The organism is Streptomyces sp. CBMA123 (assembly GCF_014596465.1).
Taxonomy (GTDB): domain Bacteria; phylum Actinomycetota; class Actinomycetes; order Streptomycetales; family Streptomycetaceae; genus Kitasatospora.
In genome coordinates this window covers 57,672-111,712 of record NZ_MECK01000621.1, presented here as the reverse complement: position 1 = coordinate 111,712, position 54,041 = coordinate 57,672, and the positions used below count along the sequence as shown (strand labels likewise).

Sequence of the window (54,041 nt, the reverse complement as noted above, 5' to 3'; positions counted from 1 at the left end):
GCCCGGGCGGCGGGGGCGGCCGGGCCGAGCCCCGCCCGCATCCGCAGGGCGTTGGCCGCCAGCTCCGCCGCGTCCCGCAGGCGGGCGCGCAGCGGCTCGCCGGCCGTCATCTCGTGGAAGGTCGCGGCGATCTCCTCGCCGTGGGCCCGGCGGTAGGCGGTGGGGTACAGCCGGAGGACGTGCTGGATCATGTGCCGGTCGCCGCCGGGCGGGTGACGGAGAGGCGGCGGGTGGCCTCCCGGGCCGTCGCGGCGAGGCGTTCGGCTTCGGCCGCCAGCCGTTCGCGTCCGGTCGGGGAGAGGGTGAAGATCCGCCGGGCCCGGCCGTCGACGATCTCCTCGCGGTCGACGTCGATCAGGCCGTCGGCCAGCAGCCGGTCCAGTGCCCCGTACAGGGCGCCGGTGCGCAGGGCGACCCGGCCGTCGGTCATCGCCTTGATCTCCTGGGCGATGGCGTATCCGTGCCGGGGGGCGTCTGCCAGGGCGGTCAGGACCATCACGGTGGGTTCTTGCATCACACGCTCACTCACCCCATGACGATAGTCACTCCGTCGGACTATCTCAACGAGCCGGGGGGTCGGCCGCGCCATCACGCCCCGGCCCTCGGCTCGTGTCGGATCCGTGAACCCGGCCGCAACGCGACGGGCAACCCCGATCATCGAGCCAGACAGACCACCCGCCCCCCTGGAGGCCCCGTGTCCGACCTGCCCGGCTCCGACGCCCTGCTCGACCAGCTGTCCCTGACCGAACTGGCCCGCTCAGCCGCCCGCCTCCAGCCCGAACTGGTGTCACTGCGGCGGGAGTTGCACCAGGAGCCGGAGCTCGGACTGGACCTGCCCCGCACCCGCGACCGCCTGCTCGCCGCGCTCGAAGGACTGCCCCTGGACCTCACCCTCGGCACCGGGCTGACCTCGATCACCGCGGTGCTGCGCGGCGGGCGCCCGGGCCCGGCCGTACTGCTGCGCGCCGACATGGACGCCCTGCCCGTACAGGAGAACCTGCCGCTGCCGTACGCGTCCACGATCCCCGGCGCCATGCACGCCTGCGGACACGATCTGCACATGGCCGCACTGGTCGGCGCCACCCGGCTGCTGGCCGAACGGCGCGCCGAGCTGGCCGGGGACGTGGTGCTGATGTTCCAGCCCGGCGAGGAGGGAGCGGGCGGCGCCCAGCTGATGGTGGACGAGGGCGTGCTGGAGGCGGCCGGCAAGCCGGTGGTGGCCGGGTACGCGCTGCACGTGGCCGCCGCCCTGCTGCCCAACGGACTGATCGCCACCCGCCCGGGGCCGGTCCTGGCCGCCTCCGACGCGCTGCACGTCACCCTGCGCGGGCGCGGCGGGCACGGCTCCAGCCCGCACTCGGCGCTGGACCCGGTGCCGGCACTGTGCGAGGCGGTACTGGCCCTCCAGACGATGGTGACCCGGCGGATCGACGTCTTCGACCCGGTGGTGCTCACCATCGGCACGCTCAGCGCCGGCACGGCGGCCAATGTGATCCCCGACGAGGCCCGGTTCTCGGCGACCATCCGCTCCTTCTCGCCGCACGCGCGCGAACTGGTGCACCGCGAGGCGCTGCGGGTGGTGCACGGGATCGCGGCGGCGCACGGGCTGGAGGCGGTCGCCGAGCTGGAGCCCGGCTACCCGGTGACCGTCAACGACCCGGTGGAGGCGGAGTTCGCGGCCGCTCTGGCGGCCCGGCTGGTCGGGCCGGAACGGTACGTCGAGATGCCCCAACCGGTCGCCGGATCCGAGGACTTCGGTGTGCTGAGCGCGATCGTCCCGACCGCGTACCTGATGCTCGGCGCCACCCCCACCGACGGCCGAGACCCGTACACCGCGCCCTACAACCACTCCCCCGAGGCCGAGTTCGACGACGGCGTCCTCGCCGACGGCGCCGCGCTGCTGGCCGGCCTGGCCCTGGGGAGGCTGGCCCGGGGGTAGCGGGGCCGGGGGCAGCCGGGCCGGGGTGCCAACCGGGCCGGTTGCCTCCCGGCAGCGGGGGAGATTCGGTGTGCCCATGGTGCTCTGCCGGTGTCGCAGCTGCTCAGGGGGCCCCTGCCGACAACGGGCCGCCGTGCGCTGCGCCGAGTCGTCGCGTTCCGTTCAAGCGCCGCTTACCCCATCATGGAACGGTGTCAGCGCGCCTACGCGCGTAGCTCTCCCCTGTACTTCCCCACACCACAGAGGACTTGACCCATGTTCAGACGCATCGACGCGGTACGCCCGCTCGCCCTGGGCGCCGCCGCCCTGACCGTGCTCGCCGGCGCGAGCGCCGCCCCCCACCCGGCCGTCGCGGCCCCGGCGAAGAGCGTGGCCCCCACCACGACGACCACCCAGCACCGCGTCCTGTTCGACGACAGCAAGGCGGAGACCGCCGGCAACGCGGACTGGATCATCAGCACCAGCCAGCCGGACCCGCTCGGCCAGAACGCCAACCCCCAGTCCGGGACCGACTGGACCGGCGCCATCTCCAGCTGGGGCGTCGCCCTCCAGAAGACCGGCCAGTACAGCCTCAAGACCCTGCCGAGCGGCTCCACCATCACCTACGGCACCGGCGGCGCGCTGGACCTCGCCAACTTCGACGAGTTCGTGCTGCCCGAGCCGAACATCCGGCTCAGCGACGCCGAGAAGACCGCGGTCATGACGTTCGTCCAGAACGGCGGCGGACTGTTCCTGATCTCCGACCACACCGGCAGCGACCGCAACAACGACGGCTGGGACTCCCCCGCCATCATCAACGACCTGATGACCACCAACTCGGTCAACAGCAACGACCCGTTCGGGCTCTCCGTCGACCTGCTCAACATCCAGACCGACAACCCGACCGCCGTCAACGACGCCACCGACCCCGTCCTGCACGGCCCCTTCGGCACCGTCACCGGCAGCATCATCCGCAACGGCACCACCTTCACCCTCAAGCCCGCCGACAACCCCACCGTCAAGGGCATCGTCTACCGCACCGGTTACTCCGGCACCACCGGCGCCTTCTTCGCCACCAGCAGCTTCGGCAAGGGCCGGCTCGCCATCTGGGGCGACAGCTCGGCCATCGACGACGGCACCGGCGAACCCGGCAAGACCGTCTACGACGGCTGGGACGACCCGGCCGGCACCGACGCCGCCCTCGGCCTCAACGCCACCGCCTGGCTCGCCGCCGGCAGCGGCGGCGGCACCACCGGCGGCGTCACCCTCACCAACCCCGGCGCCCGGACCGCCACCGCCGGAACCGCCACCAGCCTCCAGCTCTCCGGCACCGACACGGCCGGCGGCACCCTGAGCTACGGCGCGACCGGCCTGCCCGCCGGCCTGAGCGTCAACCCCACGACCGGTCTGATCAGCGGCACCCCGACCACCGCCGGGACCTACTCCGTGACGGCCACCGCGACGGACTCCACCGGCCCGTCCTCCTCCGTCACCTTCACCTGGACCGTCCAGCCCACCGGCGGCGGCACCGGCTGCACCGCCGCCCAGCTGCTCACCAACCCCGGCTTCGAGGCCGGAACGACGGCCGGCTGGACCGAGACCAACACCGGCGGCAGCAGCACCATCAACAACAGCTCCAGCGAGCCGCCGCACTCCGGCAGCTACGACGTCTGGCTGGACGGCAACGGCAGCACCAACACCGACACCCTCGCCCAGACGGTGACCCTGCCGACCGGCTGCAACAGCTACACCCTCAGCTTCTGGCTGCACATCGACACCGCCGAGCCCACCACCACCGCCTACGACAAGCTCACGGTGACCGCGAACGGCACCAACCTGGCCACCTACTCCAACGTCAACGCCGCCGCCGGCTACCAGCAGCACAGCCTCAACCTCTCCGCGTACGCCGGCCAGACCGTCACCCTCAAGTTCACCGGCGCCGAGGACTACACCAAGCAGACCTCCTTCGTCCTCGACGACACCGCCGTCAACGTCGGCTGATCCGAAGCCGGTTGTCCTCCCCGCACCGGGGAGGGCAACCGGCCGGAACCTCCGGGTCCGAAAGCCGCCAGCCACGACCGTCGCAGCGCCGCATTCTGGAACCAGCGCGGCCACCCCGACGGACCGCGGTGAGGAACCGAGAGCGATGGCCTTCCGCATGACGCCCGTGAGCACCCGAACCGAGAGCGGCCGCACAGCGACCGCCGATGCCCGGCAGCGCGTCCAGGCGGCCGAATGGCCGGCCCTCGCCGAGGAACTCGACGCCCACGGCTGCGCGCTCACCCCGCAGCTGCTCACCGCCCGGGAGTGCCGCGACCTGGCCGCGCTGTACGACCAGGACGAACTGTTCCGCACCACCGTGGACATGGCCCGGCACCGCTTCGGCTCCGGCCAGTACCGCTACTTCACCCACGAACTGCCCGAGCCCGTCCACGCGCTGCGCCAGGCCCTCTACCCGCAGCTGCTCACCATCGCCCGCGGCTGGGCCGAGAAGCTCGGACGGCCCGCACCCTGGCCCGACACCCTGGACGAGTGGGTCGAGCGGTGCCACGCGGCCGGGCAAGCCAAGTCCTCGCAGATCCTGCTCCGTTACCGGCCCGGCGACTGGAACGCGCTGCACCGCGACGTCTTCGGCGACCTCGTCTTCCCGCTCCAGGTCGTCATCGGCCTCGACGAGCCCGGCAGCGACTACACCGGCGGCGAGTTCCTGCTGGTCGAGCAGCGCCCCCGTGCGCAGTCCCGTGGCACCACCACCGTCCTCCCGCAGGGCCACGGCCTGGTCTTCACCACCCGCGACCGGCCCGTCCGCTCCGCCCGGGGCTTCTCCGCGAGCCCCGTTCGCCACGGCGTGAGCACCGTGCGCTCGGGCCGGCGGCACGCCCTCGGGCTCGTCTTCCACGACGCCTGAGGCGGCGCCATGACCACCCCCGACTCGACCGCCGCAAGCCGGACGTACCGCCTGATCGGCCCCGACGGCCACCCCCGCACCGGCAGCCGACCCGGCACCCTCGGCGGCCACCGGCGCGCCCGCAGCTACGGGCGCCTCGACTGCCCGTCCGCCCGGCGCGCCCTCGCCGCCGGCCACGACGTACGCCGCCGGGTGTTCTTCGCGGACGAGCCCACCGCGCTCGCGGCCGGCCACCGACCGTGCGCCGTCTGCCTGCCCACCGCGTACCTCCGGTGGAAGGCCCAGCAGCAGGAGCAGCAGCCATGAGCCCCGCCACCCCCAGCCCGTCCCCGCTGGTCCGCCCCGCCGAGCTCGACGGCTCCCGGCCCCTGCCCGCCCCCGACGGGCACACCGAGGCCGAACTCGCCGCGCTGCTCGGCCTGTTGACCGCCGCCCGCCCCCGGGTGCACACCATCACCCTGGGCCACAGCCGCGACGACGCCTCCCGGGCGGCCACCGAGGCCTTCGCCGAGGCCTGGCGGGACCGCGGCGGATCCGTCCTCGCCGTCACCGACTGGCCCGAGCAGGCCGCCTCCTGGCTGCGCCCGGCCCGACGCTTCACCGCCCTGGCCCCGGACGCCTGGGTGGTCGCCGCCGCGCCCCTCGGCTGGGTCCAGATGGCCCGGCGGCTGCGGCAGAGCACCGCCTGGGCCCCGGATCGGACCTTCGGCTTCGCCGCCCTCGCCGAACCGCGCGCCATCGCCCTCGCCGGCCCCGACACCCTGCACGGCCTGCGCGGGGCCACCGCGGACGGCAGCGCCTGGGAGGTCCGGCACGGCCGGCTGACCACCCGGCTCCCCCAGAACGGGAACACCCGGTGACCACGACCCCGCCGCTCTTCCCGCTGCCGCCCGCGCCCCGTACCGGACCCGCCCCGGGGGCCGTCCACGTACCCGGCCGGCTCACCGTCGAGGAGCAGCGCCACCTCGTCGCCGCCTGCCGCAGCTGGGAGAGGGGCCCGGTGCCGATCCGGCACACCCGGGTCCCGGGCGGAGGCGTCATGTCAGTGCGTGTCGATGCGGCCGGCGGTGCATCGGTGGCGAGCGTCCGGGCAGCGCGGAGCGGCGGGAGGACACCGGGCCCTGCCGCCGCTCGTGTCCGTGCGGGTCAGCCGATGGTGGCGGTGTCGATGACGAAGCGGTAGCGGACGTCGGAGGCCAGGACCCGTTCGTAGGCGTCGTTGATCCGGTCGGCGGAGATCAGCTCGATGTCGGCGCCGATGCCGTGCTCGGCGCAGAAGTCGAGCATCTCCTGGGTCAGGGCGATGCCGCCGATCATCGAGCCGGTCAGGACGCGCCGGGCGCTGCCGAGCAGGAACCCGTTGACGGCCATCGCTCCGGGGGCGGCGCCGACGTTGGCGAGGACGCCGTCGACGGCGAGCAGGCCGAGGTAGGCGTTGATGTCGAGGTCGGCGCTGACGGTGTTGACGATCAGGTCGAAGCGGCCGGCGAGCTCGGTGAAGGTGCCGGGGTCGGAGGTCGCGTGGTAGTGGTCGGCGCCGAGGCGGCGTCCGTCCTCCTGCTTCTTCAGCGACTGGGAGAGCACGGTGACCTGGGCTCCCAGGGCGTGGGCGAGCTTGACGGCCATGTGGCCGAGGCCGCCGAGCCCGACGACGGCGACCTTCTTGCCGGGGCCCGCGCCCCAGTGGCGCAGCGGGGCGTAGGTGGTGATGCCCGCGCACAGCAGCGGGGCGGCAGCGGCCGGGTCGAGGCCGTCGGGGACGGACAGCACGAAGCCGGCATCGACGACGACGTGGGTGGAGTAGCCGCCCTGGGTGGGGGTGCCGTCGCGCCCGACGGAGGCGTAGGTGAAGACCGGTCCTTCCGTGCAGTACTGCTCGTCGCCGCGCAGGCACAGGGCGCACCGGCCGCAGGAGTCGACCATGCAGCCGACACCGACGCGGTCGCCGACCCGGTGGCCGGTGACGGCGGCGCCGACCTTGGTGACGGTGCCGATGATCTCGTGGCCGGGGACGACGGGGAACGGCTGCGGCCCCCACTCGCCCCGGACGGTGTGGATGTCGGAGTGGCAGATGCCGACGTACTGGATGGCTATGAGGACGTCGTTCGGACCGACCTCACGGCGCTCGATGGTGGTGGCGGCCAGCGGCAGGCCGGCGGCCGGGGCGGCGTAGGCGTTCACACGCATGGGCGGGTGCTCCTCGCGGGGGATCGGGGCAGGGTTCAGTCGGCGGCGGGTGCGGTGGCGTACTCCTCGTCGGTGACGGGCGTCAGCCAGTGGACGATGTCGTGGTCGGCGTCGCCTTCGTTGATGGCCAGGTGGACCATCAGGCGGTTCGGCGCGGCACCGTGCCAGTGCTCCTCGCCGGCTTCGAACAGGACGCGGTCGCCGGGCCGGATCACCTCGACGGGTCCGCCGCGGCGCTGGCACAGGCCGACACCCTCGGTGACGAAGACGGTCTGGCCGAGCGGGTGGCGGTGCCAGTGGGTGCGGGCGCCGGGCATGAAGTGCACCAGGTTGGCGGTGACCCGCGAGGGCGCGGGCGCGGCGGCGACGGCGTCGAGGTAGACGTCGCCGGTGAACCAGTCGGCCGGGCCCTTGAGGGTGTCGGTCGAGCTGCGGGTGATCTGCATGGAACTGCCTTCCAGAGTGGGGTCAGGGCTTGAGCAGGCCCTTGAGAAAGGGGAAGGCCGGGGCAGGTGCCGCCCGGGTCCTTCTTCCAGCTAACCGCGCTTCCCGGCGGCGGGCGAGGCACCGGCGAGGGGTGTACTGCCAGTACGTCCCTCGCGCGGCGGGCAGGCCGTACCGTCGAAGGCATGGGCCGCCGAACCCGGACCCCATCTGACCGTCCGCACCGCCGAACCCGGCTCCCCCTCCGAGGAGGGCCTGCGCCTGCTCGCCTCCCTGGCCGCCACCGAAAGCGCCTGCCGAGCCGTTTCACCTGGCCTGCGACGAGCGGGTTCGGACTCTGCCGCGCTCAGGAGTCCGGGAACCGCGCGCTGCCCGCCGTTCGGACGGGTTGTCGGTCCGCCCCGCTAGGGTGCGGCCATGGTGAACTTCGTACTGGTTGCGGGTGCTTGGCTCGGTTCGTGGGCCTGGGACGACGTCGTGCCGGAGCTGCGGGCGGCCGGGCACGGCGCGCACCCGCTGACGCTGTCCGGGCTCGCGGAACGCCGGGGTGTGCCGGCCGGGCAGCAGACGCACGTGCGGGACATCGTGGGCGAGGTCGACCGGCTCGGGCTGCGGGACGTCGTCCTGGTCGGGCACAGCTACTCGGGCATCCCGGTCGGGCAGGCCGCCGAGCGGATCGGCGACCGGCTGCGGCGGATCGTCTTCGTCGACTCCAACGTGCCGACGCACGGCGAGTCCTTCGCCTCCGCCTGGTGGCAGGGGCGGGCGGCCTTCGAGGCGGCACTCACCGACGACGGGTTCTGGGCCCCGCTCACCGCGCCCGACTACCAGGGGCAGGGGCTCGCCGACGAGCAGATCGCCCGCATCGTCGGCGGCTCCACCCCGCACCCCGGTGCGACGCTCACCGAGCCGGCCGTCCTGGAGCGACCGCTGGCGCAGCTCCCGGCGACGTACGTCAAATGCCTGCTCGACGGCGCCGAACCGAGCGGCGACGTCGCCGAGTTGCTGAAGGGCGAGCGGTGGCGACTGGTCGAACTGGACACCGGCCACTGGCCGATGTTCTCCACGCCGCGTGAACTGGCGCGGATCCTGCTCGATGCCGTGGAGTGACCCCGCGAGCGCAGGAAACTATCCGCGTCAGCGCCCGGCCTGGGTGAAGCTGCCGCCGAGGTAGCGGTACTCCGGGTCGTCGGGGGCGAGTTCGCCCAGCTTCGCGATCAGCTCGGCGGCGTAGTCCTCGGCGTCGTCCTGTGGCTGGTAGCCGAGGGCCCGGGCCGTGGAGAGGTCCCACCAGGCGCGGGTGTTGGCGGAGATGCCGTAGGCGACGGTGTGGCCGGCCACCGGGCCGGTGAGAGCGGCGTGCACCAGGCGGGCGCAGTCGCCGGCGCTGAGCCAGGTCGAGAGCATCCGGATGCTGCGGGGCTCGGGGGTGAAGGAGCCTATGCGCAGCGAGACGGTCTCGATCCCGTGCCGGTCGGCGTACAGCGAGGCGAGGTCCTCGCCGAAGCACTTGGACAGCCCGTAGTAGGTGTCGGGCCGCTGCGGGGCGTCCACCGGTACGGAACTGCCGTCGGCGGGGCGCTCGGTGAAGCCGGTCGCGTGGTTGCTGCTCGCGTAGACGATCCGGCGCACGCCCGCGGCCCGGGCGGCCTCGTACAGCCGGTAGGTCCCGTCGATGTTGGCCGCCAGGATGTCGGCGAACGGCGCCTCACCCGGTATCCCGGCCAGGTGGACCACGGCGTCGACGCCCTCCATCGCGGCCGCCAACGCCTCGGCGTCCGCCAGCTCGGCGGTGATCGCGTCGGGTTCGCCGGGCACCGGCAGGCGGTCGAAGCAGCGCAGCCGGTACCCGTGGGCGGGCAGCAGTTCGCGCAGGCTGCTGCCGATGCGGCCGGCGGCGCCGGTGAGCAGGACCAGACGGGGCTGGTTCACCATCCGTGGTTCTCCCATGGTTCCTCCAAGGCTCGGAACCGAGTCCGTTCCAGGTGGGCGAACTCGGCGACGGGCGACGATACCTGACGTGACGACAGAGTTCGCGGCAATATTCAAGCGGCGGACCGGGCCTGGCGGCGTGCCGGTCCGTACGCGTGGGACCGACTCACGGAAGGCTGGCGCCATGCGGAAACTGATCTACGGCATGAACCTGACCCTGGACGGCTACATCGCCGCGCCCGGCGACGACATCGGCTGGAGCGTGCCGAGCGACGAGCTGTTCCAGTTCTGGTCCGACCAGGTGCAGGCCACCGAGCTGTCGCTGTACGGGCGCAAGCTGTGGCGGACGATGAGCTCCTACTGGCCGACCGGCGACCAGCAGCCCGACGCCACCCCGGCGCAGATCGAGTTCGCGCGCCGCTGGCGGGACATGTCGAAGGTGGTGTTCTCCTCGACGACCGACGAGGTCGACTGGAACACCCGCCTGGTCACCGGCGACGCAGTCGCCGAGATCACCCGGCTCAAGGCCGAGGACGGCGGCCCGATGGCCGTCGGCGGCGCGACGCTCGCCGGGGCGGCCATGCGGGCCGGGCTGATCGACGAGTACGTACTGGCCACCGCGCCGGTCCTGGTGGGCGGCGGCACGCCGTTCTTCACCGCGCTGGACAGCTGGGTGAACCTGAACCTGGTGGAGACGCGGACGCTTCCCTGCGGCGTGGTCCTGACCAGGTACGAGACGAGGCGCTGAGCACCCGTCCCGCGACTCGACCGCTCGCCGGGTCCACCCGAACGTGAACGCCACCCGCCCTGCGAGCGTGGGCGCGACCGCGACCGCGCAGGGCGATCACGATGACGGCGGGGGCGCCCCTCCCCCGCCGTCATCGGCGTCCCGACGCCGGCGCTCCGGGCGTCAGCGGACCAGGCGTCAGCGGACCGGCAGGACCCGGGTGTGCTCCTCGCGGACGGCCTCCAGGGCGTTCGGCTGGAGGCCGAGCAGCTTCAGGATGGTCGGCGCGATCTGCTTGGTCTCGACCTTCGCGTCCTGGCGGGCGCCGTTCGGGGTGGCCGCGCCGGAGACGACCAGCGGGACGTCGAGGTCGTCGGGGTGGGCGCCGCCGTGCTCGGCGATCTTGCTGCCGCCGGTGTAGACGACGCCGTACTGGGCGATGCCGAAGACATCCGGCACCCGGGGGTCGCCGGGCTCGACGCCGAAGTAGTCGGCGGCCGCCTCGCCGGCGTAGGCCTTCTGGACGCCGCTCCTGGTGAAGGGGCGGGGCTTGCCGTTGATGTCGACGCCGTTGCCGTTCTGCGCCAGCAGGTGGTTCTTGGCGAACTCGGTGGCGGTCTCGGAGCGGTCGTTGAGCCAGAGCAGCACGCCGTCGTCGTCGACGGCGTGGGCGACCAGGTCGCCGGCGCCCGGGTGGGCGGCCTTCCAGGCGGCGTTGAGGCCGGCCAGCAGCGGGCCGTCGTCGATCCGGTTGAGCGCGGCCGGGTCGGTCGGGGACTGGCCGTGCTTGGCGGAGAGGATGACGGTGGTGGAGCCGTCCAGGTGCTGCTTGCGCAGTTCGGCGGTCAGCGCGCCGATCTGCTGGTCGACGTACTCCAGGTTCTTCTCCACCAGCGGGCCGGGCACGCCCTTGCCGATGTAGCCGCCCTGGAGGCCCTGGGAGCCGGCGAGCTTCTGCGCGGTCGAGACCGACTGGAAGTTCAGGCCGAACACTGCCGGGGTGCCGACCTTCTGCGCGCGGCTGTGGTCGTAGCCGTCGATCTGGTTGAGGACGGCCTGCACCTTGTACGAGTCGTACTGCTCGGTGGCCTGGTTGTCCTTGGTCCAGTCGCCCTTGTAGCCGGTCGCGTTGCTGTTGATCTCGGGGGTGAAGAGGTCCTGGATGCCGTCGCCCGAGGGGCCGTTGAGGATGTCGTAGGCGGCGTGCTTGTCCGACCACGCGGTGCGCAGCCCGGCCTGGCGGGCCACCTCGAAGACGGTGTTCACCTGGAGGTAGGAATGCGGGTAGACCGGCTTGCAGGTGTCGGGGTCGACGGGCAGCTTGGCCGGGTCGATCAGGGTCTGCGGGCGGCCGGTCATCCGCAGGATGGAGCCGGGCAGTCCGGGCAGGCCCTGGCCGGCGTCGAGCGCGTCCTTGTTCTTGTCCAGGTCCTCGGTGAGGTCCACCTCGGCGCCGGGCTTGGCGCTCTCGCAGTCGGTCGTGCCGGCCGGGAGCAGCGCGGCGTTGTAGGCGTCGTCGTAGTAGACGCCGGTGGTGCCGGGGCCACCGCCGGTCAGCTGGGCGACCATGCCGGGGAAGGAGTCCGAGGGGTTGGTGGTGCTGGCGTGGGTGTACTCGACACCGCCGCGGACCAGCCGGGCGAGCGCCGACTGCGGGTGCTCGGCCACGAACCGGGCGAGGTCCGACTGGTGCAGGCCGTCGACCGACACCAGCAGGACGTGCTGGGCGTGGGCGCCGCGGCCCTCCTCGGCGGCGGCGGCCTGGGCGACGGTGGATCCGGCCAGCACTCCGGCGGCGCCGATGGTGGCGGCCAGCCGGACATAACGACGGGTCACAGAGGTCTCCTGTGGAGGGGGGGAGGTGAGGTGACTGCGGCGGTGCGCCCCCAGCGTGGGAGGCCCCGGTGTACCGGCGGCGGCCGGCACATGAACAACGCCGGACTCCTGCCCGGAGAGCCGCGCGATTTTACCTTGCCCTCACCAACTCGTTGTGCTGTCATGAGGATTGGTGGACCACCATGGCCGCCGCCGCACCAGCGGCAGCGGTGCCCGGGGGCCCGAACGGGCTAACTCCCCGGGCGCGGCACATCGCCGGCGGCGATCCTGTAGTCCGACCGCCCGGGGCGGTCTTTCCGTGCGCGCCACGAGGTACCGCTGCGAGGTCCCGACGGGCGCCGCACGACGCGCGGGACGAGCCTGCGGGCTCTCCGGAGGCTCCGAGGAAGGAAGCAACAGGTCATGGACGCATCCGCACAGATCGGCGTGACGGGGCTGGCGGTCATGGGCCGCAACCTGGCGCGGAACTTCGCCCGCAACGGCTACACGGTCGCGGTGCACAACCGCACCCCCGCCCGGACCCGGGCCCTGGTCGAGGAGTTCGGCCACGAGGGCCGGTTCGTCCCGGCGGAGTCGCCGCAGGACTTCGTGGCCGCGCTGGAACGGCCGCGCCGGCTGCTGATCATGGTGAAGGCGGGCGGCCCCACCGATGAGGTGATCGAGGAGTTCGCGCCGCTGCTGGAACCGGGCGACATGATCATCGACGGCGGCAACGCCCACTTCGCCGACACCCGCCGCCGGGAGAAGTCGCTGCGCGAGCGCGGCATCCACTTCGTCGGCAGCGGCGTCTCCGGCGGGGAGGAGGGCGCCCTGCTCGGCCCCTCGGTCATGCCCGGCGGCTCCGCCGAGTCCTACACCGTGCTCGGCCCGATGCTGGAGAAGATCAGCGCCCACGTGGACGGCGAGCCGTGCTGCACCCACATCGGCAGCGACGGCGCCGGGCACTTCGTGAAGATGGTGCACAACGGCATCGAGTACGCCGACATGCAGCTCATCGCCGAGGCCTACCACCTGCTGCGGGAGGTCGGCGGGTACGCCCCGGCCGAGATCGCCGACATCTTCCGGCGCTGGAACCAGGGCCGCCTGGACTCGTACCTCATCGAGATCACCGCCGAGGTCCTCGCCCACACCGACGCCGACACCGGCAAGCCCTTCGTCGACATCGTCCAGGACGCCGCGGAGCAGAAGGGCACCGGACGCTGGACGGTACAGACCGCCCTCGACCTCGGCTCCCCGGTCACCGCCATCGCCCAGGCCACCTTCGCCCGGGTCGCCTCCTCCCGCGCCGAACTGCGCGCGGCCTACCGCCCGCTGCCCGGCGGCACCGTGCACGAGATGCGCCCGCACGAGGCCGACCGGTTCACCCGGGACGTCGAGCAGGCGCTGTACGCGTCGAAGGTCATCGCCTACGACCAGGGCTGGACCATGATCCGCGACGCGGCCGCCGAGTACGGCTGGGACATCGACCTCGGCGCGGTCGCGAAGATCTGGCGCGGCGGCTGCATCATCCGGGCCGCCTTCCTGGACCGGATCCGCGCCGCCCACGCGGACAACCCCGACCTGGTCAGCCTGCTCGCCGAGAAGCAGTTCGCCACCGAGATCGCCGACGCCCAGGCCGCCTGGCGCACGGTCGTCGCCGCGGCGGCCCAGCACGGCATCCCGGTACCGGCCTTCTCCGCCGCACTGGCCTCCTACGACACCCTGCGCAGCGAGCACCTGCCCGCCGCCCTGATCCAGGGACAGCGCGACTTCTTCGGCGCCCACACCTACCGCCGCACCGACCGGCCGGGCAGCTACCACACCCGCTGGGCCGAGCCCGGCCGCCCCGAGGAGCGCACGGACAGCGGGGCGTAGCCGGCCCGCGGTTTCACCTCTGGAGGACGCGCCGCAGCCAGCGGGTGCGGGCCTCCTGGGCGTCCCGGGCGAGGGCCGCGTCCGGGGCGAGGGTGTCGAACCCGTGGCAGGCGCCGGGCCACACGTGCAGTTCGGCCTCGCCGCCAGCCCGCCAGATCGCGTCGGCGTAGGCGACGCCCTCGTCCCGGAAGGTCTCGGCGGAGCCCACGTCGACGTACGCGGCGGGCAGCCCGGACAGATCGGTGGCGCGGGCCGGGGCCGCGTACGGCGGGAGGTCGGCGGCGCCGTAGCGGTCGCCGAGCACGGCCTGCCAGGCGGTGGCGTTGGAGGCGCGGTCCCAGGTGTCGTGGCCGGCCATCTGGTGGCTGGAGAAGGTGTCGCCCCGGTCGTCGAGCATCGGGCTCATCAGCAGCTGGCCGATCGGCGCCGGACCGCCACGATCCCGGGACAGCAGGGCCAGGGCCGCGGTGAGCCCGCCGCCGGCGCTCTTGCCGCCGATGACCAGGCGCCGGGCGTCCACGCCCAGCGCGTCCGCGTGCCCGGCCACCCAGCCGAGCCCGGCGTAGGCGTCCTCCACGGCCCCCGGGAAGCGGGTCCCCGGCGCCAACCGGTACTCGACGGACACCACCGCCAGCCCCAGCGGCAGTGCCCAGGAGCGCAGCAGCCGCGGCAGGACGGACCACGCGTTGCCCGTCACCATTCCACCGCCGTGCAGGTAGTAGAGCACCGGCAGCGCCTCGCGGACGCCGGCGGGCCGGGCACTGACCAGGGTGACCTCGCCGTCGGCCCCCGGTACCCGCAGCTCCGCCACCTCGAACCGGCCGCCGTCGCGCAGCCGCTCCAGCGTCGGCCGGGGCCGGACGGCCGCGTCCCGTTCCTGCCAGGCCGCCAGGCCCTCGGGGGTGAGCGCCTCCCGCGCCCGCCCACCGGCGGCCTCCACCGCCGCCCGCACCTGCGGATCCAACGGCGGCACCCGCCGGACTGCCGATCCACCCGTCACCGCTGCTCCCCCTCGCCCTGGCACGCCCACTCCCGGCCCAGCCTGCCATTCCCGTCCGCGCGGACGTCCGGCGCCCCCGGACCGCCCTGAGCCGGAACCGGTGCGAGAGGCCGGGCCGGGTGAGGTGCGGGCGCTCGGCGGCTCGGGTGCGCTCGGCGGCCCGCACCGAGGCCGTCCAGCACGTCCCTCGCAGCCACGTCCCCCTTGCTGACGCCCCGCCGGCGGGGCGCGGTCTACCAGCGCAGGAGGTGGCCGCGGGCGGCGAGGTGGTCGAGCGCGGTGCGGGTGGTGGCGCTGGCGCGGGGGTGGTCGCCGTGGGTGAGGTGGGCGAGCTCGGCGATCTCGCCGCACGGGGTGGGGGTGCCGGCGTGGTCGGCGGTGTAGCAGGTGGTGCGGACCAGGGTGCCGGGGGCCTTGTGGTCGGCCGGGGCCTCGATGGTCAGCAGCGGCCGGACGGTGGCCTGGTCCAGCGTGATGCCGAGTTCCTCCCGGATCTCGCGGACGAGCGCCTGGGGGTGGGTCTCACCGGGCTCGGGCTTGCCGCCGGGCAGGTAGTACAGCTCGCGGCCGTGGGTGCGGGTGGTGAGGAGCCGGCCCTCGTCGAGCCGGATCCAGGCCACCTTCTCGATCACGTGGGGCATCGGGGCCTCAGCCCGCGCTCGGGGCGCTCGGGCCGGTCGGGACGCCCGCGACGCGGCGTTCGCCGCCGTTGCGCTGCTGCCAGAGGCGGTAGACGTCGACCGCGCCCTCGCTCGGGGCGTAGCGCATCGGCAGCCGGCGCTCGTCCCAGTTCTTGGCGAACTCGTCGTAGAAGGTGGCGAGTTCGAAGTACTTGCGGTCGTCGACGTAGTGCAGCTCGTAGGCGTCGCGGGTGGTGAGGAAGACCACCTCGTCCGGCGAGCAGTAGTAGAGCGAGCCCAGGCACATCGGGCAGGGGTGGGCCAGCACGTAGATGGTGGTGCCGGTCAGGTGCTCGGTGCCGAGCTTGGTGCAGGCCTCGCGGATGGCGAGGATCTCCGCGTGCGCGGTGGGGTCGTTGGTCTGGGCGACCTTGTTGGCGCTCTCGGCGAGGATCCGGCCGTCCTTGACGATGACGGTCGCGAACGGGCGGCCGCCCTCGGCGACGTTCTGGCGGGCGATGTCGATGGTGCGCTGGGCGAAGTCCACGGTGGCCTCTTCCGGGTCGGATGCAGGTGCGGTACGGGTGCGAGTGCGGGGACGGGCGGGGGTGTGGAGGGGGAGGTGGGGCGGGCGGCGGCCCGCCCCACCGGGAGTCGGGTCAGCAGGGGCGGGTCAGAAGGGCTTGGTCGGCAGGTACTTGCCGTCCAGGGTGATGACGGCGCGCTCGCCGCCCTCGGGGTCGGCGACCTTCTTCACGTCGAGCTTGAAGTTGATCGCGGAGATGATGCCGTCGCCGAACTCCTCGTGGACGAGGGCCTTGAGGGTGGTCCCGTAGACCTGGAGCATCTCGTAGAAGCGGTAGATGGTCGGGTCGGTGGGGATGCCGCCGGGGATCGAGCCGCGGGTGGGGATGGTCTGCAGCAGCAGCGCCGCGTCCTCGTCCAGGCCGAGCAGCTCGGCGACGGCCTCGGCGGCGGTCTTCGGCAGGGCGTGCTGGCCGAGGACAGCGGCGGTGGTGAAGGCCACCGACAGGCCGGACACGTCGGCGATCTGCTGCCAGGTGAGGTCCTTGCGGGTCTTGGCGTCGACGGCGGCGACGGCGAGCGCCTGGCGGGCGGTGGGGTCGAACTGGGCGTGCACCATGGGGGGCTCCTTCGGGTGGACGGCGCTTCGCGGTGGCGCGGAGCGCGCGGGTCGAGGGGTCCGGGTCGCGCGGACGGGGCGGCCCGGGGACTGGGCGATCAGGCCGCGAGTGCGGTCCGGTCGGCGGCGGTGAGGTCTTCGACGCGCCCGGTGGCGATGTCGAAGACCCAGCCGCGCAGGGTGACCGTCCGCTCGGCCAGGGCCCGGGCGACGGACGGATGGGTGGCCAGGTTCGCCAGCTGGGCGAGCACGTTGTGCCGCACCAGGGCCGGGACGTCCCCGGCGGTGGCGGTCCGGGCCACCGAGGCGTCGGCGAGCCGCAGCCAGTCGGCGACGGCCGGGACGCCGCTGAGGTCGTGGCCGTGGGCGAGGGCGGTCATCGCCCCGCACGCGGAGTGCCCGCAGACGACGATGTCCCGGACGCCCAGGGCGGCGACGGCGTACTCGATGCTCGCGGTGACCCCGTCGGCCCCGGGGGTGTAGGCGGGCACCAGGTTGCCGGCGGTGCGGATGACGAACAGCTCGCCCGGCTCGGACCCGGTGATCAGCTCCGGCACGACGCGGGCGTCGGAGCAGCCGATGAGCAGGGTGTGCGGGCTGTGGTGGCCGGCCAGGCGGGCGAAGAGCTCCTCCTTGCCGGGGAAGACGTCCCGCTGGAAGTGCGCGATGCCGTCGGCGAAGTCACGCATGGAATCACTCCCTTTCGTGGCGCCGGGCCGGGGGGCCTGGCGAGATCCACTGTGCATGACCTGGGCGTATAGAGTCCAAGAGCTGCTACCGATGGTTTCCATCGATGAGGTCTATAGTTCGACCATGGCTCTGGAACTGCGCCACCTGCGCTACCTGCTCGCCGTGGCCGACCACGGCAACTTCACCCGCGCCGCCGAGGAACTGCACATCTCCCAGCCCACGCTCTCCCAGCAGATCAAGCAGCTCGAACGGACCCTGGGCACCCAGCTGCTGGACCGCACCGGACGCACCGTGCGCCTCACCGACGCCGGCCAGGCCTACGCCCACCACGCCCGCCGCGCGCTGCGGGACCTCGCCGCCGCCGAACGCGCCGTCCACGACGTCCAGGACCTCTCCCGCGGGCAACTGCGCCTGGGCATCACCCCCACCTTCACGGCCTACCTCGTCGGCCCGCTCGCCGCCGGACTCCACGAGCGGCACCCCGGCATCACCCTCACCGTGCGGGAGACCAGCCAGGACGGCATCGAAACCGGCCTGCTGACCGACGAGTTCGACCTCGGCATCGCCTTCCGGGGCCCCCACCCGCCCGGCGTCACCGCCACCGACCTGTTCACCGAGACCCTCACCCTGGTCACCGGCGTCGGCCGGCTGCCTGCTGGCCCGCTGCCCGTGCGGGACCTCGCCGAGCACCGACTCGCCCTGCTCAGCGGCGACTTCGCCACCCGCGGGCACATCGACGACTACTTCGCCCGCCACCGCGTCAGCCCGCGCATCGCCGTCGAGGCCAATTCCATCCAGGCCCTCACCGAGGTCGTCCAGCGCACCCCGCTCGCCACCGTGCTGCCGGACGCCGTCACCCACGACCACCCCCGGCTCGCCCGGATCCCGCTCGACCCGCCCCTGCCCACCCGCACCGTCACCCTCCTGCACCGCGCCGACGCCTACCGCAGCGCCGCCACCCGCGCCTTCACCGCCCTCGTTCACGACCTCGTCCGCGCCCGCGGCTACCCGCCGGCCACCTGAACACCAGGCGACCGGCGGGCCCGGTCACGCTCAGCCGGCCGAGGGCGCGCCGAACCAGCGGGCCAGGGACGGCCGCAGGGTCGCCGGGGTGCCCACCCAGCAGACATGGCCGTCCGGACGGATCAGCATCGGCTCGACGGGCGCACCCCGGCCGGCCCGGTCCACCCGGTCCGACCAGGGCGCGGCGGCCTCGGCGAGGGTGCCCTCGGGGTCGAGCAGCACGCCGCGCCCGGACCGCAGGAGTTCGTACACCCGGGCCGGGCCGAGGTCGACGTCCGGCACGGGCCGCCCCAGGAGCGGGTGGTCGCCACCGTCCGGCATCGGGTAGCGGATGGCCGTTCCGGACATCAGGGCGGCCAAGTGGCGCCGCACGTCCGGCAGTTCGCTCAGCTCGACGAAGACGTCCCGGGTGGCCAGCACGTCCGGGTCGCGGGTGCCCACCCAGTCCATCAGCAGGCTCTGCGCCTGGACGTTGCGCAGCGCCAGCGCCCCGGCCAGGTGGCGTTCGGCGTGGTAGCTGTCGAGCAGGCCGTCCGGCGCCCAGCCCCGTACGGCGGCGCCGAGCTTCCAGCCCAGGTTGAAGGCGTCCTGTATGCCGCCGTTCATGCCCTGGGCGCCGAGCGGGAGGTGGACGTGGGCGGCGTCGCCGGCCAGGAACACCCGCCCGTGCCGGTACTGGGCGGCCTGCCGGGCCGCGTTGGTGATCCGGCGGGCGTGGCAGAGTTCGAGCAGTTGCACCCGCTCGCCGAACACGGCGCGCAGCCCGTCGCGGATCTCCTCCTCGGTGATCGGGACGTCCCTGGGCAGCGACCGGCCCGGCCCGCCCATGGCGAGCCGGCGCAGCGGCCGGCCCCGGCCGTCGGTGCCGAGCGGGAACAGTCCCGCCCAGGCGCCGTCGGCAGCGCGGTGGTGCGTCGGCAGGCCGTCGGCGCCGCTCAGCCGCACATCGGCGGCGATGGTGGTCAAGGTGCCTGCCCGGCCCGGGAATTCGGCCTTCAGCAGGGACCGCACCGTGCTGTGGCCGCCGTCGGCGGCGACGAGGTAGCGGGCGCGGACGGCACGGCCGTCGGCGAAGGTCGCGGTGACGGCGTCCTCGTCCTGGCTGAGGCCAACCAGTTCGTGGTCGCGCCGGACGTGGAGGCCCTGATCGGCGAGGTGGCGCTCGAAGAAGGCCTCCAGTTCGACCTGGGGGACGGAGCGCCAGGGCTGCCGGGGGCGGAAGGCCGTCCGGGCCGCTTCGGCCTCGGGGGCCTGGACGGGCGCCAGCGGGATGCCCGCGAAGTGGCCGTCGCCGACCGGGTGGTCCCCGCCGGCCAGCAGCGGTGCCAGCAGCCCGCGCTGGTCGAGCGCCTCCAGCGTGCGGGTCTGCACGCCGCCCGCCCTGGACAGGGTGCTGCGCTCCGGCAGCCGGTCGGCCAGTACGGTCCTGGCCCCTGCCAGCAGCAGTTCACCGGCCGCCGTCATCCCGGTGGGGCCCGCGCCGACCACGAGTACGTCGGTGTCCATGGTTCCTCCCTGGTTCCGTCGATCGGCTGCTCCGCCGATCGGTCGCCCAGCCGGCCGGTCGTTCCCGGCCGTGGTCCCGGCCGGTGGTTCCCGGCCGCGGTGTCGGCCGGCCGTCCCGGCCGGTCGTCCTGGCGACGGGACCAACGCTCCGTCCGCCGGGGGGCCTTGGGCCAGTGAGGGGCCCGATGGTGCCGGTATCCGACGCCGACTACCCTCGGCACGGTGGAATCCGACTACGACGAGCTGGACCGCCGCCTCGTCCACGCCCTGCAGATCGACGGCCGGGCCCCGTTCAGCACGATCGCCGCCGCCCTCGGGGTGTCGGACCGCACCGTCGCCCGCCGCTACGCCGCGCTGCGCTCCACCGGCGCGCTGCGGGTGCTCGGCGGCGTCGACCCGACCGCGCTCGGCGCGGTGCTCTGGCTGCTGCGCGTGCGCTGCGCGCCCAACGCGTCGGTCGCGGTCGCCGAGGCGCTCGCCCGGCGCCCCGACACGTCCTGGGTGAGCCTCACCTCCGGCGGCACCGAGATCACCTGCTCCGTCCGCACCGAGACCGACGCCGACAGCGAGGCCCTGCTGCTGGCCCGGCTCCCCCGCACCCCGCGCGTCGAGGGTGTCAGCGCCCACTCCGTCCTGCACTCCTTCTACGGCGGCCCGGACAGCCTGATCGCCAAACTCGGCCCGCTGGACGCCACGGCCGTCGAGGCGCTGCGCCCGCCCCCGCTGCCGCACCGGCCCGGCCCGGTACGGCTCGACGACGGAGACCGCCGGCTGCTCGCCGCCCTGGCCGCCGACGGCCGCGCCGGGTTCGAACAGCTGGCCGCGGTGACCGGCTGGTCACCCACGACGGTCCGGCGCCGGATGACGGAGCTGCGCGAACGCGGGGTGCTCTACCTGGACCTCGACTGCGACCCGCGCCTGCTCGGCATCGGCACCCGGACCCTGCTGTGGCTCTCGGTCGCTCCCCCGCACCTGGAGGAGGCCGGCGAAACCCTGGCCGGGCACCCCGAGGTGGCCTTCGCCTGCGCCACCACCGGGCCGACCAACCTGTACGCCAGCGTGGTCTGCGCCGACCATCGGGCGCTGTACCGGTACCTCACCACCCGGGTCGCGGCCCTGCCGGCCGTCACCCACGTCGAGACCGCGCCGGTGATCCGGACCGTCAAGCAGGCCGCGAACCGGGTGTAGCGGCCGGGGTGCGCCGGGGTGCGCCGGGGTGTCCGCCTCCCGGGAGGGAGGTGGGCCGCCCCGATGGGTCGTCAGACCCGCATCTGTTCGAGGATGCCCGTGGTGTCTCCTGACGGCCCCCGTAAATGCGTTGAGGGTCTCAGGTGGTTCGTGAATGATCCGCTGCATGACCATCTATCTGGAGACCGAGCGCCTGACGCTGCGCCGATTCACTGCTGACGACGCGGACCTGTTGATCGAGTTGGACAGCGATCCGGCGGTGATGCGCTTCCTCTCCGGTGGGGAGGGGACGCCTGCGGAGGTCGTCCGCGAGAGCCATCTGCCGAACATCATCGCCGGCTACGAGAGGTGGGGCGGCGAGCTCGGGTTGTTCGCCGCGTTCGAGAAGGACGGCGGGGAGTTCATCGGCTGGTTCTGTCTGCGACCCGCGAAGGACGGCCCGAAGGACGAGGCCGAGCTCGGGTACCGGCTGCGGCAGGCGGCCTGGGGCAAGGGCTACGCCACCGAGGCCTCGCGGGCCCTGCTGCGCAAGGGGTTCGGCGAGCTCGACCTGCGCATGGTCTGGGCCGCGACGATGGCGCTGAACCGCAGTTCGCGCAACGTCATGGAGAAGGTGGGCATGACGTTCTCCCATCCCCTCCCCACCCCGGACGACATGCTGATGGTCGAGGGCGCCGACCTCGGCGGCGTGCAGTTCGAGATCACGAAGGAGCAGTGGGAGCAGCGCTGACCTCCCGCCCTGTCCGGCCGTGCGGCACGGAGGCGGGTGAGGACGGCCAGGACGCGGCGGTCGCCTTCGGCGGGGTCGAGGTCGAGTTTGGTGAAGGTGTTGGCGCAGCGCTTCACCACGGAGGCTTCGACGACGTCCTCCCCGTCCTGGACGCCGACGGCCTCGTACCAACGGACGGCGAGCTCGCCGACCGGTACCGGCCGTGGCCGCCCCCGGCAGGTCCCGGCAGGTCACGCCCGGTGCCGCCGGTGCCGCCCGGTCACGCCCGGCACCGCCCGGCGCTGAGCCGTCAGGGCCGGTCGGCCGCCTCCCGGAGCGCGTCGAGCAGGCCGCGCACCGCCGGGTGGGCCAGTGCGGTCTCCCGGACGGCGGCGTGGACGGTACGGACCGGTTCGGGGCGGCGCACCCGGCGGACCACGACGCCGGGGTGGCGGCTGCTGAGCCCCAGCCTCGGCATCACGGCCACCCCGAGCCCGGCGGCGACGAAACCCCGGGCGGTGGCATGGTCCTGACCGTCCACCACGAAGTCGGGGCTGAAACCGGCGGCCGCGCAGGCCTGGAGCACGGGTTCCAGGCAGGGGCCCGGCGGCTCGCTGCCGACCCACGGCTCCTCGGCCAGGTCGGCGAGGTCGAGGACACGTTTCGCGGCCAGCGGGTGGTCCGCCGGGAGGACCGCCACGTACGCGTCGTCGAGCAGGTGGACCGTCCGGACGCCCGGCGCCGGTTCCTCGGTGCCGCCGATCACCAGCGCGAGGTCGGCTCGGCCGTCCGCCACCTCGCCCAACGGGTCCTCGGGGTCGTGCAGCCGCAGGTCGATCCGCACCCCCGGGTGTTCCCGGCGCACCCGGGCGACGGCGGGCGCGACCAGCCGGGCCCCGACGGTCGCGAAGTAGCGGATGGAGAGCCGGCCGGTCCGGCCGGCCCGCAGTTCGGCCAGGGCGGTCTCCGCCTCGGCGACGTTGCGGCTGATGGTGGCGGCGTGCTCGGTCAGCAGCCGTCCGGCCTCCGTCGGACGGACGCCCCGGCCGGCCCGTTCCAGCAGGGCGATCCCGGCCTCCCGCTCCAGGGTCGCGATCTGCTGGCTCACCGCTGACGGGGTGTACCCCAGGTTGGCCGCAGCGGCGGTGACCGAGCCGCTGCTGACGACGGCCCGCAGCACCTGCATGCGCCTCACATCGATCATGTAGCCCAGCTTAACGGACCTGAAGATCTTTTCGCTTGTGCTGTCGAATGGGCCCGGGCAGCGTTCCTCCCATGAGAACCGCAAGCCTGTACTGGTCACGCGTGGGAATCCTCGCGCTGCTCTGGGGATCCACCTTCCTGTGGATCCGACTGGCCCTGGACGGCCTGCAGCCGGCCCAGGTCACGGTCGTCCGCTGCGCCCTGGGGGCGGTCGTCCTGGTGGCACTGTGCTTCGCCCGGGGCCTGCGGCTGCCGCGCTCGGCCGGGACCTGGCGGCACATCGTGGTGGCCGCCTTCTTCTGCAACGCCCTGCCGTTCACCCTGCTCAGCCTCGGCCAGCAGAGCGTCGACTCCGGCCTGGCCGGCGTGCTGAGCGCGACGACTCCGCTGTGGTCGCTGCTGATCGGTCTCGCCGTCGGCACCGAGCGCCCGGGCCCGTTCCGCCTGGGCGGGCTCCTGCTCGGGTTCGGCGGCACGCTGCTGATCTTCGCGCCCTGGCAGCACGGCCGGGCGCTGGGCTGGGGCGCCCTCGCCGTCCTCGGCGCCTCGTTGAGCTACGCCATCGCCTTCGGCTACATGCGGCGCCACCTGGTCGGCCGGGGTACGCCCACCCTCTCCCTGTCCGCCGCCCAGCTGATCGCCGCGACCGGACTGACCGCGCTGGCACTTCCCGCGGGCGGCTCACCGCCAGCCCATCCCGGCGCGACCCCGCTGATCGCCGCGGCCGTGCTCGGGGTCTTCGCCACCGGGGTGACGTTCCACCTCACCTACCGGATCATCGCCAGCGAAGGCGCCACCGATGCCGCCACCGTCGGCTACCTGCTGCCCGTGGTCTCGATCCTGCTGGGCGCGCTCGTCCTCGGCGAGCCCGTCGGCCCGAGGACCCTCGCGGGAATGGCCGTCGTACTCGCCGGGGTGGCGCTGACCCGGCTGCGCAAGGCCCCCGCACCGGCCGGCGCGAGGTGACGATGACGACCCAATCCCCCTGGCGGGTAACGGACTTCCGCACCCTGTTCGCCGCGACCATGCTCAGCCAGCTCGCCACCAACGTCAGCTACGTCGCCGTCCCGCTCATCGCCGTATCCGCCCTCGACGCGACTCCGGCCGTGGTCGGCCTGCTCGGGACGCTGGGCACCGCCGCCTTCCTCCTCATCGGCCTGCCCGCCGGAGCCTGGGTGGACCGGCTGCACCACCGCGGGGTGCTGATCACCGCGGACCTGTCCCGCGCCCTGCTCTTCGCCTCCGTACCGCTCGCCTGGTGGCAACACGCCCTCACAGTCTGGCAGTTGTCCGTGGTCGTGCTGCTGAACGGCGCCGCGACCGTCTTCTTCGACATCGGCTCACAGAGCGCGCTCCCGCACCTCGTCGGCCGGGACGCGCTGGTACGGGCCAACGCCGCCGTGGTGAGCCTGATCGCCCTCGGCAACGTCGCCGGGCGCGGCGCGGGCGGCGCGCTGGTCCAGGTGCTGACGGCTCCGGTGGCGGTCGCCGCCACGGCCGCGTGCTACCTCGCCTCCGCCCTGCAACTCACCGCACTGCACCGGTCCCCGGCCTCCCCCGCCCCCGGACCGCCCGCCCGGCTGCGGGACCAGATCGCGGACGGCCTGCGCCACGTCTTCGGCCATCCGGAACTCCGGGCGCTCGCGCTCACCGCCACCCTCGCCAACCTCGGCTCGCAGATCGTCAACACCACGCTCCCGTTCCTCTTCCTGCGCGAACTCGGCCTGTCCGCAGGCACCCTGGGCCTGTTTTGGGCGGCGGGCGGGGCCGGCCTGCTGCTCGGCGCCCGGTGCGCCCGCCCATGGGCCGCCCGACTCGGCCACGGCCGTACCCTCGCCCTGGCCGGCCTCTGGCTGTCCCCGACCGGCCTGCTGGTGCCGCTGGCCGGCCACGGGGCCTGGCTGTGGCTCGCCGGGTGCGGCTGGGTCCTGGCCATGTTCAAGATCGGTATGGACAACGTGCTCGGCGTGAGCCTGCGCCAGCGGATGACCCCCGACCCCCTGCTCGGCCGGATGAACGCCACCTTCCGCTTCCTTCTCACCGGAGCCCTCGCCGTCGGCTCCGCGATCGCCGGCGCGATCGGCCAACTGGGCGGCGTGCACCTCGCGCTGTGGGTGGGCGGTGCTCTGATCGCGACGGCCTTCCTGCCGGTCTTCCTCTCCCCGGTGCGCCACCGCCGCGCCCTTCCGCCGCAGTCCACTCCGGTCGACCGAAGTGCGGGCCGACCCGAGCCGACGCGAACCGGTCCGCCGGCCACCGGCGACGGGGCGCCCTAGGCTCACCGGGTCACGGATGGAAGCCCTGAGGTCACGCCCGGGTCGTCGGATCCGAGCCACCGGAACAGGGTGTTGTTCTTGGCCTGGCCCGGCTTGCCGGGGCCCGAGGTGCCGATCCCGAGGGCGGAGCGGACGAAGCTTCGGGCGCCGTCGGCGCCGATCAGGTGGTCCGCCCGGATCGTCCGGCCAGCGGCGAGGACGGCCGTCACCTGGTCCGCGTCCTGGAAGTCCCCATGCCGCTGGGCTCGTCGGTTCCACGGCCCGCGGCCCCGGCGGGCCCGCCGTCGCTCCCTGCAAGGCGGCCCATTGGTCCCGGAGCTGCCCGCACACCCCCGGCTTGTACGCTTGCGGTTGTCCGGAAGATCTGCGGTTTCTTGAAGGGAAGGCCCTGTGCGCGTCCGCCGGTGGATATGTGTGGTCGCGGGAGCCGTCGCGCTGAGCAGCCCGACGGCCGCCTATGCCCGTGGTGGGGGCGGCGGTCACGGGTTCGGGGGCAGCGGGGGCGGGGGCGGCCATGGCGGCGGCGGTGCCGACTTCCACGGGTCGACTGGCGGCGGCTCCGGAGTCGGCTTCGGGACCGGCTTCGGGACCGGTTTCGGAGCCGGTGGCGGTGGGCTCGTCGCCGTGCTGGTGATCGTGGCCGTGGTCCTGCTGATCCTGTGGCTCAGGTCCCGGCGCCGCAAGGCGGCATTGGCAGGCGACCTGAACACGGTCTCGGACCGCACGGCGCACCGCGCGGACACCCAGGCGCGCGAGCGCGCCGCCCGGGTCTCGGCCCGGGTCGATGCCATCGCCGACACCGATGCGACCTTCGACCGCGCGGCACTCGAGCGCCGCGCCGTGTGGCTGTACGTGACGGCCCAGCGGGCCTGGACCGGACACGACCACGCCACGCTGCAGCAGATCCTGTCCCCCGTGCTGTACGGCAAGTGGGCCGAGGAGCTGCGCGACTACGAATCGCGTGGCGAGGTCAACGTCGTGGAGATCGTCGACGGTCCGGTGGTCGAGCTGGTCCACGTCGCCAACCGGGCGGGCGAGCTGAACGACACCGTGACCTTCCGGATCACCGCGACGCTCCGCGACTACGTACGCAGCGGCGACGGCCGGCAGGCCGTGCGCAAGGACGGCTCGACGCGCCCGGTCGAGTACTGGACACTGCGCAAGAGCGCGGCCGGCGAGTGGATCGTGTCCTCACTCGAGCAGGCCGGCGAGGGAGCGCACCACCTGAGCAGCGCCATCGAGACCGACGGCTGGGACCAGAAAGAGGTCGCCCGGGACGCGGTGCTCGAGGTCGCGCAGAAGAGCACGGTCACCGGGGCGAGCGATGTCCTCTCCCTCACCAACATCTCGTGGAGCACGGACGCCGACACCGCCGCCGGCGATCTGAGCGTCCTCGACGGCCGCTTCGACAGAGCGGTTCTCGAGGTCGCCGTCGAGCGGTTCCTCGAGGAATGGGTCATGAACGACGGCAGCCTCGACTTCACCCCCGTCCGCACGCCCCGCCGGACCGTCCTGCGCGAGGCCACCGTCACGTCCGTCACGGTGCGCTCGCTGGTCTCACGCGAGCCGGTCGTCTTCCGCGTCGCGGTCGACGCGCAGGGCGTCTACTACGAAGTCGACCGCCGCACCGAACAGGTGCTGCGCGGTGACGCGCACAAGCGCAGGCCGATCGCCTTCACCTTCGACCTGCGGCTGGACGACACCTCGGCCAAGGCATGGACCGTGATCGCCACCGACACCCCCTAGCCACACCCCCCGCCGCCACCACCGGCCCAGTACCGAGCGACTGTCCATATCCGTGGATCGGTCGGGCCTGGCTTCGCTCGGTGGGTCGACCTCGGAGCCGTGCTCGTGTGGGGGACATGGTGCAGTCCGCTCCCCGCGTGCGGGTGTGCCGGTCCCACCGTTCCGTTGCTCGTCGCTTCGGCCTCCTGTCCAGCAAGGCGACGGTCCGCTCCGTACGCAGTCGGCCGCCGGGCGGACACCTGTCCGATCCGTTCAAGGCTCCCGCACATGACGACGCAGAAGATCGAACTGCATGTGCATCTGGAGGGGTCGATCCAGCCGGAGACGCTGCTGGAGATCGCCCGGCGTAACCACGAGTCGCTGCCCGTCGACACGGTCGAAGGCCTGGCTGAGCTCTACCGGTTCACCGATTTCCGTCACTTCGGCCGTACGGTTCCGGCCAAGTGGGAACCGGGTGTCCGGCGGTTCCACGACTCCGCTTAGAGGCACCCGGGAGCACGCGCCAAGACATGTCCCTGACAGGACAACGCGGCGGTGGCGGCCGGACCGGGCAGCGGGCGTTCCGTTTGAAGGTCCGGCGGTTCGGTGGTTCCGGCCAAGGTGTACGGCACCTGTTCCCCAGGACCCGCCGGTCGCGGAGGATTTCAGTCCCCGCCCAGGCGTTCCAGCCGGGAGTGGATGAGGTGGACCCGCGTCCTGCCATGTCGCGGGTTCCGGCGGGCGTCGACGGCATGGGAGGGGCCTTGTCCACAGGTGCCGGCAGAGCGCGGTCGTCCGCGCGGTCGTGGTTGCGGTGGATCGTCTTCGCGGTGGCGACGGTGTTGGTGGCTTCGCTACTCCAGGCGGGAGTCCTGCCATCGGCACAGGCGTCCGCGTCCGCGGCGTCGAGGACGGTGCCGCGGGATCTGCCGATCCTGTCGGTCCCGTCAGCGGCCGAGCAGCAGCCGCGGGCCGAAGTGCGGCAGCCGAAGGCCGACTTCGCGCCCTTGGCGACCGGCGGGCATCCGCGGTTCGGCGCGCACGGATCCGCGCGCGCCGCGGCCCCGGCGGCGCCGCAGACCAGCATGGTCTCCCCGGTCGATGGTGCCGTGGTGGGTACGGAGACGCCTGCGCTGCAGGTGGCCGCGGCCGGTGACGGCGTCCTGTACTGCTTCAAGATCTCCACCGGGTTCGACGGTCGTTCGGGCAGCGTGGTGGACTCCGGGTGCCTCGACCAGCCGCAGTGGACGGTCCCCAAGCACGTGTTGCACGACGGCGGCCGTTACACCTGGACGGCGGCCACCGCGATGTCCGGCGAGACGACCGCGACGCCGCCGCAGTGGGTCGGGCACTTCACGGTCAACCAGCGGGTCGGCGACCCGGGGCCGGCACCGACCGACCACCTGGGCCCGGTGACGGTGAACCTGTTCAACGGCAACGCGCACGTCGAGGCCGCCGGGCCCGCGTTCCAGACCGTCGGCGGACCGGCCGGGGTGAACCTCGCCTACAACTCCCGGCAGGGCGCCCCGCACGGCGTGCGCGCCTCGTACTTCAACGATGCGCGGCACGCGGGCGCCCCGGACGCGACCCCGGTGATGGTGCGCGGCGAGTCGCAGGTCAACCTGGACTGGGGCATCCCGTGGACCGGCAACCCGGACAACCTGCCGTGGCGGGACAACCCGATGCCGCCGGCCCTGGACAAGAACTGGTTCGTCGTGCGCTGGGAGGGCCAGTTCAAGGCCCCGGTGACCGGGGACTTCCGGTTCGCCGGCGCGCACACCGACGGCGCGCGGGTCTGGTTGGGCGACAAGCTGGTCTACGACAACCCCGACCCCGCCGATCCCGGGGACGACTTCCTGCTGCCCGGCCCGCACCAGGACCACGATGTCGCCTTGAAGGCCGGCCAGCTGGTGCCGATCCGCGTCGAGCTGTACCACCACTCGGACCAGCGTCCCCGCATGGTGCTGTGGGCCAAGAGCTCCGTCGGCGCCGATGACCAGCGCAGCCACAACCTCGAACCGCGGATCGTGCCGACGGAGTGGCTGTTCTCGTCGGATTCGGAGTCGTTGCCGGCGGGGTGGACGCTGTCGGCGCAGTCCAGCGGCTACAGCCATGCCGAGATGCTGGACGGTTCGGTGGTGCTCACCGACGGAGCCGGCGGCAAGCACACCTGGGCCAAGGCCTCCTCCGGCGGCTACACGCCGCCGGTGGGTGAGGACGGCGTGCTCGCCTTCGACGCCTCGGGGCGGATCACGCTCACCGAGGGCGACACCGTCTCGCTGTTCAACCCCGACGGCACGCTCGCGGCGGTGGAGTCGGTGCTGGACGGCAGGAAACCGGCCGCACTGCAGTACGTCTACAGCGGGACACCGCCGCGGCTGACCCAGATCAAGGACCCGGTCTCCGGCCGGTCGCACCAGCTGTTCTACAACACCGATGGCAGCGACGGCTGTTACGGCGCAGCGTCCCGGCCGCCGGGCTCCGACCCGGCACCGCCGCAGATGCTGTGCCGGGTCCGCTACTGGGACGGCAGCGAGACCCGGCTGTGGTACCAGATGGGCACCCTGGCCCGGGTCGAGAATCCCGGCGCGGTCATGCAGGACTTCGACTACCTCGGCCGGGCCTCGGCCAAGCAACGCTACGACCAGGCCGGGGACAACGAGGAGGAGAAGCAGAAGGCCCTGGACAGCATCGGGCCGCTGGCCACCATCCGCGGCAGCCTGGCCTACGACTGGGTGGCGCACCAGGCCCCGTCCGCGGAGAACGGGTGCACCAACACCGGTGACATCGCCGCCGCCTGTACGGTCATCGGCTACGACTCCGTGACCGAACTACCCCAGGAGCCGCCCGCCCTGCGCGCGGTGCAGGTGCTGGCACCTGCCCCGGACGGCCGTTCGAGCGGGCTGCGTGCCGAGCACTTCTACCAGTACTACCTGGAGCGCAAGCAGGCCACCGTGGCTCTGGCCGGGGTGTACGACTCCACCCGTTCGCGCACCGTGACCTACGACGACGCCGGCCGCGCCCTGGTCACCACCGACTTCACCGGGGCGAGCATCGCCGCGGAGTGGAACACCAAGGACCAGGCCACCGCGTCCGTCGACAGCGCGGGCCGCCGCTCCACCACGGTCTACGACCACGCCGACCGCCCGGTCGACAAGTACGGGCCCGCGCCGGCGTCCTGCTTCACCGGCCAGACCCCGACACCCGCCTGCGCGGCCACGATGCCGCACACCCACACCACCTACGACGAGGGCTTGGCGGGGCTGTCCGCCGCCTTCTACGACAACCCGGAGCTGGCGGGTGTCCCGACGGTGTTCGCCACCGGGGTCGGCGCCGCCGACGGGGCACTGTCACGGTCGTGGGCGGCGAGCCCGCCGGTGGCGAACACCGGCGGCTGGTCCGCACGCTTCACCGGCGAGCTGCAGTTCCCGGCCGCCGGGGAGTACGGCCTCGGGTTCACCGCGGTCGACGGGGTCCGCCTGTGGGTCGACGACGTCCTGACCGTCGACGGCTGGGGCGACAAATCCGCCACCGCGGTCACCGGAAAGTACGTCAACACCACGGCCGGCGGCCGGCACCGTGTCCGCGTCGACTACTACAACCGCTCCGGCACGACCGGAGCCCTGGACTTCACCTGGACCCCGCCCGGCGCCGGCGCCCCCGCCCCGGTGCCCGGGACGAACCTCGCGCCCCGGTACGGGTGGGCGACGGGTACGACCACCGACGACACCTCCGGCGGGGACAAGGAACGGGCGCCGTCCAGGCACACCGCCAGCAGCTACTCGGATCCGGGCGCGGGCATCGACCCGGCGTACGGGCTCCCGGTGTCCACTACGGCTGACCCCGGCGGACTGGGCCTGACCGCCCGGACCACCTACGAGCGGCCTGGCGAGGGCTATCTGCGCAGGCTGGCCACGGCCATGCCCGCCGGCGACATCGCCAACCCCGACAAGCGCGGCACGACCGTCTACTACGGCGACAGCGAGAGCCGCGCCAACCCCTGCGACCCGAACGCTCCCGCCGCCAACCAGGGCGGCATGGCCAAGACCGCCACGGCCGCCAAACCGGGCAACGGACCAGCGCTCACCGGCGAGACGGTGTACGACGAGGCCGGCCGTGTGGTGGCCCAGCGCATCAACGACGAGGCATGGGCCTGCAACAGCTACGACGTACGCGGTCGGGTGGTGAGGAAGAGCGCGCCCGCCTACGGCGGCAAGGCGGCGCGCACCGTCGTCACCGACTACGCCGTCGGCGGTGACCCGCTGACTTCGAAGGTGACCGACGAGAACGGGTCGATCACCACCGTGATCGACCTGCTGGGCCAGGAGGTCGGCTACACCGACGCCAACGGCGTCACCTCCACGGCCACCTACGACCAGGTCGGGCGGCTGACGACGGACACCACCACCGTCAAGGGCGTGTCCAGTACGGTGGCATACGCCTGGAACACCGCCAACCAGTTGACCAACGTCACGGTGGACGGGGTCACGGCCGCCACCCCCGCCTACGACGCCGCCGCCGAACTGGCCGGTGTCGCCTACGGCAATGGATCCCGCCTCGCCTCGTTGGCACGCAACGACGCGGGCAAGTCATCGGCGTTGACGTGGAAGACCTCGGCATCCACGGTGGTCGACACGGTCGCCCGCTCCCGCGACAACCGCGTCACCGACGACGCAGTGACCGCGGACGGGAAGCCCGTCGCGAACTACTCGTACACCTACGACGCCCTGGGCCGACTGACCGCGGCGACCGTCCCGCACCACCAGCTCGGCTACCGGTTCGACCCGGCCGAGGGCTGCGGTACGAACAAGGCGGCCGGCCGGAACACCAACCGGACCTCGTCCACCGACAGCCTCGAAGGCGCTCCGGCGGTCACCACCACCTACTGCTTCGACGACGCCGATCGGCTGACCTCCACCAGCGGCGGCCTGACGCTGACAGTGGCCTACGACACCCACGGCGACACGGTCACGCTCGGGGGCGACACCCTCGGCTACGACTCCACCAGGCGGCACGTCCAGACCACGACCGCGTCCGGTACGTCGATCTCCTACACCAGGGACCCGGCCGACCGGCTGATCGCCCGCACGATCGCCGGTGCCGCCGACGTGTCGAAGAACGGGACCACCCGCTACTCCTACAGTTCCAAGCACGACGACGCGGACCTCATCCTGGGCAAGGACGGCAGCCTGCTCCAGCGCATCGTGGCGCTGCCCGGCGGGGTGCTGCTGACCAAGAACTACGACAAGGCCGCCACCACCAACTGGGCCTATCCGAACATCCACGGCGACGTGCTGTTCACCGCAGACGGGTCCGCCACCCGCACCGGCGACATCCGCCTCTACGACCCGTACGGCCAGAACATCGACCCCGCCACCGGCGCCTTGACCGACATCTCCGTCCCGGCCACCGCGGCCGGTGGGATGGACTTCGGGTGGTTGGGCCAGCACGAGCGGCCGGTGGAGCACCTGGCCGGCCAGCAGGCCATCGAGATGGGCGCACGCGTCTACCTGCCGGTGCTCGGCCGCTTCCTGCAGGTCGACCCGGTGCAGGGCGGGTCGGCCAACGACTACGACTACGTCAACGCGGACCCGATCAACGGCCTGGACCTCGCCGGCACCTTCGGTTGGAAATCGGTCGTCTCCACCGCCACCAAGGCGGCGGAAGTGGTGGCCTTCGTGCCGGGCCCGATCGGGACGGTCGCCTCTGGCGCGGCCGCGGCCGGGCAACTGGCGCAAGGGCACTACAAAGAAGCCGCCATGGACGCGCTCGGTGCCGTCCCCGGCGGCAAGCTCGCCAGCACCCTCGCAAGATCCGCCGCGAAGGAAGCGTCGACCGTCGGCAAAGCCGCCCAAGCCGCGGAGAAGTGCAACTCCTTCGCCACGGACACCCCTGTGGTGATGGCCGACGGCACCACCAAACCCATCAGCTCCGTTCAGATCGGCGACCAGGTCCAAGCCACCGACCCGGCCACCGGTCACACCGCGGCTGAACCCGTCACGGACGTCATCGTCGGCCACGGCACGAAACACCTGATCGACATCGGCCTCGACACCCGGACCCCGACGACGATCACCGCCACCGCCAATCACCCCATCTGGGTCCAAGGCCGAGGCTGGACGGACGCGGGCGACCTGCGACGCGGCGACCAGGTCCGCGGCCCACGCGGCGCCGACGCCGTGACCGTCACGGCGGTGAACGATCGCGGGGACGTCGATGGCCAGACCGTCTACAACCTCACCGTTGGCCAGATCCATACCTATTTCGTGCTGGCGGGGCCGACGCCGGTCTTGGTGCACAACAACAGCTGTGGCCTTCCGCAGGAGGGGGTCTACGCGTTCAAGGACAGGGCGGACCCGCAGGGGCGGCTGTACGTGGGGCAGACCAATGACTTCGACCGTCGACTGGGTGAACACGTCAGGAACGGCAGGACGGAGAAAGGTGACGACGTCCTCCTCGTCCACGTCCCCGGCGGCAAGGGCTCTCGCGAGAAGGCGGAGGCCTCGCTCATCGACGAGCTCGGCGGCAAGGGCAACCTGTCCAACAAGGTCAACTCCCCAGGGCACAGGCCGTAGGGGCACGACGAAAGGAGCACATCGGTGACAAGAAGAGCAACAAGAAGACCAACCCTATGGAGGAGAGCGACCGTTGTCGCGGCGGTGCTGTGCGCGGCCGTGGGGATCATGACGTCCCCTGCTGCCGCGCATGAGGAGAGCGGTGCGTCGGTCACGGCACTGGTCCAGCTGACGTTCACCAACGTCAGCAACGGGAAGCTGCTGGACGTCCAGGACGGCAGCTACGACGACAACGCGGCCATCTCCGTCAACCCGGCGCCGGGGTCCGCCACCACGTGGCGCATCAACACGGGCACCAGCCTCGGCTCGGGCTTCGCCATCGCCAACGCCACCACCGGCAAGTGCGTGGACCTGACCACCGCCGGCTACCAACTGCGGCAACAGCCCTGTGACGGGCGGGCGTCCGAACAGTGGTACTTCCAACCGGTCGCCGGATCGGCACAGAAGGCGTTCAGGATCCGCCAGGTCGGCGACAACTCCTGCCTGACCGTCCAGATACCTCCCGCCAGCGACAACTGGGCGTACACCTACCGGTGCGACAACACGCCGTACCAGCAGTGGACGCTGCCCACCGAGGTCTACCAGACGGCGTGGAACACCGCCGTGGACTACGCGGCCGCCCGGTGCAACAAGGACACTGCGACCTGCTCGTGGACCACGAGCAGCCAGACACCGCCGTTCACGCTGCCGGAGCAGTGCGTCTCCCCGATCTGGTTCAACGACACCTCGACCACGATCCCGTGGGAGTTCTCGCTGAGCACCACCACGGGGTGGAGCAACACCATCGGCTTCAAGCTGGGGGGAAGCCTGAAGGTCGGCGGCGACATCGGTCTCGCCAAGGTCGAGCTGGAAATCACCGGTGAGATCAACGGCGCGACCACGGTGGACCTCAAGCAGGAGCTGGGCAGCAAGCTGACCGTGAGCGTGCCTCCGCGCCAGTACGGGTGGGTCACGCTGTCCGAACTGGCCACCAAGGCCACCGGAACCTTCACGTTCGACGCCCAGGGCTTCCCCTGGACCGCCGACGACACCATCACCGTGCCCCTCAAGTACGACAACAACGGCGGCGCGAGCATCTACAGCGCGCGGACCAGGCCCACGTTCACCAACTGCGCCGGAACCGCGTAGCGGCGCCCAACCGGTCCTGGACGCGGCGGCCCCGGTAGTCCGGGGACCGTCGCGTCCAGGCCGGCCCCATGAGGTTCCGGGTGCGCCACGGCCCCTACGGCGCCGAGCGGTCCGCCTGACCGGAGGCCGCCGAGCGTCGGACGTCTCCGGCCGGTCGGCCGGATTCGTCGAGCCACAAGCTCAGGGAAACTTGGCCTCGATGTGGGCGAGTTGGGCGGCGAGGATCTCCTCGAACGCGGTACGGCGGTCCGCGCCGAGGGGGCGGATGTCGCGGGCGAAGTGGGCCAGGGCGGGGAAGTGCTCGGGGTCGGCGCCGAGCACGGCGACGCGGAACTGCTCCATGCCCTGCGCGTACTCCTCGGAGCTGACGGTGCTGAGGCCGGCCTCGGAGGAGATCAGCGCGGCGAGCAGGATCACGAGCCGGTGGTAGCGCGCCGGGATCTCCGGGTCGGGCAGGCCGGAGGCGCGCAGGGCCTGCAGCAACTCCTCCATCACCAGCCGGGACCCGGTGCCGCCGGAGCCGTAACGCCCCCAGATCGCGGCGAGTTGGGGCTGCTCGCCGAAGGCCTCGCGCAGGCGCAGGGCCAGGGCGGTGACGCGTTGCTTCCAGTCGCCCTCGGGGCGGTGGCCGTCCATGGTGGCCAGCAGGACCCGGTCGGCGACCGCGCGCAGCAGTTCGGTCTTGTTGCGGAAGTGCCGGTAGAGGCTGGAGGAGTCGGTCCCCAGGGCCGCGGCGAGCTTGCGCACGCTGAACGACTCGGCGTCGCCCGTGCGCAGCAGCATCGCCGCGGTGTCCAGGATCTCCTCGGTCGACCATCGCCTGCGGCCAGTCATCCCGCCCCTTTCGTCCAGACTGAGCCTAATGCATGCACTCGCCAATGCGCTCCTTAATGCACTCGCCGCTGCACGCGGTGCGTGCATAATGTCGGCATCGGGTTGTCCGACCGCGACGACACCCGGCATCGCGCCGGAAGAGGAGCAGGGCACATGAGTGAGAACACCACCGCAACCACCGCGCCCCGGCCGCCGGAGCCGGACTTCGGGACGATCACGACCGGGGAACTGCTCGCCTACCGCGAGGCGGAGAACCGCTTCCGTGCCTCCGAAGCGGCTCGGGCCGTCCTCGGAGAGCCACACCCCGGCGCCACGATCCACTGGCAGCGGATCGCGCTGCCCGGCCGCGACCTCCCGGTCCGGGTGTACCGGCCGGCCCCGGCCGAAGGCGACGAGGACGACGCGCAGGCCGACCTGCCACTGGTGGTGCACGTCCACGGCGGCGGCTTCGTCGGCACGGCGGCCCAGTGCGACTGGACCAACAGCCACCTCGCCGCCCGGCTCCCCGCACTCGTCGTCTCGGTCGAGCACCGCCTCCTCTCCCCCACCGACCCGCTCCCGAACGCCGCCGACGACGGCTGGGCCGTCCTCGACCACCTGGTGCGGCACGCCGCGCGATGGGGCGTCGACCCGGCGCGCACGGCCGTCTTCGGCGAGAGCTGCGGCGCGCTGATCAGCGCCCTGGCCGCCCTCCGGGCCAGGGAGGCCGGCCTGACACTCAGGGCACAGGTCCTGGTCAACCCGGTGGCCGACGTGACCGGGACGATGTTCGGCTACCCGTCCATGGCCGAGTACGCACACACCTCGACCCTGTCCCTGCCACAACTGCGGCTCTTCCAACGGCTCGCCGCCCCGTCGGAGACCGACGCCGCCGCCGTCTCACCGCTCTACGCGGACGACCTGGGCGCACTCGCCCCGGCACTCGTGGTGGTGCCCACCCATGACCCGGTCGCCGACCACGGCCGCCGCTACGCCGAGCGGCTGCGCGAGGCCGGGACACCGGCCCGGCTCTCCGAATACCCGGGCGCGCAGCACGCGTTCCTCACCCTGCCCGGCGTAGAACCCCAGGCCGAAGCCGCCCAAACCGAGATCCTCCGGTTCCTCCGCGCGGCCCTGGCGGGGTGACGGGGGAATGCGTTCGGCTCAAGGCCGTCCTGCACCACCCACTCGGCACCCGGGATCCTGGCCGATACCGTCACCGGCAAGCCCGTCCCCCACGCCCACGCCTGACGGCTGCGGCCCCACCGGAAGTGCGAAGCGGAGCTTGGACCGCCCGTGGGCTCCCGCGCGGTGGTAGAAGCGGATGGCGTCGGTGTTCCAGTCCGGTGTCTGCCACTGGAGTTGGGTGGCGCCGCCGGCCGCTGCCGCGGTCCGCACGGCGGCGAGCAGGGCGTGCCCCCAGCCCTCGCCCCGGTGGGCCTCGGTGACGAACAGGCAGTCCAGGTGCACGTAGTCGGCCGCCTGCCAGGTGGAGAACTCCCGGGAGTAGGTGGCGTATCCGATCAGTTCGCCGGCGCACTCGACGACGAGGCACCAGGCTCTCGGCGGTGCCGAGAACAGTGCGGGCGCCAGGCGCTCGGCGAGGTCGGCGGGCACCGGACTGGCGCGTTCGAAGGCGGCGTGGGCGGCGCACAGGTGGGCTATCGCCCGGAGGTCGGCCGGGGTGGCCGGGCGGATGGTGCCGCCCGGCCGTGCGGTGTGGGTCAGCATGCGCAGGAGATGCCCGAGCGCGGGGCGGTCAGGTCGTCGATGGGGCGCTGCTGGGGGCCGGTGGCGGAGTCGTAGGCGAAGCCCTCGCGGGCCCAGTACTCGAAGCCCCCGAGCATTTCCTTGACCTGGTAGCCGAGGCGGGCGAAGGCCAGCGCGGCGCGGGTGGCGCCGTTGCAGCCGGGGCCCCAGCAGTAGGTGACCACGGTCTGGGCCGGGTCGATCAGGTGGGGCGCCAGGTCGGCGATCCGCGCGGTGGGGATGTGGAGGGCGCCGGGAATGTGGCCCTGGGCCCAGGCGACGTCGCTGCGGGTGTCGACGACCACGACGCCGGGTGCACCGGAGGCGAGGTCGGCGTGGACGTCGGAGACGTCCGCCTCGAAGGCGAGCCGGGCGGCGTAGTGGGCGGCGGCCTCGGCCGGGGCGGCGGCGGGCACGCTCAGGACGGCGCTGGTGATCTCGGGGGACGTGGTGGCGGGCATGGGGCTTACCTCGTGTTCCTGCTGGTGGGGCGGGGATCCGGACCGGCATCCCCGGTCGGCGACGGCTCCATCCTCTGATCCCCGGGCCCGCCCCACGAGTGGCGTGAACGCCTGAGGCCGCCAAGATCCCGCCAGCCGTACGCTGCGAGAGGATTCCGGCATGACGATCACACCGCGACTGGTGGCCACGTACCCGATCCCGGACCCGCACGGCGCCCAGGCCTTCATCGACCCCACCGGCCCCGTTCCCCGGCTGCTGGTCCACACCGCCGGGTCGCTGCGCGTCCACGAGCTGCGGGAACAGGCGGAGCCGGCAGCCGAGTTCCCGGCCCCGGCGCCCACCGCGTGGCCGAGGGTGTGGCCGGCGCCCGACCTGTCGTTCGCCGTCTTCGGCACCGCGACGGGGTACGTCGCCGTCGCCCGGGACGGCAGGAGGTTGTGGGAACAGCCGTACGGCGCCTGGGAGGTGGGCCGCTGGGGGTACCTCGCGTTCTCGACGGTCGGGACGGACACGGCCGGCGCGGACACGGAGCTCCGGATCTGGCTGCGGCTCCCCTCCGGCCTGCCCGACCGCACCCTGATCCTCACCCTGGACGCCCAGGGGACGGTGCTGGCGCGGAGCGTGCTCCCGTGCGGCGGCTACGAACGGTCCGTCGGCCTGCTCTGGGACGAGCACGGCGAGGTCGCCGGCGTGACCGTGTCCGGAGGACGGACGGCCGATACCCGCTACGAGGCGCGCTGGGAGGCCGGGGCCATCGTCCTGGGCGGGCCGGCGCCGCAGGACCGGGGCGCCCTACGCCTCGGCGACCGCGACTACCTGGGCACGGACTCACGGAACACCCGCTGCATGACCCTCGACCGCAGAGGACGGGACGTCAGCTGGCACAGCCTGCCCACCCGCCAGGTCACCGCCTCGCTCGGCCTGGGCGACTTCCCGGCCCCCGGCACCGGCGACTGCTCGGTGCACAACGCCCCGTACATCTCCTCCTGGAGCGGGTTCGTGGACGACGACACGGCGATGGTGACGCTCCACAACCCGTACGACGAGGCCGCGGTGTACCTGTTCGGCGAGGACCGCTGGCAGGAGCACAGCCACTGGCTCGCCGACCCGGCGACCGGCGCCCTGCACGGCCGCATCGAGTACCCGATGGCCGAGGTCGACACCGTGGTGCCGGTCGGCGACGGCACCTGGATCACCCGGGAGTGGGACACCTTCCACCGCTGGCGCCGCTGAGCCCGTCGATACCGGACGTCCGGCGGCCGGGGCATCGGCCGCCGAACGCCACCGGGCGCGGGATCAGTGCCAAGCGGTGCAGAACGAGTAGATGGATCAGGGCCCGATTTCGGAGCCCTCCCCGGGTGGAACGCCGTGGCCCACCGCCACGGCGTTCCACCGGGAAGCCTCAGCGACGAACGGCTCGTCGACGTGCGGTGACCACAGCGCCCGTACCGGCGGCGAGCAGGGCCGCGCCGGCGACGCCGTAGGCGAGCATCCGGTCACCGTCGCCGCCGGTGCGGGCCAGGCTCCCGCCGGGCGCGTTCGAGACGGCCGGGCCGGAGGGCTGTGGCGCCGAGGGGGACTCGTCGTGGCCCGGGGCCGCCGACGGAGTGCCGGTGGGTGACCCGGACGGTGCGGCGCTGGTCGACGGGCCCGGGGCCGGAGCCGCCGTGGTGGTCGGAGTCGCCGTGGCGGTCGGGGTCGGACTCACCGTCGCGGTCGCCGTGGCGGTCGGACTCACCGTCGCGGTCGGGGTCCCGGTAGGCGTCGCCGTGGGGGTGACGGTGGGCGTCGCCGTCGGGGAGGACGTCGGGGAGGACGTCGGCTTCGGCTCGCACGGCAGGCCCCCGTTCCACGCCGCGACGAGCCGATCCTCGAGCGCACTGTCCGGATAGCGCGGGAGCGGACCGGCGACCCCGTCGAACCTCTCGCTGCCGACGTACAGGTCGATTTGGCCGTAGCACTCCGGCAGGTGGGCCGACACGTCCAGGGTCGCCCTGAACCTGTCCCGGTCGAGCGTGACGGTCGCCCAGCCGAGGAGGGTCTGACGGCCCGAGGTCGGCCACGTCGGACCCTCGGTGCCGTACGAGGCCAGCGAGAACTCGTACTGGCAGCCGACCTCGGGCGCCCGGTCGAGCTCGATCTCGATGACGCCGTGCGGCTCGGCCATCCGGGCGTCCGCCCGCCAGGTGCGGCCCCCGTCCACCGAGTACGAGACCCCGGGCCCCGAACAGTCGGCGGCCGTCTCGGCGCGCGCGGTGCCGAGTGGGAGGAACGTGGCTCCCGTGGCCATACCGAGTGCGGTGAGACCAGGGATCGTCCGACGAAACGCGTGGTGCACGGGTATCACTTTCTCGCGGCTTCCTGTCGCTGGGTTTCCGGGCCTCCACTTCTGAAGGCCTGTCGAACCTATCCGTCGGTACACGGAGAACCGGCCTGATACCCGGGGCACTTCCTGCAGATACGGCGTGCAGCCTCCTGCAAGGCTCAGGACATTGGTCCCGACCAATTCGAGGCGGAGGCCCCTGGGACGGCCCGGCGCACCGGTGCAGGATCACTTCCCGTCGACGCGCCCGGGCCGGGCCGCCGCACCTCACCCACGCCGTCACCCGGAGGTCCCATGAAAGCAAACGCGCTCGCGGTGCTCGGCCTGAGCGCGCGGGAGGAGACGGTCTACCGGCTGCTCCTGCGGTCCCCCGGGATCGGGCTCGCGGCGATCGCCCACCTCTGCGGCACGGACCAGGACGATGCGGCAGCCACCGTCGACCGGCTGCGGGACCTGGGCGTGGTACGGGCGACCAGCGGCCTGAGCGCGTTCAGCGGTGTCGACCCCACGACCGCCGTCGACCGGCTGGCGCGGCTTCGCATTCACGGACTGCAGGGCGAGATCCGACAGGTCGCCGCCTCGCGCCACCTGATCGACACCCTGACCGAGGACCAGCAGGCCGGGAGGCACGCGGCGGTCAGCGAACTGCAGCAGGTCGAGGGCCTGGACCAGGTCATCGCGAGCGTCGACGAACTGTCCTTCTTCGCCCGCGAGGAGCGGCTCACCACACACCCGGGGCCGATCCTCACCGCGGCCCTCGACGCGATCAGGACGTCGGATCTCCAGTACCTGCGGCGCGGTCTACGGATGCGGACCATCGTGCACACCAGCGCCCTCGACTGCCCGCGGGTCGACCACTTCGCGTCGGAACTCGCCGAGCAGGGCGCCCAGGTGCGCGGCACGGCCGGCCCGCTGGAGCGGATGGTGATCTTCGACCGGCGCACGGCCCTGGTGGCGGCCGACCCGCGCGACATCACCCGGGGCGCCCTGATCGTCCGCCAGCCCGGCCTGCTCTCCCACCTCCTGGACCTCTTCGAGCGCTACTGGTCACGTTCCTGCACCCTCGCCCAGGAGCTTCCCAGCACGGCCGAGCGGGAGGTCCTCCAGGTCATGGCGCGCGTCGACAAGGACGAGGCCGGGGCCCGGGAGCTAGGCGTGTCCCTGCGGACCTACCGCGGCCACATCGCCTCGTTGCTGCGCCGCCTGGGCGCCCCGAACAGGTTCCAGGCGGCCCTGACGGCCCGCGACCGGCGCTGGATCTGACCGGCCACCGGCCGGCGGCTGCGCATGGGCCGGCTGACGGGCGGCACGACCGGGCCCCGGGTGGGCGTGATCTACGACACGTCGTGCAACAGATCGGGCCCGCCAATGGCTCGGAGAGTCAGGAGAGTTGTCGATCGAGGACGGGCGGGCAGGGTGGGCCGGAGGCGCAAGGGTGGACAGGTCGCTCACGAGGCGGCGGGCGGTGAGCTGTCGGGCGGAGGGCCGGCCGGGCGGCGGTCGCCGGTGCTGATCGTGGGCCGGGTGGCGGCCTGCACGGTGGGCTTCGCGGTGTTCGCGACCAGCGGGGTGGTCTGGTACGAGTACACCTCGCTGACGGACGGGATGACGACGTCCAACGCGATCGAGGAGACCAGGAAGGACGCCCCGAAGCACCTGGACAACTCGGTCAACCTGCTGCTGATCGGGCTGGACAGCCGCAAGAACATGGACGGTTCGGACGTCGACCCGGCCGTCGTCCAGAACGAACTGCACGCCGGCGCCGACTCCAGCATCGGCGGGTACAACACCAACTCGCTGATCCTGCTGCACATACCGGCGAACGGCGGCAAGGTGCAGGCGGTCTCCATCCCGCGCGACGACTGGGTGATGACCTTCAACGGGAGCGGCACCGAGATGGGCATGGCCAAGATCAAGGAGGCCTACGGCAACGCCAAGGACGCCTTCGACCGGAGCCCGAAGGCCAAGGGCCTCAAGGGCGCCGATCTGGAGAAGGCCGGCCGGGACGCCGGGCGCGCGGCCACCGTCCGCACCGTGCAGAAGTTCGTCGACCAGCCCGTGGACCACATCGCCGAGGTCAACCTGATGGGCTTCTACGACATCGCCGACGCGCTCAAGCCGATCGAGGTCTGCCTGACCCACCCGGTGGACGACCCGATCATTGCCCGGACTCCCGGCCACGAGGGCGGCGGCACCGGGCTCAAGCTCCCGGCCGGGCGCAGCAAGCTGGACGCGGCGCAGGCGCTCTCCTTCGTCCGGCAGCGGCACAACCTGAACGACGGCCACGGGAACTCGGACGACTTCGCCCGGACCCACCGCCAGCAGGCCTTCATCTCCTCGGTGATGCACAACCTCAAGGAGAAGGGCGTCATCGGCGACCTCGGGGCGATGCAGAAGCTGTTCGGGGTGGTGCAGAAGAACCTGGTGATCGACAACGAGTGGAACGTCCTGGACTTCGCCCAGCAGGCCCCGGCCCTGACCGGCGGCAACGTCGAGTTCAACACGCTGACCTACGACGGGGGCGGCGTGAAGAACGGGCAGGACGTCAACCTGGTCACCCCGTCGAAGATCCAGAAGGTGGTCAAGCAGGTGTTCGGCTACGCCGACACCGCCGCTCCCGTACCCGCCCCCGGCGACACCCCGAGCAGCGAACCGACCGGCACCACCCCGCCCCCGGCGCCCACCCAGGCCGCCGCCCCGGCCACCGTGGACGTGTTCAACGCCTCCTCCGCCGCCGGGGTGTCCTCCGCCAACGAGGCCAAGGTCCTGGTCGGCCTGGGCTTCAAGCAGGGGACGACCGGCCCGGCACGCACCAAGCCCAAGACCACCACGGTCACCCACGGCAAGGGCGCCAAGGAGGCCGCCGACCGGATAGCGGCCCGCTACGGCGTCACCGCCACCGAGTCCGCCTCGGCCGGCACCGGCCGGGTCGTGGTCACCCTCGGCACCTCCTTCGACGGCGTCGCCTCCGACCGGCCCGCCACCCCCAGCGCGGCTCCGAACGATCCGACCGCCAACCTTCCGATGCAGGGCCCCAAGGTCGAGGCCCAGTCCGACGGCGGCATCCCCTGCGTCTTCTGACCTCGACCGGGAGCACGCGCGGGGCCGGCCGCGCCTACCCGGGTGCCTGAGGTACGGGTGCCTGCAGTACAGGTGCCTGCGCTACGGGCGCCGCGCGCGCCCGGCGCGACCAGTCCAGCAGCCTGGCCGGGCTGGTGGTGACGGCGGCGCGCAGGACCGCCGGGTCCGGACCGGCCGCCGGCATCGTCCTCTTCGCCGGCCTCGCCTACGCCCTGGCGGCCGTCGCCGCCCTCTGCCTCCCCGACACCCGCAACGACGAACCGACCCCCGGCCCCCACCCCCTTCCGGGAGCACACCGCCGGCTGACCACACCGCCCGTGCGGCGCCGGTGGGTTCGGCCGGCCTCGGTCAGCCGCAGGCGCAGGCCGTGGGTGCGGGGGTCGAGTCGGTGGTGGTGCAACAGGCACCGGGGGCGGTGGCGCTCTTGCCGAGGGTGTCGCCGTCGGCCTTGACGACGTAGACCTCCCAGGGCTCCCGGCCCGGGCCATGGACCCAGACCTTGTCCTGGAGGGCGTAGCAGCAGGAGGTGTCCTCCTCCTCGAAGGTGGCGAGGCCGGCGCCCTGGAGGCGGGTGGCGGCGGCAGTGACCTGCTCGGTGCTCTCAACCTCGACGCCGAGGTGGTCCAGGCGGGTGTCCTGGCCCGGCTCGCCCTCGATGAGGACGAGTTTGAGCGGCGGCTCGGCGATGGCGAAGTTCGCGTACCCGGGCCGGCGCTTGGCGGGCTCGGTACCGAAGAGCCGGGAGTAGAAGGCGACGGATCCTTCGAGGTCGGCGACGCGCAGAGCGAGTTGAACGCGGGACATGGCGGTTCTCCTGATCGGCGATCTTGACTCGAAGCCTCGACTCGGGGCCTTGACTCCAGCCTTGATTCGATGGCTGTCGATATGGACGACGTTGCCACTCGCATCGACAGCTGTCAACATAGACATATGTCGAATCAAGAGCTTGTGGTGCTCGGTCAGGACGACGCGGCCGTGTGCTGCTCGCCGATGGTCCGTGAACCGCTGGGCGAAGAGGCCGCCGTCGACCTCGCGAGGATGTTCAAGGCCCTGTCGGACCCGGTGCGGCTGCGGCTGCTGTCGCTGATCGCCTCGCACGAGGGCGGTGAGGCCTGCGTCTGCGACCTGACCGGCCCGTTCGACGTGTCCCAGCCGACGATCTCGCACCACCTCAAGGTCCTGCGCGAGGCCGGCCTGGTCGGCTCCGAGCGCCGCGGGACCTGGGTCTACTACTGGGTGCTGCCCGCCGCGCTGGCCAAGCTGTCCGCCCTGCTGCAGGCCCCGGCCGCCGCCGGAGGATCCAGATGACCGGGATGGCACCGCTGGGCCGCCGGGCGGCCGTCGAGTTCGTCGGGACCGGCACGCTGGTCGCCGTCGTGGTCGGCTCCGGCATCCAGGCCGCCAGGCTGTCCAGCGACGTCGGCGTGCAGCTGCTGGCCGACTCGCTCGCGACCGTGTTCGGCCTCGGCGTGCTGATCCTGCTGCTCGGCCCGGTCTCCGGCGCCCACTTCAACCCGGCCGTGACACTGGCCGCCTGGTGGACCAGCCGCCACGATGCGGACGGGCCCGGCCTGCGGGAGGTCGCGGCCTATGTCCCGGCCCAGATCTCCGGGGCGATCGGCGGGGCGGTGCTGGCGGACGCGATGTTCGCCGAGCCGCTCGTACGCTGGTCGACGCACGACCGCTGGGCGCCGCACTTGTGGCTGGGTGAGGTCGTCGCGACCGCCGGCCTGGTGCTGCTGATCTTCGGACTGGCCCGCATCGGCCGCGCACACTTCGCCCCGATCGCGGTCGCCTCGTTCATCGGCGCCGCGTACTGGTTCACGTCCTCGACCAGCTTCGCGAACCCGGCGGTGACGATCGGCCGGGCGTTCACCGACACCTTCGCCGGCATCGCCCCGACCTCGGTGCTGCCGTTCATCGCAGCGCAGCTCGTCGGCCTGGTCGTGGCCCTCGGGCTGCTCCCGGTACTGTTCGGCCGCCCGACGGCCGGCGCCGAGGACATCGTCGTCCGGCACGGCGACCACCGCCCGGCCCCGGCCGCCCGCTGACCCCGGCCACCCGCTGACCCCGCCTGCGCCTGCTTTCCCCGAAGATCAAGGATTCCGTTCGTGAGCACTTCCACCGTCCCGTCCGTGCTGTTCGTCTGCGTGCACAACGCCGGCCGGTCCCAGATGGCCGCGGCCTTCCTCACCCGCCTCGGCGGGGACCGGGTGCAGGTCCGCTCGGCCGGCTCCGCTCCCGCGGAGACCGTGAACCCCGCGGTGGTGGCGGCGCTGCGCGAGGTCGGGATCGACATCTCCGCCGAGATCCCGAAGGTGCTGACCGTCGCGGCCGTCCAGGCCTCCGACGTGGTGATCACCATGGGCTGCGGCGACGCCTGCCCGTTCTTCCCCGGCAAGCGGTACCTGGACTGGACGCTGGCGGACCCGGCCGGGCAGGGCGTGGACGCGGTCCGGCCGATCCGCGACCAGATCGAGCGGCGTGTTCGCGACCTGCTCATCGACCTCGGCATCGAGTAGCAGCGGGCGACGGGCGACCCGAGCGCCAGCGGGCTCAGGTGTCGTAGCGGTGGGCGAACGGGCGGCCGGGGCAGCTGCGGCACTCGAAGAGGTAGACGCCGCCCAGGCCGCCGAGGCTCACGGCGCCCACCGGGTGGAGGTCGCGGTCCTCGGCCGGGGTCCAGGCCTGGCGGGGGCCGTACTCCTCGGTGCTCTCGACGGTCAGCAGGTGGTCCATCGTCGTTCCGCAGTCCGGGCAGTCCGGCCACTGCGGCTCCTGGCACCAGCCGGGGTAGCCGCCCAGCTTGGTGCCCGGGGCGGTGGAGAGGTGGTCCTGGTAGTTCCAGCCCGTCTCCCGCTCCAGCTGCTCGAAGCGGTCGTCCAGGGCGTCCCAGAGTTCGTCCGGCAGGTCCCAGCTCGGGTACTCCGTGACCAGCTCCGGATGTACGACGCACGGCCGCGGCAGCTGCCCGTACCCGGCGTCGGCCGGCACCGGCGGGGCCTGCCGCACCTCCCCGACCTCCGCCGCGGACCGCCAGCAGACCTGCGGCACCACCCACTGGCCCTCATGGGGCCTGGGGCACCAGAGCACCTGGAGCAGGTCCCGTCCGGCCGGGAAGGGCACGACGTCCGGAATGTCGCCGCGGTGGATCTGGAGGACCGCGACCATCGGCGAGCCCGGGTGCTGCGGGCACTCGGGCCACGGCTCGCGCGCCGGCCAGAGCAGCGGGCCGCCCACCGAGCTGTCACCGCGGGTCGCCCGGCCCGCGCGGGGGTGGAGGCGCATGGTCTCCCTGCGGAAGGGGGCGAGTTCGGGGAACAGCTCTTCGACGTCCACGGGGCGCGGCGGAGTTCGACGGGTCACGAGCGGACGCTACCGGTGGCAGGGGACCGGGCGCACCCCGCTATCGGGCTATCGGGCTATCGGGCTATCGGGCTATCGGGCTATCGGGCCGGGAACGGGCCTTGGACGACCCGGACACGCCAGGTCACCGCCCGTGACGCCGGGCGTTTCCCACCCCTGATCGGCGGATGTCCGAAACTCGCCGCTTGTCCGTAATGAACGGTTGTGTTCCCTATCGCCCGGGGCTACCTTCGGTAGTGGCGAACGAATCCGTCCCCCTGCCCGTCGTTCGCCCCCGAGCCATTGGGGAACCTGCCATGGCCACCTCGCGTGCCCTGGCCACGGCTCCGCCCGCGACCGCACGTCGGGGCCAGCACCCAGGGATTGCCCTCACCGTCATCGCGGCCACCCAGCTGATGGTGGTCCTCGACATCACGATCGTGAACATCGCCCTGCCGCACATCCAGCAGGCGCTGAAGTTCTCCACCACCGACCTGTCCTGGGTCATCAACGCCTACACCCTCACCTTCGGCGGGCTGCTGCTGCTCGGCGGGCGCGCCGGCGACATCCTCGGGCGCCGGCGGGTGTTCATCGTCGGCGTCCTGGTGTTCAGCCTGGCCTCGCTGCTCGGCGGGGTCGCCCAGAACGCCCCCTGGCTGCTGGCGGCCCGCGCTCTCCAGGGCCTGGGCGGGGCGATCGCCTCGCCGACCGCGCTGGCGCTGATCGCCACCAACTTCAAGGAGGGCCCGGAGCGCAACCGGGCGTTCGGGGTGTACTCCGCCGTGGCCGGTGCGGGCGGTGCGGTGGGCCTGCTGCTCGGCGGCATGCTGACCTCCTGGCTGTCCTGGCGGTGGGTGCTGTTCGTCAATGTGCCGATCGGCATCGCGATCGCCCTGCTGGCACCGCTCTACATCAACGAGTCCGAACGGCACCCTGGGCGCTTCGACCTGTCCGGCGCGTTCACCGCCACGGCGGGCATGGTCTCGCTGGTGTACGGCTTCATCCGGGCCTCCGACCACGGCTGGACGGACGCCGTCACCCTGACCGCCTTCGCCCTGGCCGTGGTGCTGCTGGCGGCCTTCCTGCTGAACGAGCGGCGGGTGGCCCAGCCGATCACCCCGCTGCACCTGTTCCGGGACCGCAACCGTTCCGGCGCGTACGGGCTGATGCTGTGCGTGGCGGCGACGATGTTCAGCATCTTCTTCTTCATCACCCTGTTCGTGCAGGAGATCCTCGACTTCAGCCCGCTGCGGGCCGGTTTCGCCTTCCTGCCGATCAGTGTGGCGATCGTCGCGGCCGCCCAGTTCGCGGCGCGCAACCAGGTGCGGTGGGGCCCGAAGCCGTTCCTGGTGACCGGCTCGGCGCTGGTGCTCGCCGGGGTGTTCTGGGCGACCAGGGTCGACATCCACAGCACCTACGCGGGCGGCGTCCTCGGGCCGACGCTGCTGTTCGGCTTCGGGATGGGCTCGATCTTCGTGCCGGTGATGCTCACCGCCGTCTCGCACGTGGCCCCGCACGAGACCGGCGCGGCCACCGGCATGCTCAACACCACGCAGCAGGTGGGCGGTTCGCTCGGCCTGTCGATCCTGGTCACGGTGTACGGCACGGCGAGCCGCAACGAGGCCCGGCAGCAGGTCGGAGCGTTCCTGCGGCAGGCGACCCCGCAGCAGGCGGTCGCGTTCCGGGCGAGCGGGCAGCTGCCGGCGCCGTACTCCTCGGAGGTGCTGGTGCACGGGATCGCGACGGCCTTCCAGATGGGGCTGGTGTTCGCGTCGCTGGCGGTGCTGATCGCGGTGTTCGTCATCAAGGTGCGACGACCGCCGGAGGCGGCGCCGGTCAGCCCTTCGGGGGGCGGTACTTGACAGGGCGTCGGGGCGTCCAGGACAGTCCTTTTACGCAAATGGTTTTCATCTTCGTTAACCATTCCCCGTCCGCGCCCAGCGCGCGCCCGCGAAAGAGGACCTCCATGTCGCTCGACGTCTCCCCCGCCCTGCTCGACCAGGCCCGCGCCGGCCGCGTGGACCAGGCCGACTTCCTCGACACCGTCCGCACCTCGCTCCCGTACGCCTACCAGGTCGTCGCCGGACTCAGCACCGAACTCGCCGCCACCGACGACGAGTTCACCACCGACAACACCACGCCCAGCGACGAGCAGCGCGCCCAGCTGCTGCGCGCGCTCGCCAGCAACGCCATCCGCGGCAGCCTGGAGGACCACTTCGGCGTCAAGCTCGCCTTCGTCAACTGCCACCGCGTCGGCGCCTTCCGCCCCGGATCGGACGACAGCGAGGCGTACCGGGAGTTCACCTCGCTGCACAACCAGATCCGCAACCAGAGCCCGGAGCTACGCAGCTGCTGATCCCCGTCCGGTTCCGCAGGCGGCCCCGGCGGGCCCCGCCCGAGGAGGGCGGGGCCCGCCGGGCGGCGTTCCCGGCGTCGCGTCTCCGCTTTCCGCGTTTCCGCCCGTGGCGGGTCCGTCTGTTGCGTTTCCGCCCGTGGCGTTTCCGTGTGTTGGGTTTCCGTCTGTTGCGCCGTGTTGCGGCCCGTTGTCCGGATCGCACGCCGATCTTGTGGCGCCGCGGGCGGCCTGCATACGGTCGACGAGCACCACCCGTCCGGCCCTCCCCGGGGCCGCAAGAGCCCACGCGGAGCCGCCACCATGCCGACCTCCCCACGCCCGCTGCGGAAACTCGGCTTCCTCACCATCGGACTCTTCGACGAGGCCGACCCGCGCCGGGGCCACGAATCCACCCTCGACCTGATCACCCTCGGCGAGCAGCTCGGCTTCGACAGCGCCTGGCTGCGCCACCGCCACCTCCAGTACGGGATCTCCTCCCCCGTCGCCGTCCTCGCCGCCGCCACCCAGCGCACCCGCCGCATCCAGCTCGGCACCGCCGTCACGCCGCTCGGCTGGGAGAACCCGCTGCGGCTCGCCGAGGACCTCGCCACCGTCGACGTCCTCTCCGGCGGCCGGCTCAACCCCGGCTTCAGCGTCGGCCCGCCCATCCACTACGAGCACGTGCGCGGCGCGCTCTACCCCGACACCGGCGCACAGGAGGACTTCAGCCCCGCCCGCGCCGAGCGCTTCCTCGCCCTGGTGCGCGGCGAGGACGCCTCCGACTTCGCGGGCACCGAGGGCATCGAGGTGTACTCGCGCCGCGTCCAGCCGCACTCCCCCGGCCTCGCCGACCGGCTCTGGTACGGCGCCGCCAGCCTGCGCTCGGCCTGCTGGGCGGGCGAGCAGGGGCTCAACCTGCTGACCAGCAACGTGGCCAAACCCGAACCCTCCGGTCCCGAACCCTCCGGCCGCGGACCCTCCGGCCGCGAACCCGACGACGCCGAAGCGCACTTCGCCGACATCCAGGCCGGACAGATCCGCGCCTTCCGCGCCCACCACCCCGACGGCGAGCACGCCAGGGTCTCCCAGGGCCTGGTGGTCATCCCCACCGACAGCGCCACCCCCGAGCAGCGCGCCAAGTACCGGGCGTACGCCCTCGCCCGCACCCCGCGCACCCTCGCCCCGCAGGGCCCGGCCCGACTGCTCTTCGCCCCCGACCTGGTCGGCGACTCCGAGGAACTCGCCGAACGGCTGCACGCCCACGCCGGCTACCGCGAGGTCGACGAAGTCGCCTTCGCGCTGCCGTTCACCTTCGGCCACGAGGACTACGTACAGATCCTCACCGACCTCGCCACCCGCCTCGGCCCCGCCCTCGGCTGGTCCCCCTCGACACCACCGGCACCACCGGCACCACCGGCGCCCGGTCAGGGCTGAGCCCGTCCGGTTCGGCCGACCGCTCCCACGGCTCGCGGAGGTCGGAACGCAGGGGCCGGGCCGGGCCGGGCGAAGCTTCGCCTGGGCGGCGATCACCGAGTGTCGGCAGACGGCGGCGTCAGTCCGCTGTGCCGTACCTGAGTCCGTCGAGGGTGAGGTCGAGGAGACGTTCGGCCTGTTCACGCTGTTCGGGCTTTCCCGAGGCGAGCGCGACGCCGGTGAGGGCGGCGAACATGTCGGCCGGGCCGACGTCCGATCGGATGCTCCCGGCGGCGGTCGCGGCATCCAGGAGCGAGGTGAGGGCGGTCATCATCAACTCCCGGCTGTGGGCGTAGGGGTTGACGCCGGAGTCGACGACGGCGCGGAGGGCCTCGGCCATCCCCAGTTTCGCGGTGGCGTAGTCGATGAAGCGCCCCATCCAGGCGCGGAGCGCCTCGCGTGGCGGCATGGCCGCCAGGAGTTCGGGGGCCGCCTCGCACAGCCGGCTCAGTTCGTTGCGGTAGGCGGCCTCGATCAGGAGTTCCCGGGTCGGGAAGTTGCGGTAGAGCGTGCCGGTCCCGACTCCCGCCGCCTTGGCGATGTGCTCCAGGTGGGCGTCCAGCCCCTGCTCCGCGAAGACACGCACCGCGGTGGAGAGGATCTTCTCCCGGTTACGCCGCGCGTCGGCCCGCAGCGGCCGGCCGGTCTCTGTGGTCACCGGAGGGCTCCTTCCTCGAAGAGTTGATAAGTGGAGGCGCCTCCGATTAGTGTGACGTAAGTGGCGGCGCCTCCACTTATGAGTGTAGGGCATGCGCTGCCATCGTTCGCATGGTGCAGGCAAGCACATCAGAGGAGAAGACGATGAGCCTCCCACTCGAAGGCAAGGTCGCCGTGGTCACCGGTGGCGCGTCCGGCGTCGGCCTGGGGATCGCCCAGGAACTCGTGGACCAGGGCGCCCACGTGGTCATCACCGACCTTCAGCAGGACCGGCTGGACGAGGCGGTCGCCAAGATCGGCCCGAACTCCTCCGGCATCGTGGCCGACGTCACCAGGCTTGCGGACATGGAGGCCGCGTACCAGGAGGTCATCACACACCACGGTCACCTCGACGCGGTCGTGGCCAACGCGGGCATCGGCGCGCACGCCCCACTCGGCGCGATCACCGAGGAGCAGTTCGACCGGACCTTCAACGTCAACGCCAAGGGCGTCCTGTTCACCGTCCAGCCGGCGATCGCACTGCTGCCGCCCGGCGGCACGGTCGTCGTCATCGGGTCGACCGCGTCCATCCAGCCCCCAGCCGGCATGGGCCTGTACGGCGGGTCCAAGGCCGCGGTGCGCGCCTTCATCCGGTCCTGGATCCAGGACATCAAGGGCACCGGCATCCGCATGAACGTCCTCAGCCCCGGCGCGGTGGACACCGAGTCCCTGCGCAGCGCCCTGGGCATGGCGCAGGGCGCCGAGGCCGTTGCCGCCGCGGTCCGGACGATGGGCGAGGGCAACCCGACGGGGCGGATCGCCGACCCGCGCGAGATCGGCAGGGCCGTGGCGTTCCTCTCCAGCGACGCCTCCAGCTTCATCACCGGCGTCGAACTCTTCGCCGACGGCGGCATGGCGCAGGTCTGAGCGGCCTATCCGGAGTGGCCAGAGGGTCCTTGGGCTTCGGCGCGGATGTGACGACGAGTGCGCATCAGGATCCGGCCGAGCATGTTCTTGCCGGTACCGGTCCTCCCGCGGCCCCACCCGCCGCACCGGTGGCGCTGGTGCTCCCGCTCGGCTCCTCGCATCCTGACACCGGGGGTGCCGGAGCCAGGAAGCGGCCTGTGGGGCTCCAGACGATCCGACGACAAGGACCGGCCCCGATCGTGGGGCTGCTCATTGGTCATGCGTAGCCGACGACGCCTTCAGCGAGCGAGTCGAACAGCAATCCCCAGTTGCCCGGCAGATGCCGCACTGCGGACACCAGGTGGAAGCGGACCACCGTCCACTCGTCGGGTCGGGCAGCCGTCCCGTGCTCTCGGATGACGTGCAGGCAGCGGTCGATGAACTCTGGCGAACTGATCGGCGAGTTCCTGTTCCATGGGGTCGACCGTCCTGGCGACGACCGACACGTCGGCCGGCAACGCCGCAGTGGGCGGCCGGCCCTGCGTTCACCGGCCGACGGCGTAGCCCTGCATGCCGCGCGGGTTGGCGCCCGCCGAGAGCACTCCGGTCTCCGGGTCGCGGGCGACGGCGCACAGCCGCCCCTCCGACCACGGCGGGCCGACGGTGACGTGGTGTCCGCGCCGGCGCAGCCGCTCAACGGTGTCCGGGCCGAACCGGGACTCCACGAAGAGGCTGCCGGGCCGGCTGCGGCGCGGGTGGAACGAGCTGGGGAAGCCCTCGGTGTGCCAGTTGGGGGCGTCGATCGCGCCCTGGAGGTCGAGCCCGCCGCGCACCGGCGGGCGCAGCGCGGCGGCGAGGAGGAAGTGCAGGCTCCACTGGTCCTGCTGGTCGCCGCCCGGGGTGCCGAAGGCCAGGACGGGTTGATCGCCGCGCAGGGCGAGCGAGGGCGAGAGCGTGGTGCGCGGACGGCGGCCGGGGGTCAGGGAGTTCGGCAGTCCGGGGGTGAGGGAGGCCATCTGGAGCCGGGTGCCGAGCGGGAAGCCGAGGCCGGGGACGACCGGGTTGGACTGGAGCCAGCCACCGCTCGGGGTGGCGGAGACCAGGTTGCCCCAGCGGTCGACCACGTCCAGGTGGCAGGTGTCGCCGCGGGTGGCGCCGTCCGTGCCGACGGTCGGTTCACCGGCCCCGGGCGCGTCCTCCTCGGACGGGCCCGGGGTGCGCACGTATTCCGCGAGGCGGGGTGCCCGTCCGTCCGGGCTGCCGGGCCTGAGGTCGTACGACGCCTGATCGGTGATGAGGGCGCGCCGGGCGTCGTTGTACCGGGGCGACAGCAGCGCGTCGATCGGCACCTCGGCCGCGTCGCCGTACCAGGCCTCGCGGTCGGCCATCGCGAGCTTGGTGCCCTCGACCAGGGTGTGGACGTACTCGGCCTCGTCGAGCGCGCCCACGTCCGATGGCAGCAGGGCGAGTTGCTGGAGGAACACCGGCCCCTGGCTCCACGGCCCGGGCTTGGCCACCGTCCAGCCGTTCCAGGTGGAGGTGACCGGTTCCTCGTAGTGCGCGCGGAAGCCCGCCAGGTCGTCCCCGGTCAGGGTGCCCGCGTGCCGCTCGCCGGAGGTGTCCATCGCGGGCCGGGCGGCGAAGTCGGCGAGCTCCTCGGCGATGAAGCCCTCCCGCCAGATCCGCCGGGCGGCGTCGATCTGCGCCTCGCGCCCGCTCCCGGCGGCCTCCGCCTCCCGGATCAGCCGCCGCCACGTCGCGGCGAGCGCCGGGTTGGTCAGCAGCGCGCCGGGCTGCGGGGCCTGCCCGCCGGGCAGGTAGAGCTCCGCCGAGCTCGTCCACTCCTTCTCGAACAGCTCCCGCACCGTCTCGACGGTCGTCCCGACCCGCTCGACCGCCGGGTGCCCGTTCTCGGCGTAGCCGATGGCGAAGCGCAGCACGTCGGCGAGCCGCCTGGTGCCGTGGTCGCGCAGCAGCAGGAGCCAGGCGTCGAAGGCCCCGGGCACGGCGGCCGCCAGCGGCCCCGTCCCGGGGACGAGCGAGAGCCCGAGCGAGTGGTAGTGCCCGATCCGCGCCCCCGCCGGCGCCGGCCCCTGCCCACAGAGCACCCGTACCGGCCCGTCCGCCGGCGCGAGGATGATCGGCACCTCCCCCGCCGGCCCGTTCAGGTGCGGCTCCACCACGTGCAGCGTGAACCCGGCCGCCACCGCGGCGTCGAAGGCGTTCCCGCCGTCCTCCAGCACCGCCATCCCCGCCGCCGACGCCAGCCAGTGCGTCGACGACACCATCCCGAAGGTCCCCTGCAGCGTCGGCCGGGTCGTGAAC

Annotated in this window: 49 protein-coding genes and 4 pseudogenes (1 of these 53 only partly in view); 30 read left to right on the top strand and 23 right to left on the bottom strand. The window is 72.8% G+C overall.

What is annotated here, in order from left to right; genetic code table 11:
- A pseudogene (locus BG452_RS41585) lies at positions 1-191 on the bottom strand (hypothetical protein); the annotation flags it as partial.
- Entirely contained in the window at positions 188-529 is a 342-nt protein-coding gene (locus tag BG452_RS41580) for a PadR family transcriptional regulator (RefSeq protein WP_317621486.1), read from the bottom strand. The pseudogene BG452_RS41585 and the gene BG452_RS41580, both read right to left, overlap by 4 nt.
- A gap of 174 nt (positions 530-703) precedes the next feature.
- On the opposite strand from BG452_RS41580, the gene BG452_RS41575 reads away from it, so the two are divergent.
- From BG452_RS41575 to BG452_RS46685, 6 genes and pseudogenes are all read left to right on the top strand, one after another.
- Entirely contained in the window at positions 704-1,939 is a 1,236-nt protein-coding gene (locus BG452_RS41575; RefSeq protein WP_411293098.1) for a M20 metallopeptidase family protein, read from the top strand.
- A 255-nt stretch (positions 1,940-2,194) separates the two neighbouring features.
- A complete protein-coding gene (locus BG452_RS41570) occupies positions 2,195-3,919 on the top strand; it encodes a putative Ig domain-containing protein (RefSeq protein ID WP_188309554.1) in 1,725 nt (574 codons plus the stop codon).
- 157 nt (positions 3,920-4,076) lie between these two features.
- Positions 4,077-4,826: a 2OG-Fe(II) oxygenase gene (locus BG452_RS41565; RefSeq protein ID WP_188309553.1), complete on the top strand. Its 750-nt coding sequence runs from the start codon at positions 4,077-4,079 to the stop codon at positions 4,824-4,826.
- A gap of 9 nt (positions 4,827-4,835) precedes the next feature.
- The gene (locus tag BG452_RS41560; RefSeq protein ID WP_188309552.1) at positions 4,836-5,132 is read left to right on the top strand and encodes a metal-binding protein; all 297 of its coding nucleotides are present in this window, start codon (positions 4,836-4,838) and stop codon (positions 5,130-5,132) included.
- Positions 5,129-5,686, top strand: coding sequence for a hypothetical protein (locus tag BG452_RS41555; RefSeq protein ID WP_188309551.1), 558 nt, complete (start codon positions 5,129-5,131; stop codon positions 5,684-5,686). Before BG452_RS41560 ends, BG452_RS41555 begins: the two co-directional genes overlap by 4 nt.
- Positions 5,683-5,892 (top strand): annotated as a pseudogene (locus tag BG452_RS46685) (alpha-ketoglutarate-dependent dioxygenase AlkB); the annotation flags it as partial. The gene BG452_RS41555 and the pseudogene BG452_RS46685, both read left to right, overlap by 4 nt.
- 80 nt (positions 5,893-5,972) lie before the next feature.
- On the opposite strand, the gene BG452_RS41550 reads toward BG452_RS46685, so the two are convergent.
- Complete coding sequence (locus tag BG452_RS41550; protein WP_188309550.1) at positions 5,973-7,013, bottom strand: NAD(P)-dependent alcohol dehydrogenase; 1,041 nt, start codon at positions 7,011-7,013, stop codon at positions 5,973-5,975.
- Positions 7,014-7,048: 35 nt separating this feature from the next.
- Positions 7,049-7,459, bottom strand: a complete 411-nt coding sequence (locus tag BG452_RS41545) for a cupin domain-containing protein (RefSeq protein WP_188309549.1) — start codon at positions 7,457-7,459, stop codon at positions 7,049-7,051.
- Between the two features lie 187 nt (positions 7,460-7,646).
- Between BG452_RS41545 and BG452_RS46680 the strand changes: the two are divergent.
- Together BG452_RS46680 and BG452_RS41540 are read left to right on the top strand one after the other, a co-directional pair.
- A pseudogene (locus BG452_RS46680) lies at positions 7,647-7,865 on the top strand (hypothetical protein); the annotation flags it as partial.
- Positions 7,866-7,874: 9 nt separating this feature from the next.
- Entirely contained in the window at positions 7,875-8,567 is a 693-nt protein-coding gene (locus BG452_RS41540; protein WP_188309548.1) for an alpha/beta fold hydrolase, read from the top strand.
- Between the two features lie 27 nt (positions 8,568-8,594).
- Here BG452_RS41540 and BG452_RS41535 read toward each other — a convergent pair whose 3' ends face one another.
- Complete coding sequence (locus BG452_RS41535) at positions 8,595-9,389, bottom strand: NAD-dependent epimerase/dehydratase family protein (RefSeq protein WP_188309565.1); 795 nt, start codon at positions 9,387-9,389, stop codon at positions 8,595-8,597.
- Between the two features lie 184 nt (positions 9,390-9,573).
- Here BG452_RS41535 and BG452_RS41530 point away from each other — a divergent pair, with 184 nt between their 5' ends.
- Entirely contained in the window at positions 9,574-10,137 is a 564-nt protein-coding gene (locus BG452_RS41530; protein ID WP_188309547.1) for a dihydrofolate reductase family protein, read from the top strand.
- Positions 10,138-10,314: 177 nt separating this feature from the next.
- Here the strand turns inward: BG452_RS41530 and BG452_RS41525 are convergent, their stop codons facing one another.
- Positions 10,315-11,952 (bottom strand): alkaline phosphatase family protein, encoded by a 1,638-nt coding sequence (locus tag BG452_RS41525; protein ID WP_317621484.1) that lies wholly within the window; start codon positions 11,950-11,952, stop codon positions 10,315-10,317.
- A gap of 402 nt (positions 11,953-12,354) precedes the next feature.
- On the opposite strand from BG452_RS41525, the gene gndA reads away from it, so the two are divergent.
- Positions 12,355-13,806, top strand: coding sequence for an NADP-dependent phosphogluconate dehydrogenase (gene gndA / locus BG452_RS41520; RefSeq protein WP_188309546.1), 1,452 nt, complete (start codon positions 12,355-12,357; stop codon positions 13,804-13,806).
- A 13-nt stretch (positions 13,807-13,819) separates the two neighbouring features.
- Here the strand turns inward: gndA and BG452_RS41515 are convergent, their stop codons facing one another.
- The 5 genes from BG452_RS41515 to BG452_RS41495 form a co-directional block, all read right to left on the bottom strand.
- Entirely contained in the window at positions 13,820-14,806 is a 987-nt protein-coding gene (locus tag BG452_RS41515) for an alpha/beta hydrolase (protein ID WP_317621483.1), read from the bottom strand.
- 233 nt (positions 14,807-15,039) lie between these two features.
- Positions 15,040-15,447, bottom strand: coding sequence for an NUDIX hydrolase (locus BG452_RS41510; RefSeq protein WP_188309545.1), 408 nt, complete (start codon positions 15,445-15,447; stop codon positions 15,040-15,042).
- Between the two features lie 7 nt (positions 15,448-15,454).
- The gene (locus BG452_RS41505) at positions 15,455-15,973 is read right to left on the bottom strand and encodes a nucleoside deaminase (protein ID WP_188309544.1); all 519 of its coding nucleotides are present in this window, start codon (positions 15,971-15,973) and stop codon (positions 15,455-15,457) included.
- 126 nt (positions 15,974-16,099) lie between these two features.
- On the bottom strand, positions 16,100-16,570 hold the full coding sequence (cynS, locus tag BG452_RS41500) for a cyanase (protein WP_188309543.1): 471 nt from the start codon (positions 16,568-16,570) through the stop codon (positions 16,100-16,102).
- A gap of 98 nt (positions 16,571-16,668) precedes the next feature.
- A complete protein-coding gene (locus BG452_RS41495; protein ID WP_188309542.1) occupies positions 16,669-17,259 on the bottom strand; it encodes a carbonic anhydrase in 591 nt (196 codons plus the stop codon).
- Positions 17,260-17,383: 124 nt separating this feature from the next.
- On the opposite strand from BG452_RS41495, the gene cynR reads away from it, so the two are divergent.
- On the top strand, positions 17,384-18,283 hold the full coding sequence (cynR, locus tag BG452_RS41490; protein ID WP_188309541.1) for a transcriptional regulator CynR: 900 nt from the start codon (positions 17,384-17,386) through the stop codon (positions 18,281-18,283).
- 30 nt (positions 18,284-18,313) lie between these two features.
- On the opposite strand, the gene BG452_RS41485 is transcribed toward cynR, so the two are convergent.
- Entirely contained in the window at positions 18,314-19,789 is a 1,476-nt protein-coding gene (locus tag BG452_RS41485; protein WP_188309540.1) for an FAD-dependent monooxygenase, read from the bottom strand.
- Between the two features lie 222 nt (positions 19,790-20,011).
- Here BG452_RS41485 and BG452_RS41480 point away from each other — a divergent pair, with 222 nt between their 5' ends.
- A complete protein-coding gene (locus tag BG452_RS41480) occupies positions 20,012-20,977 on the top strand; it encodes an Lrp/AsnC family transcriptional regulator (protein ID WP_188309539.1) in 966 nt (321 codons plus the stop codon).
- Positions 20,978-21,143: 166 nt separating this feature from the next.
- Positions 21,144-21,707 carry a GNAT family N-acetyltransferase gene (locus BG452_RS41475; protein WP_188309538.1) on the top strand — a complete coding sequence of 188 codons (564 nt, stop codon included), beginning with the start codon at positions 21,144-21,146 and terminating at the stop codon, positions 21,705-21,707.
- Between the two features lie 14 nt (positions 21,708-21,721).
- Here BG452_RS41475 and BG452_RS46675 read toward each other — a convergent pair.
- Both BG452_RS46675 and BG452_RS41470 read right to left on the bottom strand, forming a co-directional pair.
- Positions 21,722-21,841: pseudogene (locus BG452_RS46675) on the bottom strand (DNA-binding response regulator); the annotation flags it as partial.
- Positions 21,842-21,996: 155 nt separating this feature from the next.
- Positions 21,997-22,890 (bottom strand): LysR family transcriptional regulator, encoded by an 894-nt coding sequence (locus BG452_RS41470; protein ID WP_188309537.1) that lies wholly within the window; start codon positions 22,888-22,890, stop codon positions 21,997-21,999.
- Positions 22,891-22,961: 71 nt separating this feature from the next.
- Between BG452_RS41470 and BG452_RS41465 the strand changes: the two genes are divergently transcribed.
- Both BG452_RS41465 and BG452_RS41460 read left to right on the top strand, forming a co-directional pair.
- The gene (locus BG452_RS41465) at positions 22,962-23,855 is read left to right on the top strand and encodes a DMT family transporter (RefSeq protein WP_188309536.1); all 894 of its coding nucleotides are present in this window, start codon (positions 22,962-22,964) and stop codon (positions 23,853-23,855) included.
- 2 nt (positions 23,856-23,857) lie between these two features.
- Positions 23,858-25,165, top strand: coding sequence for an MFS transporter (locus tag BG452_RS41460; RefSeq protein WP_188309535.1), 1,308 nt, complete (start codon positions 23,858-23,860; stop codon positions 25,163-25,165).
- A gap of 2 nt (positions 25,166-25,167) precedes the next feature.
- Here BG452_RS41460 and BG452_RS47475 read toward each other — a convergent pair whose 3' ends face one another.
- A complete protein-coding gene (locus BG452_RS47475; RefSeq protein WP_411293097.1) occupies positions 25,168-25,575 on the bottom strand; it encodes an FAD-dependent oxidoreductase in 408 nt (135 codons plus the stop codon).
- A 214-nt stretch (positions 25,576-25,789) separates the two neighbouring features.
- Here BG452_RS47475 and BG452_RS41450 point away from each other — a divergent pair, with 214 nt between their 5' ends.
- From BG452_RS41450 to BG452_RS41435, 4 genes are all read left to right on the top strand, one after another.
- Positions 25,790-26,911 carry a Tim44-like domain-containing protein gene (locus BG452_RS41450; RefSeq protein ID WP_317621482.1) on the top strand — a complete coding sequence of 374 codons (1,122 nt, stop codon included), beginning with the start codon at positions 25,790-25,792 and terminating at the stop codon, positions 26,909-26,911.
- Between the two features lie 267 nt (positions 26,912-27,178).
- Entirely contained in the window at positions 27,179-27,394 is a 216-nt protein-coding gene (locus BG452_RS41445; protein ID WP_188309534.1) for a hypothetical protein, read from the top strand.
- 608 nt (positions 27,395-28,002) lie between these two features.
- Positions 28,003-33,465 (top strand): PA14 domain-containing protein, encoded by a 5,463-nt coding sequence (locus tag BG452_RS41440; protein WP_188309533.1) that lies wholly within the window; start codon positions 28,003-28,005, stop codon positions 33,463-33,465.
- 108 nt (positions 33,466-33,573) lie between these two features.
- Positions 33,574-34,593 (top strand): RICIN domain-containing protein, encoded by a 1,020-nt coding sequence (locus tag BG452_RS41435; protein WP_188309532.1) that lies wholly within the window; start codon positions 33,574-33,576, stop codon positions 34,591-34,593.
- A gap of 180 nt (positions 34,594-34,773) precedes the next feature.
- Here BG452_RS41435 and BG452_RS41430 read toward each other — a convergent pair whose 3' ends face one another.
- Positions 34,774-35,427 (bottom strand): TetR/AcrR family transcriptional regulator, encoded by a 654-nt coding sequence (locus BG452_RS41430; RefSeq protein WP_188309531.1) that lies wholly within the window; start codon positions 35,425-35,427, stop codon positions 34,774-34,776.
- 153 nt (positions 35,428-35,580) lie between these two features.
- Here BG452_RS41430 and BG452_RS41425 point away from each other — a divergent pair, with 153 nt between their 5' ends.
- The gene (locus BG452_RS41425) at positions 35,581-36,552 is read left to right on the top strand and encodes an alpha/beta hydrolase (RefSeq protein ID WP_188309530.1); all 972 of its coding nucleotides are present in this window, start codon (positions 35,581-35,583) and stop codon (positions 36,550-36,552) included.
- Positions 36,553-36,570: 18 nt separating this feature from the next.
- Here the strand turns inward: BG452_RS41425 and BG452_RS41420 are convergent, their stop codons facing one another.
- Both BG452_RS41420 and BG452_RS41415 read right to left on the bottom strand, forming a co-directional pair.
- Positions 36,571-37,137, bottom strand: coding sequence for a GNAT family N-acetyltransferase (locus BG452_RS41420; protein WP_188309529.1), 567 nt, complete (start codon positions 37,135-37,137; stop codon positions 36,571-36,573).
- Complete coding sequence (locus tag BG452_RS41415) at positions 37,131-37,616, bottom strand: rhodanese-like domain-containing protein (RefSeq protein ID WP_188309528.1); 486 nt, start codon at positions 37,614-37,616, stop codon at positions 37,131-37,133. Before BG452_RS41415 ends, BG452_RS41420 begins: the two co-directional genes overlap by 7 nt.
- A gap of 160 nt (positions 37,617-37,776) precedes the next feature.
- Between BG452_RS41415 and BG452_RS41410 the strand changes: the two genes are divergently transcribed.
- Positions 37,777-38,850 carry a hypothetical protein gene (locus BG452_RS41410; protein WP_188309527.1) on the top strand — a complete coding sequence of 358 codons (1,074 nt, stop codon included), beginning with the start codon at positions 37,777-37,779 and terminating at the stop codon, positions 38,848-38,850.
- A 169-nt stretch (positions 38,851-39,019) separates the two neighbouring features.
- Here BG452_RS41410 and BG452_RS41405 read toward each other — a convergent pair whose 3' ends face one another.
- Entirely contained in the window at positions 39,020-39,907 is an 888-nt protein-coding gene (locus BG452_RS41405; protein WP_188309526.1) for a hypothetical protein, read from the bottom strand.
- Positions 39,908-40,234: 327 nt separating this feature from the next.
- On the opposite strand from BG452_RS41405, the gene BG452_RS41400 reads away from it, so the two are divergent.
- Together BG452_RS41400 and BG452_RS41395 are read left to right on the top strand one after the other, a co-directional pair.
- Entirely contained in the window at positions 40,235-41,203 is a 969-nt protein-coding gene (locus tag BG452_RS41400) for a response regulator transcription factor (RefSeq protein ID WP_188309525.1), read from the top strand.
- Between the two features lie 243 nt (positions 41,204-41,446).
- The gene (locus tag BG452_RS41395) at positions 41,447-43,021 is read left to right on the top strand and encodes an LCP family protein (RefSeq protein WP_188309524.1); all 1,575 of its coding nucleotides are present in this window, start codon (positions 41,447-41,449) and stop codon (positions 43,019-43,021) included.
- 348 nt (positions 43,022-43,369) lie between these two features.
- Here the strand turns inward: BG452_RS41395 and BG452_RS41390 are convergent, their stop codons facing one another.
- The gene (locus tag BG452_RS41390; RefSeq protein ID WP_188309523.1) at positions 43,370-43,825 is read right to left on the bottom strand and encodes an ArsI/CadI family heavy metal resistance metalloenzyme; all 456 of its coding nucleotides are present in this window, start codon (positions 43,823-43,825) and stop codon (positions 43,370-43,372) included.
- 126 nt (positions 43,826-43,951) lie between these two features.
- Here BG452_RS41390 and BG452_RS41385 point away from each other — a divergent pair, with 126 nt between their 5' ends.
- The 3 genes from BG452_RS41385 to BG452_RS41375 are packed head-to-tail and all read left to right on the top strand — an operon-like array spanning position 43,952 to position 45,543.
- On the top strand, positions 43,952-44,329 hold the full coding sequence (locus tag BG452_RS41385) for an ArsR/SmtB family transcription factor (RefSeq protein WP_188309522.1): 378 nt from the start codon (positions 43,952-43,954) through the stop codon (positions 44,327-44,329).
- A complete protein-coding gene (locus BG452_RS41380) occupies positions 44,326-45,072 on the top strand; it encodes an aquaporin (RefSeq protein WP_188309521.1) in 747 nt (248 codons plus the stop codon). The genes BG452_RS41385 and BG452_RS41380 overlap by 4 nt, the downstream gene beginning before the upstream one ends.
- Positions 45,073-45,132: 60 nt before the next feature.
- Complete coding sequence (locus tag BG452_RS41375; RefSeq protein WP_188309520.1) at positions 45,133-45,543, top strand: arsenate reductase ArsC; 411 nt, start codon at positions 45,133-45,135, stop codon at positions 45,541-45,543.
- A 34-nt stretch (positions 45,544-45,577) separates the two neighbouring features.
- Here BG452_RS41375 and BG452_RS41370 read toward each other — a convergent pair whose 3' ends face one another.
- A complete protein-coding gene (locus BG452_RS41370; RefSeq protein ID WP_317621481.1) occupies positions 45,578-46,387 on the bottom strand; it encodes a DUF1963 domain-containing protein in 810 nt (269 codons plus the stop codon).
- Positions 46,388-46,683: 296 nt separating this feature from the next.
- Between BG452_RS41370 and BG452_RS41365 the strand changes: the two genes are divergently transcribed.
- From BG452_RS41365 to BG452_RS41355, 3 genes are all read left to right on the top strand, one after another.
- Positions 46,684-48,228, top strand: coding sequence for an MFS transporter (locus tag BG452_RS41365; RefSeq protein ID WP_188309519.1), 1,545 nt, complete (start codon positions 46,684-46,686; stop codon positions 48,226-48,228).
- Between the two features lie 104 nt (positions 48,229-48,332).
- Positions 48,333-48,722, top strand: coding sequence for an SCO5389 family protein (locus BG452_RS41360; protein ID WP_188309518.1), 390 nt, complete (start codon positions 48,333-48,335; stop codon positions 48,720-48,722).
- 300 nt (positions 48,723-49,022) lie between these two features.
- On the top strand, positions 49,023-50,135 hold the full coding sequence (locus BG452_RS41355) for an LLM class flavin-dependent oxidoreductase (RefSeq protein WP_188309517.1): 1,113 nt from the start codon (positions 49,023-49,025) through the stop codon (positions 50,133-50,135).
- Between the two features lie 118 nt (positions 50,136-50,253).
- Here BG452_RS41355 and BG452_RS41350 read toward each other — a convergent pair whose 3' ends face one another.
- A complete protein-coding gene (locus BG452_RS41350) occupies positions 50,254-50,832 on the bottom strand; it encodes a TetR/AcrR family transcriptional regulator (protein ID WP_188309516.1) in 579 nt (192 codons plus the stop codon).
- Positions 50,833-50,975: 143 nt separating this feature from the next.
- Between BG452_RS41350 and BG452_RS41345 the strand changes: the two genes are divergently transcribed.
- Positions 50,976-51,737, top strand: coding sequence for an SDR family NAD(P)-dependent oxidoreductase (locus BG452_RS41345; RefSeq protein ID WP_188309515.1), 762 nt, complete (start codon positions 50,976-50,978; stop codon positions 51,735-51,737).
- A 524-nt stretch (positions 51,738-52,261) separates the two neighbouring features.
- Here the strand turns inward: BG452_RS41345 and BG452_RS41340 are convergent.
- Positions 52,262-54,041: the 3' portion of a gamma-glutamyltransferase family protein gene (locus BG452_RS41340; RefSeq protein ID WP_188309514.1), read on the bottom strand. Its footprint extends 2 nt past the window's final position; the window shows 1,780 of its 1,782 coding nt (coding positions 3-1,782); its start codon straddles the right edge of the window (only 1 of its three bases is visible, at position 54,041); it ends in the stop codon at positions 52,262-52,264.

What these genes read in the sequence shown, in the direction of transcription:
- BG452_RS41465 (WP_188309536.1), top strand. Translation starts at nt 22,962, where the DNA reads ATGAGAACCGCAAGCCTGTACTGGTCACGCGTGGGAATCCTCGCGCTG.
- BG452_RS41400 (WP_188309525.1), top strand. Translation starts at nt 40,235, where the DNA reads ATGAAAGCAAACGCGCTCGCGGTGCTCGGCCTGAGCGCGCGGGAGGAG.
- BG452_RS41415 (WP_188309528.1), bottom strand. Translation starts at nt 37,616, where the DNA reads ATGCCCGCCACCACGTCCCCCGAGATCACCAGCGCCGTCCTGAGCGTG.
- cynR (WP_188309541.1), top strand. Translation starts at nt 17,384, where the DNA reads ATGGCTCTGGAACTGCGCCACCTGCGCTACCTGCTCGCCGTGGCCGAC.
- BG452_RS41470 (WP_188309537.1), bottom strand. Translation starts at nt 22,890, where the DNA reads ATGATCGATGTGAGGCGCATGCAGGTGCTGCGGGCCGTCGTCAGCAGC.
- BG452_RS41420 (WP_188309529.1), bottom strand. Translation starts at nt 37,137, where the DNA reads ATGCTGACCCACACCGCACGGCCGGGCGGCACCATCCGCCCGGCCACC.
- BG452_RS41385 (WP_188309522.1), top strand. Translation starts at nt 43,952, where the DNA reads ATGTCGAATCAAGAGCTTGTGGTGCTCGGTCAGGACGACGCGGCCGTG.
- cynS (WP_188309543.1), bottom strand. Translation starts at nt 16,570, where the DNA reads ATGGTGCACGCCCAGTTCGACCCCACCGCCCGCCAGGCGCTCGCCGTC.
- BG452_RS41380 (WP_188309521.1), top strand. Translation starts at nt 44,326, where the DNA reads ATGACCGGGATGGCACCGCTGGGCCGCCGGGCGGCCGTCGAGTTCGTC.
- BG452_RS41475 (WP_188309538.1), top strand. Translation starts at nt 21,144, where the DNA reads ATGACCATCTATCTGGAGACCGAGCGCCTGACGCTGCGCCGATTCACT.
- BG452_RS41560 (WP_188309552.1), top strand. Translation starts at nt 4,836, where the DNA reads ATGACCACCCCCGACTCGACCGCCGCAAGCCGGACGTACCGCCTGATC.
- BG452_RS41510 (WP_188309545.1), bottom strand. Translation starts at nt 15,447, where the DNA reads ATGCCCCACGTGATCGAGAAGGTGGCCTGGATCCGGCTCGACGAGGGC.
- BG452_RS41495 (WP_188309542.1), bottom strand. Translation starts at nt 17,259, where the DNA reads ATGCGTGACTTCGCCGACGGCATCGCGCACTTCCAGCGGGACGTCTTC.
- BG452_RS41410 (WP_188309527.1), top strand. Translation starts at nt 37,777, where the DNA reads ATGACGATCACACCGCGACTGGTGGCCACGTACCCGATCCCGGACCCG.
- BG452_RS41435 (WP_188309532.1), top strand. Translation starts at nt 33,574, where the DNA reads ATGACGTCCCCTGCTGCCGCGCATGAGGAGAGCGGTGCGTCGGTCACG.
- BG452_RS41545 (WP_188309549.1), bottom strand. Translation starts at nt 7,459, where the DNA reads ATGCAGATCACCCGCAGCTCGACCGACACCCTCAAGGGCCCGGCCGAC.
- BG452_RS41430 (WP_188309531.1), bottom strand. Translation starts at nt 35,427, where the DNA reads ATGACTGGCCGCAGGCGATGGTCGACCGAGGAGATCCTGGACACCGCG.
- BG452_RS41555 (WP_188309551.1), top strand. Translation starts at nt 5,129, where the DNA reads ATGAGCCCCGCCACCCCCAGCCCGTCCCCGCTGGTCCGCCCCGCCGAG.
- BG452_RS41460 (WP_188309535.1), top strand. Translation starts at nt 23,858, where the DNA reads ATGACGACCCAATCCCCCTGGCGGGTAACGGACTTCCGCACCCTGTTC.
- BG452_RS41445 (WP_188309534.1), top strand. Translation starts at nt 27,179, where the DNA reads ATGACGACGCAGAAGATCGAACTGCATGTGCATCTGGAGGGGTCGATC.
- BG452_RS41355 (WP_188309517.1), top strand. Translation starts at nt 49,023, where the DNA reads ATGCCGACCTCCCCACGCCCGCTGCGGAAACTCGGCTTCCTCACCATC.
- BG452_RS41425 (WP_188309530.1), top strand. Translation starts at nt 35,581, where the DNA reads ATGAGTGAGAACACCACCGCAACCACCGCGCCCCGGCCGCCGGAGCCG.
- BG452_RS41530 (WP_188309547.1), top strand. Translation starts at nt 9,574, where the DNA reads ATGCGGAAACTGATCTACGGCATGAACCTGACCCTGGACGGCTACATC.
- BG452_RS41565 (WP_188309553.1), top strand. Translation starts at nt 4,077, where the DNA reads ATGACGCCCGTGAGCACCCGAACCGAGAGCGGCCGCACAGCGACCGCC.
- BG452_RS41360 (WP_188309518.1), top strand. Translation starts at nt 48,333, where the DNA reads ATGTCGCTCGACGTCTCCCCCGCCCTGCTCGACCAGGCCCGCGCCGGC.
- BG452_RS41345 (WP_188309515.1), top strand. Translation starts at nt 50,976, where the DNA reads ATGAGCCTCCCACTCGAAGGCAAGGTCGCCGTGGTCACCGGTGGCGCG.
- BG452_RS41390 (WP_188309523.1), bottom strand. Translation starts at nt 43,825, where the DNA reads ATGTCCCGCGTTCAACTCGCTCTGCGCGTCGCCGACCTCGAAGGATCC.
- BG452_RS41550 (WP_188309550.1), bottom strand. Translation starts at nt 7,013, where the DNA reads ATGCGTGTGAACGCCTACGCCGCCCCGGCCGCCGGCCTGCCGCTGGCC.
- BG452_RS41485 (WP_188309540.1), bottom strand. Translation starts at nt 19,789, where the DNA reads ATGGACACCGACGTACTCGTGGTCGGCGCGGGCCCCACCGGGATGACG.
- BG452_RS41405 (WP_188309526.1), bottom strand. Translation starts at nt 39,907, where the DNA reads ATGGCCACGGGAGCCACGTTCCTCCCACTCGGCACCGCGCGCGCCGAG.
- BG452_RS41540 (WP_188309548.1), top strand. Translation starts at nt 7,875, where the DNA reads ATGGTGAACTTCGTACTGGTTGCGGGTGCTTGGCTCGGTTCGTGGGCC.
- BG452_RS41365 (WP_188309519.1), top strand. Translation starts at nt 46,684, where the DNA reads ATGGCCACCTCGCGTGCCCTGGCCACGGCTCCGCCCGCGACCGCACGT.
- gndA (WP_188309546.1), top strand. Translation starts at nt 12,355, where the DNA reads ATGGACGCATCCGCACAGATCGGCGTGACGGGGCTGGCGGTCATGGGC.
- BG452_RS41570 (WP_188309554.1), top strand. Translation starts at nt 2,195, where the DNA reads ATGTTCAGACGCATCGACGCGGTACGCCCGCTCGCCCTGGGCGCCGCC.